The 57,671-nt window shown below is 67.2% G+C and carries 49 protein-coding genes (1 of these 49 only partly in view); 39 read left to right on the top strand and 10 right to left on the bottom strand.

Going from position 1 to position 57,671, the window contains the following annotated elements; all coding sequences use genetic code 11:
• Positions 1-55 precede the first annotated feature (55 nt).
• The 10 genes from H4W26_RS02860 to tatC all read left to right on the top strand — a co-directional run bounded on the left by H4W26_RS02860 (position 56) and on the right by tatC (position 11,078).
• Positions 56-1,060 (top strand): tRNA (adenine-N1)-methyltransferase, encoded by a 1,005-nt coding sequence (locus tag H4W26_RS02860; protein WP_192591980.1) that lies wholly within the window; start codon positions 56-58, stop codon positions 1,058-1,060.
• Entirely contained in the window at positions 1,053-2,852 is a 1,800-nt protein-coding gene (gene arc, locus H4W26_RS02855) for a proteasome ATPase (RefSeq protein WP_192590654.1), read from the top strand. Before H4W26_RS02860 ends, arc begins: the two co-directional genes overlap by 8 nt.
• On the top strand, positions 2,849-4,588 hold the full coding sequence (dop, locus tag H4W26_RS02850) for a depupylase/deamidase Dop (protein ID WP_192590653.1): 1,740 nt from the start codon (positions 2,849-2,851) through the stop codon (positions 4,586-4,588). Before arc ends, dop begins: the two co-directional genes overlap by 4 nt.
• A 28-nt stretch (positions 4,589-4,616) precedes the next feature.
• The gene (locus H4W26_RS02845; RefSeq protein WP_192590652.1) at positions 4,617-4,817 is read left to right on the top strand and encodes a ubiquitin-like protein Pup; all 201 of its coding nucleotides are present in this window, start codon (positions 4,617-4,619) and stop codon (positions 4,815-4,817) included.
• A gap of 6 nt (positions 4,818-4,823) precedes the next feature.
• On the top strand, positions 4,824-6,317 hold the full coding sequence (pafA, locus tag H4W26_RS02840; RefSeq protein WP_192590651.1) for a Pup--protein ligase: 1,494 nt from the start codon (positions 4,824-4,826) through the stop codon (positions 6,315-6,317).
• A 79-nt stretch (positions 6,318-6,396) separates the two neighbouring features.
• Entirely contained in the window at positions 6,397-7,521 is a 1,125-nt protein-coding gene (locus H4W26_RS02835; RefSeq protein WP_192590650.1) for an FKBP-type peptidyl-prolyl cis-trans isomerase, read from the top strand.
• On the top strand, positions 7,521-7,925 hold the full coding sequence (locus H4W26_RS02830; protein WP_192590649.1) for an FKBP-type peptidyl-prolyl cis-trans isomerase: 405 nt from the start codon (positions 7,521-7,523) through the stop codon (positions 7,923-7,925). Before H4W26_RS02835 ends, H4W26_RS02830 begins: the two co-directional genes overlap by 1 nt.
• A gap of 9 nt (positions 7,926-7,934) precedes the next feature.
• The gene (locus H4W26_RS02825) at positions 7,935-9,932 is read left to right on the top strand and encodes a helix-turn-helix transcriptional regulator (RefSeq protein WP_192590648.1); all 1,998 of its coding nucleotides are present in this window, start codon (positions 7,935-7,937) and stop codon (positions 9,930-9,932) included.
• Positions 9,933-9,969: 37 nt separating this feature from the next.
• Complete coding sequence (gene tatA / locus H4W26_RS02820) at positions 9,970-10,269, top strand: Sec-independent protein translocase subunit TatA (RefSeq protein WP_192590647.1); 300 nt, start codon at positions 9,970-9,972, stop codon at positions 10,267-10,269.
• Positions 10,270-10,274: 5 nt separating this feature from the next.
• Positions 10,275-11,078: a twin-arginine translocase subunit TatC gene (gene tatC, locus H4W26_RS02815; RefSeq protein ID WP_225939569.1), complete on the top strand. Its 804-nt coding sequence runs from the start codon at positions 10,275-10,277 to the stop codon at positions 11,076-11,078.
• Between the two features lie 153 nt (positions 11,079-11,231).
• Here the strand turns inward: tatC and pepN are convergent, their stop codons facing one another.
• The gene (pepN, locus tag H4W26_RS02810) at positions 11,232-13,973 is read right to left on the bottom strand and encodes an aminopeptidase N (protein ID WP_192590646.1); all 2,742 of its coding nucleotides are present in this window, start codon (positions 13,971-13,973) and stop codon (positions 11,232-11,234) included.
• Between the two features lie 37 nt (positions 13,974-14,010).
• The gene (locus tag H4W26_RS02805) at positions 14,011-16,068 is read right to left on the bottom strand and encodes an acyl-CoA dehydrogenase family protein (RefSeq protein ID WP_192590645.1); all 2,058 of its coding nucleotides are present in this window, start codon (positions 16,066-16,068) and stop codon (positions 14,011-14,013) included.
• A gap of 169 nt (positions 16,069-16,237) precedes the next feature.
• On the opposite strand from H4W26_RS02805, the gene H4W26_RS02800 reads away from it, so the two are divergent.
• The 7 genes from H4W26_RS02800 (at position 16,238) to hemW (ending at position 24,810) form a co-directional block, all read left to right on the top strand.
• Entirely contained in the window at positions 16,238-17,530 is a 1,293-nt protein-coding gene (locus tag H4W26_RS02800) for an acetyl-CoA C-acetyltransferase (protein ID WP_192590644.1), read from the top strand.
• Between the two features lie 8 nt (positions 17,531-17,538).
• Positions 17,539-18,906, top strand: a complete 1,368-nt coding sequence (locus tag H4W26_RS02795) for a 3-oxoacyl-ACP reductase (protein WP_192590643.1) — start codon at positions 17,539-17,541, stop codon at positions 18,904-18,906.
• 3 nt (positions 18,907-18,909) lie between these two features.
• Positions 18,910-19,836, top strand: coding sequence for a MaoC/PaaZ C-terminal domain-containing protein (locus tag H4W26_RS02790; protein ID WP_192590642.1), 927 nt, complete (start codon positions 18,910-18,912; stop codon positions 19,834-19,836).
• Between the two features lie 105 nt (positions 19,837-19,941).
• Entirely contained in the window at positions 19,942-20,970 is a 1,029-nt protein-coding gene (gene holA, locus H4W26_RS02785) for a DNA polymerase III subunit delta (protein ID WP_192590641.1), read from the top strand.
• 237 nt (positions 20,971-21,207) lie between these two features.
• Complete coding sequence (gene rpsT / locus H4W26_RS02780) at positions 21,208-21,468, top strand: 30S ribosomal protein S20 (protein ID WP_192590640.1); 261 nt, start codon at positions 21,208-21,210, stop codon at positions 21,466-21,468.
• A gap of 187 nt (positions 21,469-21,655) precedes the next feature.
• Positions 21,656-23,518, top strand: coding sequence for a translation elongation factor 4 (gene lepA, locus H4W26_RS02775; protein ID WP_192590639.1), 1,863 nt, complete (start codon positions 21,656-21,658; stop codon positions 23,516-23,518).
• 2 nt (positions 23,519-23,520) lie between these two features.
• Entirely contained in the window at positions 23,521-24,810 is a 1,290-nt protein-coding gene (gene hemW / locus H4W26_RS02770) for a radical SAM family heme chaperone HemW (protein WP_192590638.1), read from the top strand.
• Between the two features lie 31 nt (positions 24,811-24,841).
• Here the strand turns inward: hemW and H4W26_RS02765 are convergent, their stop codons facing one another.
• Both H4W26_RS02765 and H4W26_RS02760 read right to left on the bottom strand, forming a co-directional pair.
• On the bottom strand, positions 24,842-25,273 hold the full coding sequence (locus H4W26_RS02765; protein WP_192590637.1) for a DUF4870 domain-containing protein: 432 nt from the start codon (positions 25,271-25,273) through the stop codon (positions 24,842-24,844).
• Between the two features lie 132 nt (positions 25,274-25,405).
• Positions 25,406-26,296 carry a DUF3097 domain-containing protein gene (locus H4W26_RS02760; protein ID WP_192590636.1) on the bottom strand — a complete coding sequence of 297 codons (891 nt, stop codon included), beginning with the start codon at positions 26,294-26,296 and terminating at the stop codon, positions 25,406-25,408.
• A 66-nt stretch (positions 26,297-26,362) separates the two neighbouring features.
• Between H4W26_RS02760 and hrcA the strand changes: the two genes are divergently transcribed.
• The 10 genes from hrcA to H4W26_RS02710 all read left to right on the top strand — a co-directional run bounded on the left by hrcA (position 26,363) and on the right by H4W26_RS02710 (position 37,111).
• On the top strand, positions 26,363-27,388 hold the full coding sequence (hrcA, locus tag H4W26_RS02755; protein ID WP_192590635.1) for a heat-inducible transcriptional repressor HrcA: 1,026 nt from the start codon (positions 26,363-26,365) through the stop codon (positions 27,386-27,388).
• Between the two features lie 12 nt (positions 27,389-27,400).
• A complete protein-coding gene (dnaJ, locus tag H4W26_RS02750; protein ID WP_192590634.1) occupies positions 27,401-28,522 on the top strand; it encodes a molecular chaperone DnaJ in 1,122 nt (373 codons plus the stop codon).
• 1 nt (position 28,523) lies between these two features.
• A complete protein-coding gene (locus H4W26_RS02745; RefSeq protein WP_192590633.1) occupies positions 28,524-29,306 on the top strand; it encodes a 16S rRNA (uracil(1498)-N(3))-methyltransferase in 783 nt (260 codons plus the stop codon).
• Between the two features lie 24 nt (positions 29,307-29,330).
• A complete protein-coding gene (locus tag H4W26_RS02740; RefSeq protein ID WP_378625965.1) occupies positions 29,331-30,425 on the top strand; it encodes a PhoH family protein in 1,095 nt (364 codons plus the stop codon).
• 8 nt (positions 30,426-30,433) lie between these two features.
• A complete protein-coding gene (gene ybeY, locus H4W26_RS02735; RefSeq protein ID WP_378625978.1) occupies positions 30,434-30,916 on the top strand; it encodes an rRNA maturation RNase YbeY in 483 nt (160 codons plus the stop codon).
• 2 nt (positions 30,917-30,918) lie between these two features.
• Positions 30,919-32,361 (top strand): hemolysin family protein, encoded by a 1,443-nt coding sequence (locus H4W26_RS02730; RefSeq protein ID WP_192590631.1) that lies wholly within the window; start codon positions 30,919-30,921, stop codon positions 32,359-32,361.
• Entirely contained in the window at positions 32,358-33,344 is a 987-nt protein-coding gene (gene era / locus H4W26_RS02725; RefSeq protein WP_378625966.1) for a GTPase Era, read from the top strand. Before H4W26_RS02730 ends, era begins: the two co-directional genes overlap by 4 nt.
• Before the next feature lie 312 nt (positions 33,345-33,656).
• Positions 33,657-35,423 (top strand): 2-isopropylmalate synthase, encoded by a 1,767-nt coding sequence (gene leuA / locus H4W26_RS02720; protein ID WP_192590630.1) that lies wholly within the window; start codon positions 33,657-33,659, stop codon positions 35,421-35,423.
• A gap of 77 nt (positions 35,424-35,500) precedes the next feature.
• Positions 35,501-36,247 carry a DNA repair protein RecO gene (gene recO, locus H4W26_RS02715; protein ID WP_192590629.1) on the top strand — a complete coding sequence of 249 codons (747 nt, stop codon included), beginning with the start codon at positions 35,501-35,503 and terminating at the stop codon, positions 36,245-36,247.
• Between the two features lie 63 nt (positions 36,248-36,310).
• Positions 36,311-37,111, top strand: coding sequence for an isoprenyl transferase (locus tag H4W26_RS02710; protein WP_225939568.1), 801 nt, complete (start codon positions 36,311-36,313; stop codon positions 37,109-37,111).
• On the opposite strand, the gene H4W26_RS02705 is transcribed toward H4W26_RS02710, so the two are convergent.
• Entirely contained in the window at positions 37,063-38,133 is a 1,071-nt protein-coding gene (locus H4W26_RS02705) for an alpha/beta hydrolase (protein WP_192590627.1), read from the bottom strand. The genes H4W26_RS02710 and H4W26_RS02705 overlap by 49 nt on opposite strands.
• A gap of 54 nt (positions 38,134-38,187) precedes the next feature.
• Between H4W26_RS02705 and H4W26_RS02700 the strand changes: the two genes are divergently transcribed.
• Complete coding sequence (locus H4W26_RS02700) at positions 38,188-39,261, top strand: quinone-dependent dihydroorotate dehydrogenase (RefSeq protein WP_192590626.1); 1,074 nt, start codon at positions 38,188-38,190, stop codon at positions 39,259-39,261.
• A gap of 74 nt (positions 39,262-39,335) precedes the next feature.
• On the opposite strand, the gene H4W26_RS02695 is transcribed toward H4W26_RS02700, so the two are convergent.
• On the bottom strand, positions 39,336-39,944 hold the full coding sequence (locus H4W26_RS02695; protein WP_192590625.1) for a DUF3043 domain-containing protein: 609 nt from the start codon (positions 39,942-39,944) through the stop codon (positions 39,336-39,338).
• Positions 39,945-40,075: 131 nt separating this feature from the next.
• Between H4W26_RS02695 and H4W26_RS02690 the strand changes: the two genes are divergently transcribed.
• From H4W26_RS02690 to def, 5 genes are all read left to right on the top strand, one after another.
• Positions 40,076-40,492, top strand: a complete 417-nt coding sequence (locus tag H4W26_RS02690; protein ID WP_192590624.1) for a HesB/IscA family protein — start codon at positions 40,076-40,078, stop codon at positions 40,490-40,492.
• 343 nt (positions 40,493-40,835) lie between these two features.
• Entirely contained in the window at positions 40,836-41,711 is an 876-nt protein-coding gene (gene ctaC, locus H4W26_RS02685) for an aa3-type cytochrome oxidase subunit II (protein WP_192590623.1), read from the top strand.
• Between the two features lie 2 nt (positions 41,712-41,713).
• Positions 41,714-43,438, top strand: a complete 1,725-nt coding sequence (ctaD, locus tag H4W26_RS02680) for an aa3-type cytochrome oxidase subunit I (RefSeq protein WP_192590622.1) — start codon at positions 41,714-41,716, stop codon at positions 43,436-43,438.
• A complete protein-coding gene (locus H4W26_RS02675) occupies positions 43,438-43,839 on the top strand; it encodes a cytochrome c oxidase subunit 4 (protein ID WP_192590621.1) in 402 nt (133 codons plus the stop codon). The genes ctaD and H4W26_RS02675 overlap by 1 nt, the downstream gene beginning before the upstream one ends.
• A 129-nt stretch (positions 43,840-43,968) precedes the next feature.
• Positions 43,969-44,592, top strand: a complete 624-nt coding sequence (def, locus tag H4W26_RS02670; protein WP_192590620.1) for a peptide deformylase — start codon at positions 43,969-43,971, stop codon at positions 44,590-44,592.
• Here the strand turns inward: def and trpD are convergent.
• The gene (trpD, locus tag H4W26_RS02665) at positions 44,573-45,655 is read right to left on the bottom strand and encodes an anthranilate phosphoribosyltransferase (protein WP_318779746.1); all 1,083 of its coding nucleotides are present in this window, start codon (positions 45,653-45,655) and stop codon (positions 44,573-44,575) included. The two genes, def and trpD, sit on opposite strands and share 20 nt — an antisense overlap.
• Before the next feature lie 199 nt (positions 45,656-45,854).
• On the opposite strand from trpD, the gene ctaE reads away from it, so the two are divergent.
• The 4 genes from ctaE to qcrB are packed head-to-tail and all read left to right on the top strand — an operon-like array spanning position 45,855 to position 50,204.
• The gene (gene ctaE / locus H4W26_RS02660; protein ID WP_378625967.1) at positions 45,855-46,502 is read left to right on the top strand and encodes an aa3-type cytochrome oxidase subunit III; all 648 of its coding nucleotides are present in this window, start codon (positions 45,855-45,857) and stop codon (positions 46,500-46,502) included.
• A 58-nt stretch (positions 46,503-46,560) separates the two neighbouring features.
• The gene (gene qcrC, locus H4W26_RS02655; protein ID WP_192590619.1) at positions 46,561-47,358 is read left to right on the top strand and encodes a cytochrome bc1 complex diheme cytochrome c subunit; all 798 of its coding nucleotides are present in this window, start codon (positions 46,561-46,563) and stop codon (positions 47,356-47,358) included.
• 60 nt (positions 47,359-47,418) lie between these two features.
• Positions 47,419-48,480 carry a cytochrome bc1 complex Rieske iron-sulfur subunit gene (qcrA, locus tag H4W26_RS02650; RefSeq protein WP_192590618.1) on the top strand — a complete coding sequence of 354 codons (1,062 nt, stop codon included), beginning with the start codon at positions 47,419-47,421 and terminating at the stop codon, positions 48,478-48,480.
• Positions 48,477-50,204 carry a cytochrome bc1 complex cytochrome b subunit gene (qcrB, locus tag H4W26_RS02645; RefSeq protein WP_192590617.1) on the top strand — a complete coding sequence of 576 codons (1,728 nt, stop codon included), beginning with the start codon at positions 48,477-48,479 and terminating at the stop codon, positions 50,202-50,204. The genes qcrA and qcrB overlap by 4 nt, the downstream gene beginning before the upstream one ends.
• Positions 50,205-50,339: 135 nt before the next feature.
• Here the strand turns inward: qcrB and H4W26_RS02640 are convergent, their stop codons facing one another.
• The 3 genes from H4W26_RS02640 to hisS form a co-directional block, all read right to left on the bottom strand.
• On the bottom strand, positions 50,340-51,848 hold the full coding sequence (locus tag H4W26_RS02640; RefSeq protein WP_378625968.1) for a replication-associated recombination protein A: 1,509 nt from the start codon (positions 51,846-51,848) through the stop codon (positions 50,340-50,342).
• A 66-nt stretch (positions 51,849-51,914) separates the two neighbouring features.
• Positions 51,915-53,723 carry an aspartate--tRNA ligase gene (gene aspS, locus H4W26_RS02635; protein WP_192590616.1) on the bottom strand — a complete coding sequence of 603 codons (1,809 nt, stop codon included), beginning with the start codon at positions 53,721-53,723 and terminating at the stop codon, positions 51,915-51,917.
• 56 nt (positions 53,724-53,779) lie between these two features.
• The gene (hisS, locus tag H4W26_RS02630; RefSeq protein WP_192590615.1) at positions 53,780-55,120 is read right to left on the bottom strand and encodes a histidine--tRNA ligase; all 1,341 of its coding nucleotides are present in this window, start codon (positions 55,118-55,120) and stop codon (positions 53,780-53,782) included.
• Positions 55,121-55,201: 81 nt separating this feature from the next.
• Here hisS and H4W26_RS02625 point away from each other — a divergent pair, with 81 nt between their 5' ends.
• Together H4W26_RS02625 and H4W26_RS13950 are read left to right on the top strand one after the other, a co-directional pair.
• Entirely contained in the window at positions 55,202-56,491 is a 1,290-nt protein-coding gene (locus H4W26_RS02625; RefSeq protein ID WP_192590614.1) for a DUF349 domain-containing protein, read from the top strand.
• Positions 56,492-56,583: 92 nt separating this feature from the next.
• Positions 56,584-57,671, top strand: partial view of an endolytic transglycosylase MltG gene (locus H4W26_RS13950; RefSeq protein ID WP_192590613.1) — the 5' portion only. It continues 667 nt past the right edge of the window; only the first 1,088 of its 1,755 coding nucleotides appear in the window; the start codon lies at positions 56,584-56,586; its stop codon lies beyond the right edge, outside the window.

Raw genomic sequence — 57,671 nt, 5'->3', positions numbered from 1 at the left:
CAGCGCCTCCGGCGAGTCCCCGTCGACGACCACCTCCGGCCCCATCGGAGCACATATGCGCTCAGGACCGCTGCGCGCAGGTCAGCGGGTTCAGCTCACCGACCGCAGGGGCCGGCCGAGCACCATCACGCTGCAGCCTGGCGGAGAATGGCACACCCATCAGGGCGTGCTGCGACACGACCTGCTCATCGGTGCCAGCGAGGGCATCCTGGTGGCCAATGACGCGGGTCATGAGTACCAGGTGCTGCGCCCGCTGCTCAACGACTTCGTGCTCTCCATGCCCCGTGGCGCGACCGTGGTCTACCCGAAGGACTCCGCGCAGATCGTGCAGGTCGCTGACATCTTCCCTGGGGCTCGGGTGGTCGAGGCCGGCGTCGGCTCCGGCGCGCTGTCGATCTCACTGCTGCGCGCCGTGGGGGAGAACGGGGTGCTGCACTCCTATGAGCGGCGTGCTGACTTCAAGGACATCGCAGTCGGAAACGTCGAGGCCTTCTTCGGCGAGTCCCACCCCGGCTGGGAGGTCCACCTCGGTGACATGCAGGAGGAGGTCCTCACCGTGGAGGAGCCCGGCTGCGTGGACCGGGTGGTGCTGGACATGCTCGCACCCTGGGAATGCCTGGATGCGGTGAAGACCGTGCTGGCACCCGGAGGAGTCTGGGTCAGCTATGTGGCCTCCGTGACCCAGCTGTCCCGTCTGGCCGAGGAGATCCGCTCCTCCCAGGGCTTCACCGAGCCCGAGGCCCACGAGACCATGCTGCGCACCTGGCATCTGGACGGACTGGCCGTGCGACCCGATCACCGCATGGTGGCGCACACCGGCTTCCTGCTCTCCGCGCGACGTCTCGCCGATGACCAGACGCCCTTGCAGCTGAAGAAGCGCGAAAAGGTCTCCACGGTGAGCGAGGAGGACCGCGCCGCATGGCCCGCCAACGATCCCGACGCTGTCTGGGACGAGGCAAGCCTGAAGACCCGCACCGTCTCGGGGAAGAAGAGCCGCAAGGCTGCGGCCTACTCGCAGAAGATCGCCGCACAGGCCAAGGAGGTGTTCACCCGTGAGTGAGCAGACAGGCAGCGAGGCCCAGCAGCAGAGCCGTGAATCCCAGCAGCTGCAGGACCGGCTGAACCAGGCCCATCGACAGCTGGACACGCTGCGCAGCCGTGCGAAGCAGCTCGAGGCCCAGCTGCAGAGCGCCGGACGGAACAACCAGCGCATGGTGGATGTGCTGGAGACCACCCGCAACGAGATCTCCGAGCTGCGCAATGCGCTGCAGGCTGATGGGCAGGCGCCCTTCACCTTCGGCACCGTGATCGGCTACCGCGCGGCCCACGAACAGGTGGCCGGCCGCGAGATCCAGGCCACCACGGTGGCCGGGGTCGACATCCTCCAGGCAGGACGCAAGCTGCGTGTGAGCCTCTCCCCGCTGATCACGCCCGAGGAGCTCCAGGCCGGGGACGAGGTGCTGCTCAATGAGAACTTCACCATCGTGGCCGTCCTCGGCGCCGAGCGGACCGGCGAGCTCGCGCGGGTCAAGGAAGTGCTGCCCGACTCCCGTCTGGTGATCGTCTCCCGTGGCGAGGACGAACGCGTGGTGACCCTCACCGCCGCCGCACAGGCGCAGGCCGCCGCCGAGGGGCTGCACAGCGCCCGCGTCGGCGACGCCGTGATGGTGGACCTGCGCACCGGCACCGCCACCGAGATCGTCCCGCTCTCGGAGGTGGAGGACGTGGTGCTCGAAGAGTCACCGGATATCTCCTACTCGGACATCGGTGGGCTCTCCGAGCAGATCGAGGCCATCCGCGACGCCGTGGAGCTGCCGTTCCTGCACGCCGACCTCTACCAGGAGCACGGTCTGCGCGCGCCCAAGGGCATCCTGCTCTACGGTCCGCCCGGCTGCGGAAAGACCATGATCGCCAAGGCGGTGGCCAGCTCGCTGGCCGGGGACGGCGGCGACGCAGCCTCTGACGGCCAGGGCACGGGAGCCTTCTTCCTGAACATCAAGGGCCCCGAGCTGCTGAACAAGTACGTCGGCGAGACCGAGCGGCACATCCGCGTGATCTTCTCCCGCGCTCGCGAGCGTGCCTCCTCCGGCCAGCCCGTGGTGGTCTTCTTCGATGAGATGGAGGCCCTGTTCCGCACGCGCGGCAGCGGCGTCTCCTCCGATGTGGAGACCACCATCGTGCCGCAGCTGCTGGCGGAGATCGACGGCGTGGAGTCGCTGGAGAACGTGATCGTCATCGGCGCCTCCAACCGGGAAGACATGATCGACCCGGCCATCCTGCGGCCCGGCCGGCTGGATGTGAAGATCCGCGTGCAGCGACCCGGCCGCGAAGGCGCCGGAGAGATCCTCGGCATCCACCTCGGCGGAGCCGTCCCGCTGCACCCTGACCTGCTCGCGGAGCATGGCGACCGGTCCTCGGCCGTGGCGTTCCTCGTCGATTCGCTGCTGGACCGGCTCTTCCCGGCGACCCAGCAGGCGCGCCTTCGCCTGATCCATGCCGATGGGACGTCCACGCCCTTCCAGGCCGCCGACTTCATGTCGGGGGCGGTGCTCAGCAACATCGTGGACCGGGCGAAGAAGGCCGCGATCAAGGACTTCCTGGGCTCCGGCACCGATCCGGCGCAGAAGGGTCTCACCCTGGACCACCTCTACGGCGCCGCCGAGGAGGAGCTCAAAGACCAGGAGGATCTGGTGAACACCTCGGATCCACAGGCCTGGTCCCGCGTCGTCGGCGCCTCGGCCTCTCCCGTGGTGCGGATTGAGCGGCCCGTTGCCGGAGGCTCGGTCGCCGGGGACGCCACAGCCGGGGACGCCGCAGCCGGAGCGCTCGCGGAGGAGCGGGGACGGCGATGAGCGTGCGCAGGCTGATCGGCATGGAGACCGAATACGGGATCCACGCCCCTGCCAATCCCAGGGCCAGCCATGTGGCGCTGTCCATCGAGCTGGTCAACGCCTACGCCGCCCACGTCACCGAGGCCGGCGGGTCCGTGGCGGGCACCGAATGGGACTATCAGTCGGAGTCCCCGCTGGTGGACGCCCGCGGCTGGGTGCTTCCGCGCTCCGCCGCCCACCCTTCGCAGCTCACCGACACGGGGGAGGCCTTGGACCACGCGCGCCACGACGAGGCGCTGAGCTACGCCACCGAGCAGGAGTCCGGCCAGGGGCCGGTCCGCGACGCACTGGGAAACGTCAGCGGGGGAGACCCCAGCCCGGCCGACGTCGCGGGTGCCTTCCATGCGCCGGGATCCGCGCATTGGCGCGGCGACTACTTCACGCCGCGGGAGGGCCAGCCGCAGCTGCTGATGAACCTGGTGCTGGGCAACGGCGCACGGCTCTATGTGGACCACGCCCACCCCGAGTATTCCTCCCCCGAGGCGCTCGGTGCGCGCCGCGCCGTGCTCTACGACGTCGCCGGTGACCGGGTGGTCCGCGCCGCGGCGCAGCGGCTGAGCCGAGAGGAGCACTCCCCGCAGGTGCTGCTGTACAAGAACAACACGGACAACAAGTCCGTCTCCTACGGCGCCCACGAGAACTATCTGGTCCCGCGGGCGGTGCGGTTCGACGCGCTGGTGGCCGGGCTGCTTCCCTTCTTCGCGTCACGGCAGGTCATCTGCGGCGCCGGACGGGTCGGGATCGGCCAGACCAGCGGGGAGCCGGGCTACCAGATCTCCCAGCGCGCCGACTTCTTCGAGGAGGAGGTCGGTCTGGAGACGACCGTGCGTCGGCCCATCATCAACACCCGCGACGAGCCCCATGCCGATCAGGACCGGTTCCGGCGGCTGCATGTCATCATCGGCGATGCCAATATGAGTGAGTACTCGGCCTGGCTGCGAGTGGGCACCACCGCGCTGGTGCTGGACCTGATCGAGTCTGGACGCGCTCCGGAGATCACCCTCGAGGACCCCGTGGCGGCGCTCAAGACGATCTCCCATGATCCGAGCCTGCGCGCCACGGTGCCGACCTCGCAGGGAGCGCTCACCGCGGTGGAGATCCAGCAGCTCTACCTGCAGGCCGCCATGGACTGGTCTCAGGAGAAGACCGGGCCCGAGTCCACCCCCGCGGTTCCCGACACCGAGACCGCCGAAGTCCTCGAAGCCTGGCAGGAGCTGCTGCGGGACCTCACCGACGACGTCTTCAGCGCCGCGGACCGAGTCGACTGGGTGGCGAAGCTCTCCCTGCTCGAGTCCTACCGGCGCCGCGACGGCCTGGGCTGGGCGGCTCCCGTCCTGGCCATGGTGGACCTGCAGTACGCCGATCTCCGCGAGGAGAAGGGCCTCTACTACAAGCTCGCGCGCGCCGGCAGGATGCGGCGGCTCTTCACCGACCAGCAGATCGCCGCGGCCGCGGAGCACCCACCCGAGGAGACCAGGGCCTGGCTTCGCGGACGGCTGGTGAGTCAACACCCCGACGTCGTCGTCGGTGCCAGCTGGGACCAGGTCCTGCTGCGTGCCGATGCCCTGGCCCCCACGGTGCGACTGGGGCTCCCGGATCCCTATTCGGGGACCCGTGCGGCTGCGGAGAATACACTTGTCAGCGCGGCGACCAACGCGGACCTCATCACCGGACTCCAGCGTCTGCTGGGCCGGTGACGCTGCTCGGCCATTAAAGGAGAGAACCATGTCTACTCAACCGCAGAAGCGACCCCACGGCGGAGACGACGACGGCGGACCCGACGCTGAGGCGACACCGGGTAGCGGAAGCGCCCAGGCTCAGAAGCGCGCCGGGGAGCTGGACAGCATGCTGGATGAGATCGACTCGGTGCTGGAGTCCAACGCCGAGGAGTTCGTCAAGGGTTTCGTCCAGAAGGGCGGCGAGTAGCACCTCATGGAGCGTCGTGTCTTCGGGGTGGAGACCGAGTTCGGGATCACCCACCAGGGTGGCGAGCATCGCGGGCTGCCGCCTGACGAGCTGGCCCGCTACATCTTCCGGCCCGTGCTGAAATGGGGCCGGAGCTCCAACGTCTTCATCCCCAATGCCTCGCGGCTGTATCTCGATGTCGGCTCGCACCCCGAGTACGCCACCGCGGAATGCGATGACCTGCTGGATCTCATCGCCTCTGATCGGGCCGGCGAGCTGATCATGCATGATCTCGCGCAGCGCGCCCAGGCGGCCATGGCTGAGGACGGATTCGACGGCAGCGTCTATCTGCTCAAGAACAACGTGGACTCCCAGGGCAACTCCTATGGCAGCCACGAGAACTACATGATCCCGCGCACCACCCACTTCCGCCGTCTCTCCACGATCCTGCTGCCCTTCCTGGTCACCCGACAGATCCTCGTCGGCGCCGGACGACTCGTGCCGGCCACCGACGAGACCCCGGCGCACTACGCGTTCTCGCAGCGCGCCGATCACATGTGGGAGGGCATCTCTTCGGCCACCACGCGCTCACGGCCGATCATCAACACCCGGGACGAGCCGCATGCCGATGCGGCGCTGCACCGTCGGCTGCATGTGATCGTCGGAGATTCCAACATGTCCGAGACCACGAGCCTGCTGCGCTACGGCGCCACCGACCTGGTGCTGCGCATGGTCGAGTCCGGCGTGCCGGTGGGAGACTTCGAGCTGGAGAACCCGATCGGGGCCATCCGTCACATCAGCCACGACATCACTGGCACCGCCACCGTGAAGGTCCGCAATGGTCCCGAGATGACCGCCGTGGACATCCAATCGGGTCTGCTGGACCGGGCCCGGCGGTTCGTCCGGGAGAACGGGGCGCACCACGCCCAGGTGGAGCAGATCTTCGAGCTCTGGGAACGCACCCTGCAGGCGGTCGCCAGCGGAGACCACAGTTCGATCGAACGCGACATCGATTGGGCGATCAAGAAGCGTCTGCTCACCGACGTCGCCGAACGAGGCGGGCTTCGCCAGGGGCATCCGAAGCTGGAGCAGCTGGACATGGCCTACCACGACGTCCACCCGCGACGAGGGGTCTTCAATGTGCTCGCCGCGCACGGCAGGGTCAGCACCCAGCTGCAGCCGGAGCGGATCGAGCGTGCCATCGTGGACCCGCCGAGCACCACTCGAGCGGCCCTGCGCGGTCGGTTCCTCTCCACGGCGCGTGCGCTGGGGGCGGAGCACACCGTGGACTGGGTGCACCACAAGCTGGTGGACCGTCCGCTGGACGCGCTCATGCTCAAGGACCCGCTGCTCGCAGACGATCCGCGTCTGGACACGCTGCTGGCGAAGCTGGGTGATCGTGTCGAGACGCTGCGCGAGCAGAACCTGGCGCAGCGCCGGGAACAGGCGGTGCCGCTGGCGCTGAGTGAGCGCTATACGCTTGCTTCTCCCCGGGAGTTTGCTGAGCCTCCGCTGATCTGACGAACCTGGTATCCGGCCTGTACAGTGCTGGCAGGTCCCAGACCGTGTCTCGGTCGCTGTCCACCTCGAAGGAATCATTGTGCATCGTTCGTTCCGCCGCACCACTGTGGCACTTTCCGTTCCGGCGGTCCTGCTGCTGTCCTCCTGCTCCACCGAGGGCCTGGGCGACACCGATGCCCTCTCCGGCGTCGAGCTGCACTACACCGAGGAGGGCGCCCCCGAGGTCATTCTGCGCAACCCGCTCGAGATCGAGGAAGAGGCGTCCCGAGTCCTCGACCGTGGTGACGGGGAGGACCTGGACGAGGAGCAGATCCTCGAGGTCTCCCACGCTGTGGTCGACCCCGAGACCGGCGAGGTCCAGGAGGAGAGCTTCACGGAGGGCGACCCTTCGATGGTCTTCCTGCCCCAGATGCAGGAGCAGAGTGAGTTCATCTTCGACTCGCTGACCGACACCGATCTGACGGTGGGCTCCGAGATCGCCCTCTTCGAACCTGCCAACGCCGAGTCACAGGCCCCCGCCACGCTGCTGGTGCTGCGCGTGGAGGGCCAGTCCGAGGCCTACGCCACCGGTGAGGCCCAGGAGCAGAGTGGAGACCTCCCGGAGATCGAGAGCACCGAGGGTGAGGCTCCCGCGCTCGCCGGAGAGATCACCGGGGACGCCCCGGAGGAGACCACCTCCGAGGTCCTGATCCAGGGCGACGGTGACGAGATCGCCGCCGACGACCAGGTCGTCGTCCGCTACTCCGGCTGGAAGTACTCTGACGGCGAGGAGTTCGACTCCAACTGGCCCACCGACGACGAAGAGGCCGATCCAGGCCCGGCAGGATTCCCGCTGGCGAACCTGGTTCCAGGCTGGGCCGAAGCGCTGGAGGGCAAGCAGGTCGGTTCCCGGGTGCTGATGGTCATTCCGCCTGAGGCCGGCTATGGCGAGGTCGACGAAGACGCCGAGGAAGGCGCCCAGAATGAGCTTGCGGGGGAGACCCTGATCTTCGTGGTGGACCTCATCGCCTCTGCGGACGCACCCGAGCCCGCTGCAGCCACCGCTCCGGAGTCCGGACAGCCTGAGCTCACCGAAGAAGAGATTCAGGAGATGATCGAAGAGATGGAGGGCCAGCAGGAGGGCGGCGCCGAGGGTGGCGACGCGGGCTCCGGCGGCGACTCCGAGAACACTGACGAGAACCAGAACGAAGAGGAGACCGAGTAATGTCCTTCGGCCAGCGCAGCTACGACCGCACCCGTCCTGAGATCGACTTTCCCGGAGACACCCCGCCGCAGGAGCTCGTCATCGAGGAACTGATCTCCGGCGGCGGTCACGCCGTGGAACCGGGGGACCAGATCTCCTGCCACTACGTGGGCGTCTCCTGGTCCACCGGCGAGGAGTTCGACGCCTCCTGGAACCGTGGTGAGACCCTCGACTTCACCGCCGGCATCGGACAGGTCATCCAGGGCTGGGACCAGGGGCTCATCGGCATGAAGGAGGGCGCCCGGCGCCGCTTCGAGATTCCGCCGCACCTGGCCTACGGCGAGCAGGGTGCCGGCGCTGCCATCGGTCCGAACGAGACCCTGATCTTCGTGGTGGACCTGGTCAGCGTCCGCAAGGCTTCCTGACCTGCGGCTGTGACGGACCCGCAGCACGCCGGCACGGCCACGCCTCTCGACTCCACGCCTCTCGACTCCGCGGCGGCTGAGCCCCCCGCGGAGTCGCAGGGAGCCTCCGCTCAGGAGGACGAGCTGCAGGACGTCTACGCCGACTACGGCGTGGCTCGAGCGTTCTCCCTGGCCGCCAGCATCCTCGACGCGGGCAGCGGCGGGCTGACCAAGACCGAGATCCGTGAGCGGGTCGAGCACTACCGCTCCTTCGGTCAGGGCCAGTCCGAGGACGCCTGGGAACGGCTGTTCAGCCGCGACAAGGACCACCTGCGCGGCTGCGGGATCGCGATCGCAGAACCGGCCGCCGACCGGGACGACTACCGGTACCGCATCGACCCGGATGACTATGGACTCCCGGCGCTCCAGCTCACCGATGCCGAGAGCCTCGTCCTGACCCGTGCGAGCCAGCTGTGGTCGGGGAGCCGGACGCGCTCATGGCTGGAGCAGGCGAGCTGGGCGCTGTCCACGGAGTCTGCCGCCTCGCTTCGATCCGAGGACCAGGCAGGTGCGCTGAGCTTCAACCTGGGCAGCGACGACGAGTTCGACCGACTCACCGAGCTCGCGGCGTTCGATGCCGGCACGGTCGTCGGATTCGACTACTCCGCGCGCGGTGCCGCCCAACCAGCGCCTCGACGGGTCGTGCTGCTGGACTACGCAGCCCGTGGACACTGGTACCTGATCGGTCATGACCTGGACCGAGACGCCCGTCGCGTCTTTCGGCTCGATCGTGTGCACGGGCCGATCAGCACCCTGACACCGCAGCCCCGACTCACCGAGGAGCAGCGCAGCGCCGTCGCCGGGGCGGACGCCCGTGCCGCGCTCGAGGCGTTCACCGGTGCCGAGGATCCCGCAGAGCTTCTCCGCGGGGTGCTGGACGCGCACGGCTCTCCGGCCCCTCCGCTTCCGCGGCTCGCACCGGCGGCTCCTGCGCGTCAGGCGGACCCCGCACACCGCAAGGTGGAGCGGGTGCTCTCCATCGCCGCGTATCTGCTCAGCTCTCCGGGCGCGCGTCCCTCGGAGCTGCTGCGCCGACACCAGATCACGCCCAAGCAGCTGCTCAAAGACCTGCTCTCCATCCAGCAGTCAGGCAGCTTCGGTCCAGAACAGTATGGCGAGTTCATCGACGTCGACCCGGCTCCGCCGCTGAACCTCGCGCAGTTCACCGAGGAGTACCTGCCTGCTGATGAGCCGATCACCCTCGCGATGCCCTCGGCGCGCACCGGGGATGTGCTGGCCCGGCCGCTGACGCTGACCAAACCGGGAGCGCTCTCACTCCTGATCGCGCTGAACACGATGATCGGGGAGGCCGAGGCGGCACTCGACCTCTGGCTGCCTGCGGCGGTCTCGCTGCGGGAGAAGATCACCACGGTGCTTCCGGACGGCCTGCAGCGCGCCGCCACCCAGGTGGCCGCTGGAGCGCAGGCGCAGACCCAGGAGGTCTCAGCGCTGCGCGAGGCGGCCCGGAGCGGCACCTGTCTGGAGCTCGTCTACGAGGACGCCGAAGGCACGCGCACCCGCCGGATCGTGGAGCCCGCGCAGGTCTACATCGACGGGCCCCGCGTCTACCTGCAGGCCTGGTGCCGACTGGCCCAGGCGCCGCGCAACTTCCTCAGCTCCCGCATCCTTGAGCACACCGCCCTGCCCGAGGAGCCGATCGGCGAACAGGCCCGAGCGCTCGCGCAGACTCCGATGGAACCTCCGCGGCCGCCACGCGGTGCTGGTGGCCTCGACGTCGTCCTTCGCTTCTCCCCGGCGGCCGCCGGCCTCGCCGACCGGTACGCGCCGCAGCGCCAGCGCACCCACACCGACGGTGCCCGCAGCATCAGCACCTGGTTCCAGAGCCGGGAGGCGCTGATCAGGCTGTGCCTGCAGGCGGGCGGCGATATGGCAGTGCTCGCCCCCGCCGAACTGCGCCGCGAAGTCCATGACCGCGCCCGGACACAGCTGTCTGAGCACGAGGGATGAGTGGCGTACCATTGGCCTCGAGGAAAGGACCTGCGCTATGAACATCACCGGCTGGCAGATCGCAATCATTGCTCTGCTCATCATCCTGCTCTTCGGAGCCCCGAAGCTGCCTAAACTGGCCAAGTCATTGGGTCAGTCCATGCGCATCTTCCGGTCTGAGGTGCGCACCATGAGCGAGGAATCCCGGAAGAACTCCGACGACTCCACCGCCTCGGGCGCGGAGGACTCCACCCAGGATCGCGCCCCCGTCGAGGGCCGTGTGCTCAACCCGAATGACCCGACCGCCGAGCAGCAGAACCGTTCCGGAGAGCGGGAGCCACGGGGAGACCACCGCTAACTCGCATGGCCACCACGCAGAAGAGGCGGCGCGACCCCGAGCGGACCATGGCGCTGAAGGATCATCTCCGCGAACTGCGCAATCGCCTCATCAAGGCCGCACTCGGGATCCTGGCCGGCGCCGTCGCGGGCTTCTTCCTCTACGACTGGCTGGTGCAGGTGCTCGCCGAGCCCATCCTCGGCTATGAAGAGGACGGCCGCCTGGCGGACATCGCGTTCAGCACCGTGGGTGGTCCGCTGGACCTCATGATCCGGCTCTCGCTCTTCGTGGGCTTCGTGGTCTCCTCGCCCATCTGGCTCTACCAGATCTGGGCCTTCATCATGCCCGGGCTGCGCAAGACGGAGAAGCGCTACGCCATCGGATTCATCGGCGCCTCCGTCCCGCTGTTCCTCGCCGGCATCGCAGCCGCCTACAGCGTGCTCCCGCAGGCCATCGACTTCTTCCTCGCGCTGAACCCCGAAGGCACGTCCAACATCATCGACCCGGACGTCTACTTCACCTTCGTGCTGCACCTGTTCCTGGCCTTCGGCCTCGCCATGATCATCCCCGTCGTGCTCGTCGGGGTGAACATGATGGGGCTGGTCAGCGGCAAGCAGGTGCTCAAGGCCTGGCGCGGCGTGGTCATGCTGATCGCCGTCGTCTCCGCACTGGCGGCCCCCGGCGGCGACGCGGTCACCATGTTCTTCCTCGCGATCCCGCTCGCCGTGCTCTTCGGCATCGCCATCCTGCTGTGCCTGCTCAATGACAAGCGCCGGGCCAAGCGCGAAGCGCAGACCGACGCCGAGATGGAAGAACTCATCCGGGACTGACCGGGAACCGATCCCACCCCGCCGATCACTTTCCGTCGCATCCCTATGCCATGTCCCACTGCTTTGGACGGAAATAACGAGGGGACATGGCATAGGGATGCGACAACAGCGATGAGGAGCGCGCGAACCCGAGGGCTCAGTCCCCGGTCCGGCTCAGACCTGGGCAGCGGCCTGGGCGCGGAGTCCGCGGAGCAGGTGGTCCTGCTCCTCGATCAGCAGCCGACGCAGGGCCCCCGGGGCCTCGGCGTTCTCCTGCAGCCAGGCAGCGGTGCGCAGCACCAGCGGGTGCTCCTCCGGGACCTGGCCCTCCTCGAGATCCTGAGCTCCGGGGTAGAGGCCAGAGATCACGCGGGTGGCCTGTCCCTGACTCATCTGGTTCCAGACCCGCAGCAGAGACTCGAAATAGGCCTCTGTCTGCGCGGCGATGAGTGAGGCCGTGGCGGGATCTGCGGCGATGCCGAAGCCCTCCACGGTGGCGGTGAGGTGATCGTTGGAGAGCTCGCGCCCGTCCTCATCGGTCCCGCCAAGGGCCTGTTCGAATGCGTCGGCCTTCACTCGGCGGTCGGGTCGTGCGGCCGCGGCCAGCCGGTGCGCGATGCGCGCCCGGGCGGTGGTCTTCGCGGTGAGCTCCGCGTCCAGCTGCCCCATGTCGACGCGGCCATGCGCGGCCAGCGCCTGCAGGAACGCCCAGCGCAGCTCCTCGTCGATGCGCAGGCCGGAGATGCCGAAGTCTTCGCCCGAACCGTCGAGCAGCGCCTCGAGCAGGTCCAGCTGCGAGCCCTCCCGACGCGAGAGGACCGCCAGGGTTCGTGCGATGGCGCGCTGATGGTCTCCGTCGGTGCGAGTCAGCTCCCCGGCCAGCCTGCCAGCGAGGTCCTGTTGCAGCGCACCGCGCTGGGCCGGTGGCGTGAAGCGCTCCAGCGCCGTGAGCGACTGCCGCAGCAGCCCCTGGACGACGACGATCTCCTCGATGCCCAGACCCATGGTCTGCACGGCCTGCAGGAAGCGGCGGGAGCTGAGCTCGCCGTCGCGCACCATGGACCACAGGGCCGCCCAGACGGTGGCCCGGGCCAACGGGTCCGCCACCGGGTAGCTCAGCACCGCAGCCAGTGATTCAGCGTCGAGGCTGATCTTGGCGTAGGTCAGGTCACCCTCGTTGGGCAGCAGCAGCCGGGGCTGATCTCGGGGCACGCTCAGCGCGGGAACCGGGGTCAGTCCGCCTGCGGCGGCAGGGTCCAGGAAGACCTCCTCGGCGGCGTGCAGTCTCAGCGTGCCTGTGGCGGTGTCCAGGACGTGGACACCCACCCGGATGCGGTGCGGGCGCGCCACAGGCTCCCCGGTGGCCGGGTCCGTGCCCTGCTGACGGACCACGACGGTGCCGCCGGAGGGGTCTTCAGCCGAGTCGCCGAGCTCCGCGGAGAGCACCGGCACGCCGGCGGTCTGCAGCCAGGCCTGCGCCCAGCTGTCCATATTGGCTCCGGTGACCTCCTCCAGGACTGCGAGGAAGTCCGCCAGGGTGGCATTGCCGAAGGCATGCCGGGCGAAGTAACGCTGGGCTGCCTCACGGAAGGACTCGCGACCGGCGTAGGCAGCCAGCTGCTTGAGCACCGAGGCGCCCTTGGCGTAGGTGATCCCGTCGAAGTTCTGATCGGCCGCTTCGAGGTCGGGAATGTCCGCCACGATCGGATGCGTGGTCGGCAGCTGATCCTGCACATAGGCCCAGGCCTTGCGCCCGTTGGCGAAGGAGATCCAGGAGGTCGTCCAGTCCGTGGCCTCGTCGACCGCGAGGGATCCCATGTAGTCCGCGAAGGACTCCTTGAGCCACAGGTCGTCCCACCAGTGCATGGTCACCAGGTCGCCGAACCACATATGCGCCATCTCATGCATCAGGGTGTTCGCGCGGGTCTCGTACTGTGCGTCGGTGGCTGCAGTGTCGAAGACATACTTCTCGGTGAAGGTGACGAGACCGGGGTTCTCCATCGCACCGAGGTTGTACTCCGGCACGAAGACCTGGTCGTACTTCCCCCACGGGTAGGCGTAGCCGAACTCCTGGTGGAAGAAGTCCAACCCGCGCCGGGTCAGCTCCAGCAGCTCCTCGGCGTCGAAGTGCTCCGCGAGCGAGGCGCGGCAGAGCACCCCGAGCTCGACCTCCAGCGACTCACCGCCGGGGAGCCCGGCGACGTCGCCAGACCCACCGTGGCGACTGTAGTGCCCCGCGACGCGGTGGTACGGACCCGCCAACAGGGCCGTGATGTAGGACGACATCCGAGGAGTCTTCTCGAAGGTCACGCAGACCGGCGGCTCAGCCAGGACGCCACCCTGGGGGTCCGGCGTGCCAGCGTCGAGCACCTCGCGGGCGATCTCCGCTCCGTTGGACCGCAGCTGCCAGACGTGCGGGCCGATGATCGAGAAGCTGAACTGCGCCTTGAGGTCGGGCTGCTCGAAGACCGGGAAGACCCGCCGGGAATCGGCAGGTTCGTACTGGGTGTACAGGTACACCTGGTCGTCGGCCGGATCCACGAACCGGTGCAGACCTTCACCCGAGCGCGAATACCGCGCGGTGGAGAAGATCTCCACCACGTTGCCCGCACGGAGCTCCGGCAGCAGGATCCGGGCCGGACCCACATGGGTCGGGGTCTCCAGCGCCACCCCGTTGAGCACCACTGACTCGACCGAGTCCCCGAGGTGATCCAGGAAGGTCGAGGCACCCGGCTCGGAGGCCTCGAAGTGGATCCTGGTGTGCACGGGGTAAGTCACCGCATCGGCGGCCCCGGCAGCACGCAGATCCACCTCGACCTCATAGTCCTGGACCGTGAGGAGGGCACTGCGCCGGGCAGCCTCCTCGCGGGTCAGGTTCTCTTCATCGGCACGGGGGAACGCAAGCTCGGAATCCATCCTGCTATTCAAGCAGAAGCCCGCGCGGGCTTCCGATTCACCTCTTCCGCGACTGCATCAGCTTCTCGTCCACCGGGCCGTCAGGGGAGGCCCGCAGTGCCCGGTAGTACTCCATGGACTCGTCCTGGCGCCGCTGCTCGGCGCCCGAGGTGATCTCCATGCGGACATGTTCGGGGGAGTAGCCGAAGGAGTCCACGATGTCCTGGGCGTGTGGGCGCAGGCGCTCGAGCAGCCGGTTCACGTAGGGGGTCAGCGTGCGCGCCCGCTGGGAGGAGATCCGTCCGTTGAGCAGATACCAGTCCAGGGTGTCCTCGATGCGGGTCAGCGCGTACAGGTCGCGCAGCCAGGTCATGATCTGCTTGGTGCCCGGATCGCTCACCCGCTCCAGGGCCTCGGTGAAGGATTCCCAGAGCAACAGGTCCGCATGGGCCTTCGCGGCGTTGATGATCTCGAACTGGTGCTCGTTGAAGATCGCCGCCTGCTTGGCGGCGGGCAGCTTCGAGGCCGACCGCAGCTCGCCGGCCACATCGATGACCATCTGCCGGGAGCGTTCGGTGAGCAGCTCACGCTGCACCTCGGGCTGCTTGAACCAGTTGGCGCTGCGCCGTTCATCGCCGGTGTCCTGGACTGACTGCACGGCGCGGCGCAGACCGAAGCGGTTCATCACCGTGGACTGTGCCTGATTGGCCACGTAGCGGGAGAGCACACCGAAGTCGGCGTCCTTGAACTCTGCGGCATAGTCGCTGAGCAGCCGCTTGGCGACCAGCTGGAGCAGCACGTTGTTGTCGCCTTCGAAGGTGACGTAGACGTCGAGGTCGGCGCGCAGCGAGACCAGCCGGTTCTCGGAGATGAAGCCCGCCCCGCCACAGGCCTCGCGGGCCTCCTGCAGCGTGTCCAGCGCGTGCCAGGTGGTCACGGACTTGATCGCGGCGGCGAGGGTCTCCAGCTCCTGGCGGTTCTCGTCAGAAGCATCCTTGCCGGAGAAGACGTCATCGAGCTTGGTCAGCAGGTTCTCGTGGGCGAAGTTCGCCGCGAAGGTGGTGGCCAGGCGCGGCAGCAGGCGACGCTGATGGAGCTGATAGTCCAGCAGCACCTCTTCCTCGATCGTGGAGGAGGCGTTGAACTGGCGGCGCTGGTTGCCGTAGGTGATCGCACCGATGAGAGCCAGCTTCGAAGCCGCCACCGAGGCGCCGGTGAGTGAGACGCGCCCCTGCACCAGGGTGCCGAGCATCGTGAAGAAGCGACGACCGGGGGAGTCGATCGGCGAGCTGTAGGTGCCGTCAGCGGCGACGTCGCCATAGCGGTTGAGCAGGTTGGTCCGTGGCACTCGGATGTTGTCAAAGCTGAAGCAGCCGTTATCCACCCCGTTGAGGCCGCCCTTCTGGCCCTCATCGGTGATGGTGATGCCTGCCAGCGGCTTGCCGTCCTCGCCCCGGATGTTGGTGTAGAGGCAGTGCACGCCGTGGTTGACCCCATTGGTGATCAGCTGGGCGAAGACGACGGCGTCCTTGGCGTCATTCGCGGCATTGCCGAGGTAACGCTTGGTGGCGGCGGGGAAGGGAGTGTTGAGGATGAACTCCTCGGTGGACGGGTCATAGGTCGCGGTGGTGCCGATGGAGGCGACGTCGGAGCCGTGGCCGAACTCGGTCATCGCGAAGGCGCCCGGAGCCCGGAGGTCCATGGTGGCGGGAAGGAACCGGCGGTGATGGTCCTCGGATCCCAGGTGCATCACGGCGGCGGCGAAGAGGCCCCACTGCACGCCGGCCTTGATCTGCAGCGAGGGATCCGCGGTGACGAGCTCCTCGAAGGCGGCGATGTTCGCCCCGTGGGCGTCGGAGCCGCCGAACTCCTTCGGGAACGCCCGGTGCACCGCGCCGTCCTCGGCAAGCAGGTGCATCTGCTTGAAGACGCGCTCGCGGTGATCCTCCTTGGACATTCCCTCGACCTTGTGGAAGGCCTCGTTCTTGAGCAGCTCCCGGGCGTGGCGACGAGTGTCGGCCCAATGCCCGAGCAGCACGTCCTCCATCACCTTCTTGTCCACGCGGACTTCGGTGTCGGCGGCGTCGATGGGGTCGGTGACCGTGGGGTGGGACATGGAGTCTCCTCAGAGCTGGGATGAGCGGGCGGGCCACTCGAATGATCAGTGATCCTGCACACAAAATAGTCTATGATACTGACCAGTAACAAATGCAAGACCTGCCGATCCGGCCCCACCAGGCCGCGACCCGTCGGGACCTGCAACCCCCAGACCAGGAGTGAGTTCCATGAGTGCACAGAACGTCCGCGACGCCGTCATCATCGGCGGAAACCGCATCCCCTTCGCCCGGGCCCACAGCGCCTACGCCACCGCCGGAAACCAAGACATGCTGACCTCGACGCTGAACGGGCTGGTGGCGCGGTTCGGCCTCCAGGGCCAGCAGCTGGGCACCGTTGCAGCAGGTGCGGTGATGAAGCACTCCAAGAACTTCAACCTGACCCGCGAATCGGTGCTGGGCACCCCGCTGGACCCGAAGACTCCGGCCTTCGACGTGCAGATGGCCTGTGCCACCGGCATGGAGGCCATCGGCTCGCTGGCGAACAAGATCAAGCTCGGGCAGATCGATTCCGCAATCGGAGGTGGCGTGGACTCGATCTCGGACGCCCCGATCGTGGTGACCGATGAGCTGCGCGGCATCCTGATGGAGGCCAATCGTGCCAAGACCCTGAGCCAGCGGCTCAAGGCGCTGTCCAAGATCCGTCCAGCCCACCTTGCTCCGCAGGCCCCCGGCGTCAACGAGCCCCGCACCGGACTCTCCATGGGCGAGCATATGGCGATCACCGCCCACGCCTGGGGCATCACCCGAGCGGAGCAGGACGAGCTCGCGCTGGCCAGCCACAAGAACCTGGCCGCCGCCTACGACCGAGGATTCTTCGACGACCTGGTCACCCCCTTCAAGGGACTGAACCGGGACAACAACATGCGCGCCGACTCCACGCTGGAGAGGCTGGGCAAGCTCTCCCCGGCCTTCGGCCGTGACCTGGGGGAGGAGGCCACCATGACGGCGGCCAACTCCACCGCACTGACCGACGGCGCCTCCGCAGTCCTGCTCGGCTCCGAGGAGTGGGCCGACGCGCACGACCTGCCGAAGCTGGCGAACTTCATCGACTACGAAGAGGGTGCCGTGGACTTCGTGGACGGCGCCGAGGGCCTGCTGATGGCGCCCGCCTACGCCGCAGCCCGCATGCTCAAGCGCAACAACCTCCGCTTCGAGGACTTCGAATATCTCGAGATCCACGAGGCCTTCGCCTCCACCGTGCTGGCCCAGATCAAGGCCTGGGAGTCCGAGGAGTTCTGCAAGAACAAGCTCGGGCTGGACTCCGCACTGGGCACGATCGACCGGAGCCGGCTCAACGTCAACGGCTCCTCGCTGGCGGCAGGGCACCCCTTCGCTGCCACCGGTGGACGGATCGTCGCCTCACTCGCCAAGGAGCTCCACGGCAAGCCGGGCAAGCTCGGATTCATCTCGGTGTGCGCCGCCGGCGGCCAGGGCATCACCGCGATCATCGAAGGACGGTGAACCCACCCATGCCCAAAGACCTCTACACCGACTTCGCCAACACCGGCTTCGGCCGGACGCTGACCAAGAATCTCGGTCTTCCCCAGCCCGCCCGGCTCCGGCGCCATCGCCCCGGCCAGCCTCTGGCCCGGGGACCGGTGGTCGTGCTCGGCACCACAGAGGCCTCCGCGGCGCTCGCGGAACGCATGCTGGGCTGGGGTCTTGATGTGCGGCGCCATATCGGACCCAAGGAGAAGGTGGCCGCCGTCGTCGCCTGCTTCGACTCTGTCTCGACTCCTGCCCAGCTCAGCGAGGTGGTCCTGGAACTGGGGTCGCTGCTCAAGCAGCTGATGCCCTCCGGTCGCGTCATCACCGTCTTCCGCGACCCGACGGGCACTCACGATCCTGCCGTGCGCGCTGCGCGGTCAGCGGTGCAGGGCCTCACCCGCTCCACCGCCCATGAGATGCGCGCCGGCGGCACCGCCAACGGGATCGTGCTGGCGGATTCGCTGGACGCCTCGGCTCCCGGTGCTGCGGGAGCCCTGCGCTTCCTGCTCTCCGGACGCTCGGCCTTCGTCTCCGGGCAGTTCATCTCGGTGGACACCGTCAACGGTGCGCTGCCCCAGGACTGGGACCGCCCGCTGCGCGACCAGGTTGCCGTGGTGACCGGGGCGGCCCGTGGCATCGGCGCCTCCATCGCTCGCGTGCTGCGCCGCGACGGCGCTTCCGTGATCCTGGTGGACATCCCCGCCGCAGGTGAGCAGCTGGCGGCGGTGGCCAATGAGGTCTCCGGCACGGCCCTGCAGCTGGACATCACGACACAGGACGCGGGGGAGCGGATCCTCGCCCATGCCACCCAGCACTATGGTCGGCTCGACATCGTGGTGCACAACGCAGGCATCACGCGCGACAAGCTGCTCGCCAACATGGATGATGCGCGCTGGAACTCGGTCATCGCCGTCAACATCGAGTCGCAGCTGCGCATGAACCGCGCCTTCCTGGCTTCGGAGCTGTTCAACTCCGATGCCCACGGAGGCTCCGGGATGGGTCCGCGCATCGTCTCGCTGGCCTCGACCTCCGGGATCGCCGGCAATCGCGGGCAGACCAACTACGCGGCCTCCAAGGCCGGTGTCATGGGAATGGTCGCGGCCACCTCCGCGCAGATGGCCTCTCGGCACGGCACGATCAATGCGGTGGCTCCCGGCTTCATCGAGACCGAGATGACGGCGAAGATCCCCTTCGCGACCCGCGAGGTCGCGCGGCGGCTGAATTCACTCAACCAGGGCGGCCTGCCGGTGGACGTGGCGGAGACCATCTCGTTCCTCGCCTCGCCCCAGGCCGGCGGCACCTCCGGGCTGACCCTGCGGGTCTGTGGCCAGAACCTCGTGGGGGCCTGAGCCATGGCCGTCCGCATCGAGATGCCCCAGCTGCGCACGCTCTACGGCCAGGCGGTGCTGGGGGCAGCGCGCGCCAAGCTTCCCGGGCTGCGCTCCACGCCGCCCACGAGCCAGCTGCCGCAGGCGTCGCTTTTGGCCCGCCACCCTGGAGTCAGTCTGGAGCAGGCGGAACGCTACCGCAGGCTCTTCTCAGGAGAACCCTTCGACGGCGCACATCGCACCGCGCTGCCCTCGGTGCTGGTGCACATCATCGGCTTCCCGGTCCAGATGGCGCTGATGAGCCGTGAGGACTTTCCGCTGCCGCTGATGGGACTGGTGCACCTGGCCAACCGGGTCGAGCATCTTCGGCCGATCAGGCTCGCCCAGCCGGTGCAGGTGCTGGTCAGTGCCGAGAACCTGCGTGCGCATCGCCGGGGCACCCAGGTCGACATCCGGGTCCTGGTCCTGGAGGACTCCGCAGACCCGGAGAATCTCGACGAGAGCGCCGTGCTGTGGCGCGGAGTCTCCACCTACCTGAGCCGGGGCATCGAACTCGGCGAACAGACGCCGCCGGACGCCGCGGAGACCGTGCGGAAAGAGTTCATCCCTCCGGTGAAGACGGCCTCATGGCGCCTGGGTGCGGGGGCCGGCAGGTCCTACGCCGCCGTCTCGGGGGACTACAACCCGATCCACGTCTCGAACCTCGCGGCGAAGGCGCTGGGCATGCCCTCGGCGATTCTCCATGGCATGTACTCGGCAGGACGGATGCTCGAAGGACGCGAGCCTGAGGGTGCCGGTCACAGCTGGTCCATCGACTTCGCCGCGCCCGTCGCACTGCCCGCCACGGTCGCGTTCGCCGTGGAGCATGTCGACGCCTCGCAGCTGAGATTCACGGGGTGGAATCCGCGGAAGTCGCGCCTGCACTTCAGCGCCGAGCTTCAGCTGGGCTGAGCAGGACGGGCCGAGCTGCCCTGGCTGGAGCCGATCCGGTGGGGCTGACCCCGTGGGGGCTGTCCCGGGCCGGGACGTGTCCCGCCCGGCGGATACGATGGGGCTATGGCGACGCAACGGGCAGGAACATCACGCAGCGGCTCGGGCCGGGGTGCGAAGACGGCCGAAGGGTCGGACTTCCGCACCCTCGAGCCCGCGCCGCTGATCCTGCTCAAGGGCGGCGAGGACTACCTCGCCAGCCGTGCCGTGGACCGGGTCAAGCGTGCGCTCCGCCAGGAGCATCCCGACCTCGAATTCACCCGCATGGACGTCTCCGCCGCGTCACCGGGAGAGCTGGCCACGATCGCCTCTCCCTCGCTCTTCGGAGAACCCCGACTCATCCTGGCCGAGGACCTCTCCGCCATGAATGACACCTTCCTGGCCGACGCGCTCGCCTACCTCGAGGAGGACACCGCCGATGTCACACTCATGATGCGTCACAGCGGGGGCAACCGGGGCAAGAAGCTGCTCGACGCGCTGAGTCGACGGGCCGTCGTCGTCGACTGTGCCGGGGCGAAGAACGATCACGAGAAGCTCGACTTCGTGCGCCGGGAATTCCGTTCCGCGGGCCGCGAGATCCACGCCGACGCCGCCCGGGCGCTGGTCGCCGCGGCCGGGTCCACGCTCTCGGACCTCGGCGGCGCCTGCAAGCAGCTCATGGCTGATGTCTCCGGGGACATCACCGAGGACCATGTGGACCGGTACCACGGGGGCCGGGTGGAGGCTACCGCCTTCAAGGTCGCCGACGCAGCCTTCGAGGGTCGGCAGGAGGCCGCGACGCGGCTCTACCGGCACGCGATCGCCACCGGTGTCTCGCCCATCGCGGTCACCGCCGCACTGGCGCGCAAAGGGCGGCATATCGCTGCCCTCGTGGACCATCGGGGGAGCCCCGCCTCTCTGGCCTCCTCCCTGGGCGCCGCGCCCTGGCAGCTCGCCCAGGTGGCAGAGACGGCTCGCCGGTGGCATCCGCAGCGCGCAGCCGAGGCCATCGAGGCGGTGGCCCGTGCCGACGCCGAGGCCAAGGGTGCCTCCCGCACACCCGAATACGCCGTGGAACGGGCCATCACGGCCATCGCCTCGGCGGTCGGACGCTGAACCGACGCTGCGCCTGCTCGGTGGCCCGACTCCTGCTTCTCTGCTAGCATCTATAGGCAGTGTCTGGGGTTCGAAAGAGCCCCAAAGCCCTGCGGCAGTAAGTCCCGCGCAGTCCTGAGCCCTCTACCTCAATGGACTGTGCAATCGCCATGGCAACCCCACGCCACCAGAGTCTGTCTGCTGCCGGACAACAGGGATAGCCCTCACGACCAGTGAACTCAGACAGAAAGACTACTCGTGGCCAACATCAAATCTCAGAAGAAGCGCATTCTCACGAACGAGAAGGCGCGCCAGCGCAACCAGGGCGTCAAGTCCCAGCTGCGGACTGCCATCAAGAAGGTGCGCAACGCTGTCGCCGCCGGTGACAAGGACGCAGCGATCGTCGCCAACCGCGAGGCCGCCCGCAAGCTCGACAAGGCCGTCTCCAAGGGTGTGCTGCACAAGAACAACGCCGCCAACCGCAAGTCCGGTCTGGCCGCCAAGGTCAACGCTCTGTAGAAGCTGACGCACTAGTTCGCCCGCTCTCTCGAGCGAGCACACGGGGGCCCTGCGCGCTGCGCGGGGCCCCCGTTCTTGTACGACCTTCCGCCACGCGCAGGTCATGATCGACGATAATCATGGAACAATGAACTGCCAGGTGCAGCACAATGCCCGGCGTCTCGACCAGCAAAGGACTCCCACCACCGTGTCTCCGAAGGCCGCCAGCACGCAGGTGCCCGCCGCAACTGATCCCAGTGCGATCCGGAATTTCTGCATCATCGCGCATATCGACCACGGCAAGTCCACGCTCGCGGATCGCATGCTGCAGCTGACCGGCGTCGTGCAGTCCCGGGACATGAAGGCCCAGTACCTCGACCGGATGGACATCGAACGCGACCGCGGCATCACGATCAAGTCGCAGGCGGTCCGGATGCCGTGGGACTTCGACGGGAAGAGCTACGCCTTCCACATGATCGACACCCCCGGGCACGTGGACTTCGCCTATGAGGTCTCCCGCTCGCTGGCAGCCTGCGAGGGCGCTCTGCTGCTGGTCGACGCCGCTCAGGGCATCGAGGCGCAGACGCTGGCCAACCTCTACCTCGCCATGGAGCACGACCTGACGATCATTCCGGTGCTCAACAAGATCGACCTGCCCTCCGCCCAGCCGGACAAATACGCAGAGGAGCTCGCGTACCTGATCGGCTGCGAGCCCGAGGACGTGCTGCGTGTCTCCGGCAAGACCGGCGACGGCGTGGAGGAGCTGCTGGACCGCATCGTCGCGCAGGTCCCCGCCCCCGAGGGCGACGCCGACGCTCCCGCCCGCGCCATGATCTTCGACTCCGTCTATGACACCTACCGCGGCGTGGTCACCTTCGTGCGCGTGGTGGACGGCAGGCTCTCGCACCGAGAGAAGATCAAGATGATGTCCACCGGCGCCACCCATGAGCTGCTCGAGATCGGAGTGTCCTCCCCGGAGCCCGAGGCCACCAAGGGGCTCGGCGTCGGCGAGGTCGGCTACCTGATCACCGGTGTCAAGGACGTCCGGCTCTCCAAGGTCGGGGACACCGTCACCTCGCAGAACCGCCCCGCTGACGAGATCATCGGCGGCTATGACGATCCGTCCCCGATGGTCTTCTCCGGGCTCTTCCCGCTCGACGGATCAGACTTCCCGGTGCTGCGCGAGGCGCTGGAGAAGCTGCAGCTCAACGACGCCGCCCTGAACTTCGAGCCCGAGACCTCCACCGCGCTGGGCTTCGGCTTCCGTGTGGGCTTCCTCGGGCTGCTGCACCTGGAGATCACCCGAGAGCGGCTGGAGAGCGAGTACAACCTCGATCTGATCTCCACCGCACCCAACGTGATCTACGAGGTCACCGCCGAAGACGGAGAAGTCCACCGGGTCACGAATCCCTCCGAGTTCCCCGAGGGCAAGGTCCTCGAGATCCGCGAACCCATCGTGGATGCGACCGTGATCGTCCCGGCCGAGTTCATCGGACCCGTCATGGAGCTCTGCCAGTCCCGGCGCGGCTCGATGGAAGGCATGGACTACCTCTCCGAGGAACGCGTGGAGATCCGCTACCGGATGCCCCTGGCAGAGATCGTGTTCGACTTCTTCGACCAGCTCAAGTCACGCACCAAGGGCTATGCCTCGCTGAACTGGCAGGGCACCGGGCAGCAGCCGGCCGATCTGGTGAAGGTCGACATCCTGCTGCAGGGCGACCAGGTCGACGCGTTCTCCGCGATCACCCACCGCGATTCCGCCTACGCCTATGGGGTGAAGATGGCGTCGCGACTGAAGGACCTGATCCCGCGGCAGCAGTTTGAGGTGCCGATCCAGGCCGCGATCGGATCCCGCATCATCGCCCGTGAGAACATTCGCGCGATCCGCAAGGATGTGCTCTCCAAGTGCTACGGCGGCGACATCAGCCGCAAGCGCAAGCTGCTGGAGAAGCAGAAGGAGGGCAAGAAGCGCATGAAGATGGTCGGCACCGTGGAGGTCCCGCAGGAGGCGTTCATCGCCGCACTCTCCTCCGACGAGGAGGCCGGCAAGGAGAAGGCTGGGAAGAAGTAGGCTTGCCCTCCACCCTTCCTCTCGGCGACCCGGTCCCTGCTGATGGCAGCTTCCCGACGGCGGTGCAGCAGGCGCTCCCGTCCCGGGCTGAGGTGCCCTTCGGCCTCTACGTCCACATCCCCTTCTGCAGCGTGCGCTGCGGCTATTGCGACTTCAACACCTACACCGCCGAAGACCTCGGCCCCGGCGCCTCACAGCTGTCCTATCCGGACACGCTGATCTCCGAGCTGGTCTTCGCCCGCGGCGTGCTGGACTCCATGGAGGCGCCCGAGCGGGCGCTGTCCACGGTGTTCTTCGGCGGCGGCACACCGACTCTGCTGCCTCCCGAGGAGCTTGCCCGCATCCTGACCCGGGCACGCGAACTCTTCGGCTTCATGCCCGAGGCTGAAATCACCACCGAGGCGAATCCCGACACGATCACCGAAGAGACCGCCCACATCCTGGCCCAGGCAGGGTTCACCCGGCTGAGCCTCGGCATGCAGTCGGCGGTGCCCGAGGTGCTCAAGACGCTGGACCGGACACACGACCCGGCCAACGTCGAGCGCGCGGTCAAGGCTGCGCGAGCCGCAGGTCTGCAGGTCAGCCTCGACCTCATCTCCGGGACACCCGGGGAGAGCCTCGAGGACTGGCGCAGCAGCCTCGAACACGCGGTCGCGCTGCGGCCGGATCACATCTCCGCCTATTCGCTGATCATCGAAGAGGGCACGGCCATGGCGGCGAAGATCCGTCGGGGCGTGCTGGCGGACATCGACTCTGATGACCAGGCCGACAAGTACCTGCTCACCGAGGAGGTCCTCGGTGCAGCCGGCTTCGACTGGTACGAGGTCTCCAACTTCTCCACGAGCAGGGCGACCCGGTCAGCGCACAACCTGAACTACTGGGTGGACTCCGACTGGTGGGGCGCCGGCCCAGGGTCGCATTCACACATGGCGGGGCTCCGCTGGTGGAACGTCAAGCACCCCGCGGCCTACGCGCAGCGCCTGAGCAGCGGGACGACTCCGGGCCACGGACGTGAAGAGCTCCAGGACGAGGACAAGGTCCTCGAACACCTGATGCTGCGGCTGAGGCTGGCCGACGGACTGGACATCGCGGAGTACAACGAGCTGCCAGAGCTGGCGCGCACCCAGGGCGAGCAGATTACCCCCGCCACCATGGACTCCCTGGTCCAGGACGGACTGATCAGCGCTCAGGCGGCTGCGCCGACGGCCGATCACCGTGAGGGCCGGGCAGTGCTGACCCTGCGCGGGAGGCTGCTGGCGGACGCGGTGACGCGACGCCTCGCCCCTGAGTGAGAGCCACCGAGCGGCTCGGTGAGTGAGCGCCTCAGTGGATGAGGCGCAGGTTCATCGGGTAGCGGTACGGCCGTCCCTTGTTGCACTGGATCCCGGCCACCAGGCCGGAGAGCGTCATGTAGACCCACAGCAGCACGGCGATGATGCCGAAGACCCAGCCGATGGCGGGGATCAGCGCCAGGATGTAGCAGGCGAGCATCACTGCGGTCACCGGGAGGGTGAAGTTCAGCGCCTCCTTGGACTCCTGGGCGGTGAACGGACCCCGGTCGCGGTAGACCAGGTAGATCGCCAGGGCCGGGAAGCAGCCGATGAGCGCGCCGAAGTGGGCCAGTGTGGCCCAGCGGCGGTCCTCGGCAGGGGTCAGGGGAGGTGCTGCGGCAGCAGAGCCCTTCAGGCGCTCGGAGGAATCCGATCTGGCGTACTGCCTCGATCGGTCGCCCTGGGGTTCCTGGTTATGCGCCACTTCACCTCCGTGATTCAGGTGTCAGACTCTCGTACACCTACATGCTTCAGGTGTGAATTCTAGCGAATCTCCCTGGATGGACACTGGCCTCGGGCTGCGTGTCGGAGTCTCATTGGACACAACGGCTCGTGCTCAGTCCTCCACTGTGACGAAGTCGATGAGCTCCTCGACCCGCCCCAGCAGCGAAGGTTCCAGATCGGCGTAGCTGGTGACCTGACCGAGAATCCGTTTCCATCCCTGGGCGATGTCACGCTGCTGGGCATGTGGCCAGCCCAGCGCCTTGAGCGTGCCGACCTTGATGTCCTCGCTGCGCGGGATGTCGGGCCAGCGCTGCAGACCGAGCAGGTGCGGCTTCACCGCCTGCCAGACATCCACATAGGGGTGTCCGAGCACCAGCAGGTTTCCTCTGGCCCCCGAGGCCTGCATCGCCTCCCGGGCGATCCGTGTCTCTTTTGACCCCGGAACGAGATGGTCCAGCAGCACGCCCACCCGGCGTCGCGGGCCGGGCTGAAACTCACGGACCGCCGCGAGCAGGTCATCGGCGCCGTGCAGCGGCTCCACGACGATACCCTCGATCCGCAGGTCCTCGCCCCACACCTTCTCGACCAGCTCCGCGTCGTGGGTGCCTTCGACCCAGATGCGTGAGGCCCGGGCCACGCGTGCCCGCACATCTGCCACCGCCACGGAGCCTGACGCGGTGCGCGTGGGCACGGGGGCCGCGGCGCGCGGCGTCGGGGGAGTCAGCTCGACCGGCTGGCCCTCATAGAGGAAGCCGTACCCCAGGGGGAAGGAGCGGATCTTTCCCCTGCGGTCCTCCAGGCTCACCACGCGCACGCCGCCGGAAGCCTCGACGGAAACCACTGCGCCGACCCAGCCTGACTCGACCTCCTCGATCACCGTGCCAGGGTCCGCTGGGAGCGGCTGGACCGTGATCTGCTGCGAAGCGCGCAGGCTCGAGAGGTCCTGCGCGCCCCACCCAGGTGAGGAGGAGGAACGTCTGCCGGGGAAGTGAGATGCGCTCATGGTCACCCATTGTAGAATTAGCACTTGTACTCATCGAGTGCCAGAGGTTCAGGAGGCCCGAGCAGCATGTCAGACACCCGCCGTCTGCAGGTCCTGCGTGCCATCGTCGAGGACTACGTCCAGACCCGGGAGCCGGTGGGCTCCCGCGCGCTGGTGGAGCGCCATGACCTGGAGGTGTCCCCCGCCACGATCCGCAACGACATGGCCCACCTCGAAGAGGAGGGTCTCATCGCGGCCCCGCACACCTCGGCCGGGAGGATCCCTACCGATCTGGGCTACCGCCGGTTCGTGGACAAGATCACCGAGGTGCGACCCCTCTCGGCGGCAGAGCGCCGGGCGATGGACACCCTGGTCGAGTCCGCCGACGATCATGACTCGATGCTGGAACAGACCGTGCGTCTGCTGGCCATGCTCACCAATCAGGTGGCCGTGATCCAGCATCCACAGCGCTCCACCGCGACTATCCGGCACATCGACGTCGTCTCCATGTCCCCGCACAAGGCGCTCACCGTCGTGATCCTCTCCTCGGGCAAGGTGGAGCAGCGCATGGTCACACTCGCGGATGCGATCGGTGACGACTCGCTGCACCGGCTGGGCCAGGTGCTCTCGAACGAACTCTTCAACCGCCGGATCTCCACGCTTCCGCTGCCTGTGGATACCCTGATCAGCCGCGTGGAGCCGGTGCTGCGTCCCTCGATGGCGGTGATCGCGCAAGCGGTGGAGACCATCCTGGAGTCGGGCCGCGTAGATCGCATCATCATGGCCGGGACTGCTAACCTCGCCAGGTCGGGCCGCGACCTCGGGCCCTCCATCGGTCCCATCCTTGAAGCGCTTGAGGAACAAGTCGTGCTGCTTCGGTTGTTGACCGAGATGGAGCAGGACCGGCGAGGCCTCTCGATCCGGATCGGTCACGAGACGAGTCACGACTCGCTGGTCGAGACCGCCGTCGTCGCTGCCGAGTACGGCACCCATGCAGGTGCCGAGGGCGCCAAGCTCGGCGTCGTCGGTCCTACCCGCATGGACTACGGCTCCACAATGTCCGCAGTGCGCGCCATGGCGCGCTACCTGTCCCGAATTCTTTCCGAAGGGTGAACGTCTACGAAGATGACGACTGACTACTACGAAGCGCTCGGCGTCAGCCGTTCGGCGTCGACCGAAGAGATCAAGAAGGCCTACCGCAAACAGGCCCGCAAGCTCCACCCTGACGTGAACCCCTCCGAGGACGCCGCCGAGCAGTTCAAGGTGCTCGGCCGCGCCTACGAGGTGCTCTCGGATTCGCAGAAGCGGCAGAACTACGACGCGACCGGTGACGAGAACGGCCGCTCCGGCTTCCCCGGCGGCGGCGCCGGCGGAGGGTTCGGCGGATTCGGCGACATCTTCGAGACCTTCTTCGGCGGGGGAGGCGGAGGCCCCGCCTCCCGCACCCGCCGCGGCCAGGACTCGCTGATCCGCGTGCGCATCGACCTGCGCGATGCGGTCTTCGGGACCACCAAGGAGGTCGAAGTCGAGACGGCCGTGACCTGCACCGTCTGTGACGGCTCCTGCTCACGTCCGGGCAGCTCGCCGACCACCTGCCCGGACTGCCATGGCCAGGGTCAGGTGCAGCGCCCCATGCGCTCGATCCTCGGCACCGTCATCCAGACCCAGACCTGCGCGCGCTGCGCCGGGTTCGGCAGCATCATCGAAGATCCCTGCCAGGAGTGCGATGGTCAGGGCCGGGTCCGTGAGCGCAAGTCGCTCAAGGTCAAGGTTCCCGCCGGCGTCGACCGCGGCAACCGGATCCACCTGGCCGGCGAGGGAGAGGCCGGCCTGGCCGGCGGACCCTCCGGCGACCTGTTCATCGAGGTGGAGGTCAAGCCGCACGAGGTCTTCACCCGCCGGGGCAACGATCTCCACGCCACCGTCTCGATCCCGATGACGGCAGCGGCGCTGGGCACCACGGTGGAGCTGGACACCTTCGACGGCGCCGAGGCGCTCACCGTGAAGCCGGGCACCCAGTCCGGCGAGGTCCTCACGCTCAAGGAGCGCGGCGTCACGCACCTGCGCGGCGGCGGTCGCGGCGCGCTGAAGGTGCACCTGAAGGTGGAGACCCCGACCAAGGTCTCGGACCGTGAGGCCGAGCTGCTGCGGGAGCTCGCCGCCGAGCGCGGAGAAGAGCGCGGAGAGTCCACCACCGAGCACCGCGGCGTCTTCGCCAAGCTGCGGGAACGCTGGGACGCCCTCTGAGATGACAGCACCGCTGTTCCATCTCAGCCCCGAAGCGCTCGACGACGCCGGCCCAGGCGCCTCGATCGTGCTCTCCGGGGCTGAGGGGCACCATGCGGCCACCGTCATGCGGCTCAAGCCGGGAGAGCAGGTGATCCTCTCCGACACCGTGGGCAGCCGCGCCGAGGGGATCGTCCGCACCGCCGGTGCCGGGGAGCTGAGCGTGGAGATCATGCAGCTGACCCGGGAGCCGGTCCTCGAACCCCGGCTGGTCCTGGTCCAGGCGCTGGCCAAGGATCGCCGCGATCTGCAGGGTGTGGAGTCCGCCACCGAACTCGGTGTGGACGCCATCATCCCGTGGCAGGCCGAGCGATCGGTGGCCCGCTGGAAGGCCGGCCGGGAAGCCAAGAAGCACGCCGAATGGGTTGCCACGGTCACCAGCGCGGCGAAGCAGACCCGCCGCACCAGCATCCCCACCGTTCGCGCGCTGCACACCACTGCCCAATATCTGGAGACACTGAGCAGCACCGGGCCCCGGATCGCCACCATCGTGCTCCACGAGACCGATGAGACCCCCCTGGCCCAGGCGATCTCGGAGCACTGCGCGAATGAACCTGGACCGGAGGAGCTGCACCTGGTCATCGGGCCGGAGGGCGGGATCAGCGAGCGGGAGATCGAGCTGCTCACCGCCGCCGGTGCCCGGATCGCCCGACTGGGCCCCACAGTCCTGCGGTCCTCCACTGCAGGGCCGGCCGCACTCGCGGCCACCCAGCTGCTGCTGGGCCGCTGGGACTGGTCACACTGAGCACACCGCCTAGACTGAGGATCAATGACTGAGACTTCGCAGAACACGACAGGTTCATCGACCTCCACAGGAGAGAACCTGACCGGACCACCGATGTCCGGAGCGGCCCGTGGCGCCACCGCCGCCGCCGTCGGCAACATCGAGCGACAGGTGTACTTTGCCGACGCCGAGACGATGTTCCGCAGCCTCGGCGCGTCAGACCTCGCGCTGCGCATCCTGCAGGGCCTGTACCCCTCGGCCTCCATCGGGCTGCGCGATCAGCTCGTCACCGTGGCAGGAGCCTCCAACGAGGTCACTGGGATCGTGGAGATCCTGACCCAGCTGAAGACCCTCGCCGCCTCCGGCACCACGGTCAGCGAGGAGATCATCGAACAGGTCTCCACGATGGTGCGGGCGGACGCGGCCCAGGATTCGGCGCGGATCGTGACCACCAACATCCTCTCGCACCGCGGTCGCACCATCCGACCGAAGACCAAGAACCAGCAGACTTACGTGGACACCATCGATGAGTCCACGGTGGTCTTCGGCATCGGCCCCGCCGGCACCGGCAAGACCTACCTGGCCATGGCCAAGGCGGTCCAGGCGCTGCAGGCCCGCGAGGTCAACCGGATCATCCTGACCCGGCCCGCCGTGGAGGCGGGGGAGAAGCTGGGGTTCCTGCCCGGCAGCCTCAACGACAAGATCGACCCCTACCTGCGCCCGCTCTACGATGCGCTGCACGACATGATCGACCCGGACTCCATTCCGCGGCTCATGGAATCGGGCATCATCGAGGTCGCCCCGCTGGCCTATATGCGCGGCCGCACGCTCAACGACTCCTTCATCATCCTGGACGAGGCGCAGAACACCACGGCCGAGCAGATGAAGATGTTCCTGACCCGGCTCGGCTTCAACTCCAAGATCGTGGTCACCGGCGACATCACCCAGGTCGACCTGCCTCGCGGCACCGATTCGGGACTGCGCACCGTGATCGACATCCTGGAAGGCGTCGAAGGGATCGCCATGTCGCGCTTCGGGTCCGAGGACGTGGTCCGCCACGCCCTGGTCGGCCGGATCGTGGACGCCTACGAGCGGCACCAGGAGAAGGCGCCCGCCCCGCGCCGCGGCAGCCGACGATGAGCAGCGAAGTGCAGGTCACCGTCGAGGACAGCTCCGGCTCGGACCTGATCTCCGGGAATCATCTGGCCACGCTGCTCGACCTCAGCTGCTTCCTCTACGCCAAGCTGCACCTCAGCCGCGACGTCGCCCTGTCCATCACGCTGGTGGACGAGGAGGCGATGGAACAGCTGCACCTGGACTGGATGAACCTGCCCGGCGCCACCGATGTGATGAGCTTCCCCATGGACGAGCTGATCGCCGGCACCGCCGATGATCCGGTCACCGAGGGTGTGCTCGGGGACATCGTCATCTGCCCGGCGGTGGCGCAGCAGCAGGCGGTGGCGAACGGCCACGACCTCGGCGACGAGCTCGCCCTGCTGACCATGCACGGCGTGTTGCATCTGCTCGGTCACGACCACGCCGAGCCCGAGGACCGAGAGACGATGTTCACCCTGCAGCGAGTGCTCCTCGAGGAGTACCTCGGTCACCCCGCACCCACCCCGACGGTCTGAGCATGACCCTGGGAATCCTGATCCTCCTCGCACTCGGCAGCGCCGTGCTGTCCTTCACGCTGTCCGCCGCAGACTCCGCCTTCCTCCGGCTGAGCCGCCGCGAGGCGGAAGAGATCGCCGACCAGCGCGGCTCCACCGCCGTGGAGATGATCCTGGCGCAGCCCGTGGCTCACACGCTGGCGCTGCAGATGTGGCGCTGGCTCTTCACCACGGCCATGGTCGTGCTGATCGTGGCGGCCTCCGCCCTCGCGCTGGGCGGTCTCGCCGCCGGTGCCCTGCTCGGCTCCGGCATCCTGCTGCTCGGAGGACTCGTGACCGCCGCCATCTCGCCCAGCCGGGTGGGACGCGGACACCACCTGCTCGTGGCCGCCGCCACTGCGCGGCTGGTGCGCGGACTGCGCGTGGCCCTGGGACCGCTTCCCGTCACGCTCAGCCGCATCGGTGCGCGCACCGTGCCCGGAACCGCGGACACCGATCGCGGGTTCTTCGACGACGAGGAGTTCCGTGAGTTCGTCGCTCGTGCCTCCGAGACGGACATCATCGAGGACACCGAGGCGGAGCTGATCCAGTCGGTCTTCGACCTCTCCGCGACCCGTGTGCGGGCGGTCATGGTGCCCCGCACCGACATGGTCACCGTGGAGTCCGGAACCACGCTCTCCGAGGTGATGACGCTGTTCCTGCGCTCGGGCTGCTCGCGCATCCCCGTGGTGCGCGGCTCCGCCGATGACATCACTGGGATGATCTACCTCAAGGACGCCGCCTACCTGCAGCATCGACTGCTCGGCAGAGACGCCCCGAGCGCCTATGCCGAGCGCGACCCGGACTCGATCGCGGTGGACGAGCTCCAGCGCGACGTCCGCTATGTCCCCGAGTCGAAGCCGGTCTCGGAGTTCCTCTCTGAGCTCCAGCGCGAGTCCACCCATGTGGCCATCGTGGTGGACGAGTACGGCGGCACCGCCGGGATGGTCACCCTGGAGGACCTGATTGAGGAGATCGTGGGGGAGATCATCGATGAGTACGACACCGAGGCCGCCGAGATCGAGGAGCTCGAGGAGGGCCGACGTCGGCTCTCCGCGCGCATGTCCGTGGATGACTTCGCCGAGCTCTACGAGCTTGACCTCGATGATGAGGAGGAGGTCGACACCGTCGGAGGGCTGCTCGCCAAGGCTCTGGGCCGAGTGGCCATCGCCGGCTCCGAGGTGGAGATCCCGCGCCGCAGCGGCCCCGGCGTCGTGCTGCGTGCCGACCGGCTCGAGGGCCGACGCAACCGGGTGAGTCACGTGCTCGCCTGGGAGGCCGAGGACAGTCGCGGTGCCGGTGCGGGACTCGGCACCGCCGATGAGCCCGAGGGGCTGCATCTGCGCGCCGAGGAGACAGCAGCAGGAGATGACCGCCAGGCCGCAACCGCGGCACAGGCGCAGGAGAGGATCGGGACACCACGATGAGCAAGTCAGAGATGCCGCCCCAGCTGGACGGCTTCGCCACGTTCGACGACAACTTCCGCGCGGGCTTCGCCAGCATGGTGGGACGTCCGAACGCGGGCAAGTCCACGCTCACCAACGCCCTGGTCGGGGAGAAGGTGGCCATCACGTCCTCCAAGCCGCAGACCACCCGACACACGATCCGCGGCATCGTGCACCGCAGCGACTTCCAGCTCGTGCTGGTCGACACCCCCGGTCTGCACCGTCCGCGCACCCTGCTGGGCAAGCGCCTCAACGGACTCGTCATCGACACCCTCTCCGAGGTGGACGTGGTCGGCTTCTGCATCCCGGCCGATGAGAAGATCGGCCCCGGCGACCGCTTCATCGCCGCCCAGCTGACCAAGCTTCCGCATAAGCGGGTCATCGCACTGGTGACCAAGGTGGACAAGGTCACCCGCGAGGAGCTCGCCGAGCAGCTCATGGCAGTGGACCAGCTCGGACGTGAGCATCTGGCCCAGGAGGGCCGCCAGGCAGGCGGCTTCGCCGAGATCATCCCGGTCTCCGCCCTCGAGGGTGAGCAGACCGACGTCGTCGTGCAGCAGCTCGCGGCGATGATGCCGATCTCCCCGCCGCTGTACCCCGAAGGTGATCTCACCGATGAGCCGGAGGCCGTCATGGTCGCCGAACTCGTCCGCGAGGCGGCACTCGAGGATGTCCGCGACGAGCTGCCGCATTCGATCGCCGTGGTGGTCGAGGAGATGGTTCCGCGTGAGGACCGTCCCGAGGACAAGCCGCTGCTCGACGTGCGGGTCTCCATCCATGTGGAGCGGGACTCGCAGAAGGCGATCATCATCGGCAAGCGCGGGGCCAGGCTCAAGGCCATCGGTTCCGACGCGCGCGCGGGAATCGTCAAGCTCCTGGGCACCCCCGTCTACCTCGACCTGCACGTGAAGGTGACCAAGGACTGGCAGCGCGACCCGAAGAAGCTGGGTCGGCTCGGCTTCTAGCCCGGACCGCCCACCTCGGCTCCCGAGGGGATCTGGGGGAGCTGTCCACATGATGAGAATCACCGGGGGCCTCTGCGTCCCCGCCTGCTGCGTGCTAGTTTGAATCCTGTGCAGACCACATCGACGCGTGAGCTACGACTAGAGCTTCTCCGCCGCAGCGGGGAAGAGCTCGCGCACCCCTGATCCAAGCTTCCGGATACGGTCAAGCTTCTCAGCATCAGCACGGCGCGGCACTTCTCAGGTCGAATCCCCGCTGCGGAGTCTCTCCGCCTCGACCGCCTGCCCTCAGCACGACCAGAGAAGGAAGTCCCCATGCGCAAACTTCAGAAGCCCTCCCCGATGCCGTTCCACCGGTACCTGCCCTTCGAGGACCAGATCACAGTCTCGCTGCCGGATCGCACCTGGCCGGACAAGACCATCAAGGCAGCCCCGCGCTGGTGTGCGGTGGATCTGCGAGACGGCAACCAGGCGCTCATCGATCCGATGACGCCGGACCGCAAGCACCGGATGTTCGAGCTTCTGGTCAATATGGGCTTCAAGGAGATCGAGGTGGGATTCCCGTCGGCCTCGCAGACCGACTTCGACTTCGTCCGCCAGCTCATCGAACAGGACAAGATCCCCTCCGACGTGTACATCCAGGTCCTCACCCAGGCCCGTGAGGCCCTGATCGAGCGCACCTTCGACGCCATCGCCGGAGCACCTCGAGCCATCGTGCACCTGTACAACTCCACCTCGGTGCTGCAGCGCGAAGTGGTCTTCAAACAGGACCGCGACGGCATCGTCGACATCGCCACCCAGGGCGCGCGGCTGTGCAAGAAGTACGAGGAGCAGCTGCACGCGAGCTCCGAGACGCCGACCGAGATCGTCTATCAGTACTCCCCGGAATCCTTCACCGGGACCGAGCTCGACTTCGCCGCGCACATCTCCGACGAGGTGGTCGAGGTCTTCGGCGCCACCCCCGAGAAGCCGGTCATCATCAACCTCCCGGCCACCGTGGAGATGGCGACCCCGAACGTGTACGCGGACTCCATCGAGTGGATGCACCGGAATCTGCGCAACCGCGATTCCATCGTGATGTCCCTGCACCCGCACAACGATCGCGGCACCGGTGTTGCCGCCGCCGAGCTCGGCTACATGGCGGGTGCGGACCGGATCGAGGGCTGCCTCTTCGGCAACGGTGAACGCACCGGCAACGTCGACCTGGTGACCCTGGGCATGAATCTGTTCAGCCAGGGGGTCGACCCTGAGATCGACTTCCGCGACATGAGCACCATCCGCAGCACCGTGGAGCACTGCAACCAGATGGGCGTCCCGGAACGCTCGCCCTACGGAGGTGACCTGGTCTTCACCGCGTTCTCCGGATCGCACCAGGATGCGATCAAGAAGGGCTTCGAGCACATGGACGCCCGCGCGGCGACGGCCGGCACCTCCCGGGACGAGATCACCTGGGCGGTGCCCTACCTGCCCATCGACCCCAAGGACATCGGGCGAAGCTATGAGGCGGTCATCCGGGTCAACTCCCAGTCCGGAAAGGGCGGGGTCTCCTACCTGCTCAAGTCCGAGCAGGGGATCGACCTTCCGCGGCGCGCCCAGGTGGAGTTCTCCGGAGTCATCCAGCGCCGGGCCGACGACGGCGGTGGCGAGGTCTCCGGCGAGGAGATCTGGCAGATCTTCCAGGACGAGTACCTGCCGGTGGACAGCGAGCACCATCAGTGGGGCCACTACCGACTCGACGAGGTCAACACCTCCTCCAACGCCGAGGGCGAGTTCCACATGGAGGTCGAGCTGCAGGCCGGTGGGCACACCGCGACGCAGTCAGCGCACGCGAACGGTCCCATCGCGGCGCTGCTGAAGATCCTCTCGGCCGACGGGGTCGACGTGCGCCTGCTCGACTACACCGAGCACGCGATGAGTCAGGGCGGTGATGCCCAGGCGGCGTCCTTCGTGGAGCTGGCCATCGGTGACCGCGTGCTGTGGGGCGTGGGACTGGACCACAACACCACGCTGGCCTCCCTGCAGGCAGTGATCTCGGCAGTGAATCGTGCACTGCGCGACGTCGCTCCAGACCGACAGGTCTGACGCCTTACAGTTCCGCGCACTGCGGATCCGCCGACAGACGGGGATCCGCGGCGCATGCGCTGTAGTACTCTGCCACCATGGCCGGCTCCACCTTCGCCTCCCGCTCGTACCGGGATTCAGCGATCATCCTGCGCACCCAGAATCTGGGTGAGGCCGATCGCATCCTCACCGCGCTGACCTCAGGCCACGGCCTGGTCCGCGCCGTGGCCAAAGGGGTGCGTCGGACCTCCTCGAAGTTCGGCGCCACGGTGGAGCCGTTCATGGTGGCAGATGTGCAGTTCGTCCACGGCCGGTCCCTGGACATCGTCACCCAGGCCACCTCCAAGAACACCTATGGGCCGCCCATCGTCGCGGACTACGACAAGTACATGGCCGCGAGCACCATGGCCGAGGCCGCCGAACGGCTCATGGACACCGAGTCCGACCCCGTCTTCGGAGCCCAGCAGTTCACCCTGCTCCATGGCGCCTACTCCGCCCTGGCGCGTGGAGTCCACCCGGCCGACGTCGTGCTTAACTCCTACCTGCTGCGCGCGCTGTCCTCGGCAGGGTGGGCGGTCACCTGGACCTCCTGCGTCTCCTGCGGCAGGCCCGGAGCGCATACCGGCTTCCATCCCGCTGCCAGCGGCCCGGTCTGTCCGGACTGCCGGCCGCCGGGCACACGCACCCTGGAGCCCGCGACGGTGCAGCTGCTGCACGCGCTGCAGCACGGAGATTGGGAGCAGACCCGAGCGGCGCGCAGCGATATCCGGCATGAGGCCACCTCCGTGGTGACCACCTACGCCCAGCACCACCTGGAGCGCCGACTCAGCTCGCTGGGGCTCTGACCCGGCAGTCGGCACCCGGCACCCGGCAGTCGGCGGAGGAGCGGTCATGGAAGAATGAGGGCCATGTCCACGCGCAGCTATCAGGACCCGGCCCCTCATCCCGACGGCGTCTCGGCCCCTCGAGTGCCGCCGGAGCTGGTGCCGGCGCATATCGGGATCGTAATGGACGGCAACGGCCGCTGGGCGAATCAGCGCGGGCTTCCCCGCACCGAAGGCCACCGGGCAGGCGAGGCCGCGCTGATGGACGTGATCGCCGGGGCCATCGAGGTTGGCGTCAAGCACATCAGCGTCTATGCCTTCTCCACCGAGAACTGGAAGCGATCACCGGATGAGGTCCGCTTCCTGATGGGCTATTCACGCCAGGTGCTCCGCCGTCAGCGCGACGTGCTGAACTCCTGGGGCGTGCGGATCCGCTGGAACGGGCAGCCGGGTCGGCTCTGGCGCTCGGTGATACGAGAGCTGCAGACCTCCGAGGAGCTGACCGCGCAGAACACCCGCTTCACGCTGACCATGTGCGTGAACTATGGCGGACGCGCCGAGATCACCGACGCGGTCAAGCTCATCGCTCGCGAGGTGGCGGCGGGACGGATGGACCCGGGGAAGATCACCGAGAAGACCGTCGCCGCCCATCTGGATGAGCCCGACCTGCCCGATGTGGACCTCTTCCTGCGCAGCTCCGGCGAGCAGCGGATCTCCAACTTCCTGCTCTGGCAGTCCGCCTACGCGGAGATGGTCTTCATGGATGTGCTCTGGCCCGACGTGGACCGCACCACGCTCTGGGAGGCGGTGGAGATCTACGCCAAGCGAGACCGGCGCTACGGCGCCGCGGTGGACAGGTTCGCGACCGACCGCTCCGGGGCGTAGGCCAGCAGCCAGCGCTGCACCTCATCGAAGGCACGATTGCGGACCGTCTCCTCGGAGGCGAAGACATCATGCAGCGCGCGGTGGATGCGCACCACCGTCACCCGGTCGCCGAGCTTCACGGCCCGGCGGGCGAGCAGCTCCACATCGAGCACAGAGTCTGATTCCTGCAGCTCCTCGGTCCAGTGCCGACGGTACGCGGTGGCACCGGAGAGCAGCACCAGGATCGGCAGCGTCAGTCCCAATCCGTCGTAGACCTTGCGATGTCCTGCCAGGATTGCACGCATCCATCCCACCCGGATCGGGAAAGAGTTTCGGGGTCGCCACCGCGGGTGCAGGGTCCATTCCCCCTGCGCCTGGTTGGACAGCGACTGCCAATAATTGTCGATGGCCGGAAGCTTCAGAGCCCTCGTGGGCGAGAACTGACCCAGCGGCGCGAGGATCCCCTCGGTGGCGGTGCGCGCCGCGACATCCCCGGAGAGCTCCAGCCAGGGACTGTTCAGGATCAGCGCGCTGGCCTTGCCGGGGTTTCGCTGCGCCCACAGGGCTGCCACCAGACCACCCGTGGAATGGGCATGGATGATCGGCGCCGGCGAGTCGGGGTGCATGGAGCGGATCTCTGCCAGTGCGGCGTCCAGGTCGGCATCGTAGGTCTCCAACGAGGCGATGTATCCCGGTGTCTGCCAGCTGCGCAGGCTGCGTCCGTACTTCCGCAGGTCCAGGGCGTAGAAGGGGCGCCCCGAGCGTTGCCAGCTGCGCGCCAGAGGGAGGTTGTAGAAGTAGTCCGACCAGCCGTGGATGTGCAGCACCGGGGCAAGCTCGAGGCTCTCCGCGGCGCCCTCCCCGGTGGTGGACCGGTGTTCCGCATGGACCTCATGCTGGGCCGGGTCGGGGGAGTAGCTGACGAGCGTGGCGCTGACGCTTCCCTCTTCGTCCTCACCCAGCGGGAGGGTCAGCCGCAGGCAGTCTTGGAGATGGTCGGCCGACCAGACGCCCGGCGGCGTGTCTTCGAGCAGTTCGTCCATGGGATCCATCCTAATGAGCCCGTGAACGCCGGTGCGCATTCTAGGATGGAAGCCATGTACCGCTTCCTCTTCAGCACAGTCCTGTCCCGACTGGATCCCGAGAACGCCCATCATCTCGTCATCTCCGGGCTGCGGCTGGGCGAAAGGATCGGCGTCACCACGGCACTGGCGCGATGGTGCCGACCCGCCGAATCGCTGGAGATCAAGGCGCTGGGTCTGGTGTGGCCCTCGCCCTTCGGCCTGGCGGCGGGCTTCGACAAGGATGCGACCACGGTCCTGCCGCTGGCGAGCCTGGGCTTCGGTCATATCGAGATCGGGACGGTGACGGCGGCCGCTCAGCCAGGGAATCCGAAGCCGCGACTCTTCAGACTGGTCAAGGACCGCGCACTGATCAATCGGATGGGTTTCAACAACGACGGCGCCGAGGCCCTGCGCCCACGGCTGCAGGACATCCGGGACCGCATCACGCGGCTCAAGTCCGCTGGTCGTCACGCCCCCGTGGTGGGGGTCAACATCGGCAAGACCAAGCTCACGCCGCTGGAGGAGGCCACCGAGGACTACCTGAGCTCTGCCCGGGTGCTGGCCCCGGTGGCGGACTACCTGGTGGTCAATGTGTCCTCGCCGAACACCCCGGGCCTGCGCCAGCTCCAGGACATCGAAGCGCTGCGCCCACTGCTCCTCGCCGTCAGGCAGGAAGCAGATCAGGCCGCAGAACAGCATGTGCCGCTGCTGGTGAAGATCGCCCCAGACCTCAATGACGACGACGTCGACGCGGTGGCCGCGCTGGTGACCGATCTCGGGCTCGACGGAGTGATCGCCACGAACACGACGATCTCGCGCGAGGGCCTGAGCACGGACCAGGAGACAGTCCGGGCGATGGGCGCCGGGGGACTCAGCGGGCCGGTGTTGGCCCAGCGATCGATCGAGGTGCTGCAGCGGCTGCGAGACCGGCTGCCGCGCACCACAGCGATCATCTCGGTCGGGGGAGTCAGAAGCGGTGACGACGTCGCGGAGCGGCTTGCCCACGGCGCGACCCTGGTCCAGGGCTACACGGCTTTCGTCTACGAGGGCCCGTTCTGGGTCCGGCGCATCAACCGCCGCCTGGCCTCACTGCTGCGAAGCGGCTGAGCCCACTGCTGCGACGCGGCTGAGCCCACTGCTGCGAAGCGGCTGATGTGGGAGCCGCGCAGCGTCGGAACCCCCTAGGAGGGGAACTGCCCGCGGGCGACGAGCGGCTTGGGCAGGCGCAGCCGGCGGATCTGCAGCGCGCGCATGGCGGCGTAGAAGCGGATCCCACGTTCCCGATTGTCGGACCCGAACTTCGCGTCGAGCTTCTTGCGCACGGTGCGGCCGACCCACCAGGCTTCGACGATGACGGCGAGGACGAAGAGCCACAGGATCTGGCTGACGACGATGCGCATCTGCTCGTTCATCACGAATGAGGCGAAAAGGAACACCAGCACCAGGATCAGCATCCACTCGCCGATGCCGAAGCGGGCGTCGACGTAGTCACGGACGAACCGACGCTGCGGACCGCGGTCGCGCGGGGGAAGGTACTTCTCCTCGCCCGTCTCCATCGCCCGACGCATCTTCACGCGCTGGTCCGCCATCTGCTGGCGCTGCGCGGCGCGTGCGAGCTTGCGATCGTTCTGCACGAGGGGACGGCGTCGTGCTGCCACCTGTTCGCTGCGCTTGGGGGTGGGCACGCCCTTCTTCTCAGGCTGGCGCCTGGTGGTGGAGGCGTCCTCGCGGGCTCGAGCTGCCTCGGCCTCGGCGATCTGATCAGCGGTATTTTTCTTACGTCCTAGCACCGCTCCAGTGTAGCGGGAATAATAGGACAGATCTGGGCAACGATTCCCGGGCACGGGAATGAACCCTGCGGGGCTGCACGTTGCTACCGTAGAGATACAGGTCTGCCGCTACAACGAGAGAGGTGTATGCCATGAGCACCACCACCGAAGACACCACCGCCACGACGGCGGGGGAGACCGCCGCAACTGAGATCTCCGGATCCACTGTGGACGGCTTCAAGACTCACCAGGTTGAGCTGAGCGAGACCGCGGCGCAGAAGGTCTCGTCGCTGCTCCAGCAGGAGGGTCGCGAGGATCTTCGCCTGCGCGTGGCAGTCCAGCCCGGCGGATGCTCGGGTCTGATCTACCAGCTCTACTTCGACGAGCGCGTCCTCGACGGCGACGCACTGCGTGCCTTCAGCGGGGTGGAGGTCGTCGTGGACAAGATGAGCGTTCCTTACCTTGAGGGCGCCACCATCGACTTCGAGGACTCCATCTCGAAGCAGGGCTTCACCATCGACAACCCGAATGCCGGCGGTTCCTGCGCCTGCGGTGACTCCTTCCACTGACGTCTCAGGCGGCCTCGCTCCGGCCCGCCGGAGGGGGTGCCGCGTCACATAGGCGACATATCCGTCGCTGATACGGATGTCGCCGCTGCACCGACAAGACTCCGCTTCACCGGTTTTCTACACCGGGTAGAAGCGGAGTTTTGTCATGTCAGGGGACGGGTCGCTGAGCGGAAATGGGCAGATCAGATGCTCCCGCGGCGGGTGTCCGTCCTCCCGGTCCTCTACAGGACGTAGTAGTCTTGAGCGCGAAGCGTCTATGGGGGTCTGGAGTCTGCGTTCAGCGCGGTCGACGTCACGCCGGAGGACGCAACATTCGCACACCGAGATAGAGGAAGGGCCGTCTGTGAGTTCGCATAAACGAACCGGCAGCCGAGGCCGTGCAGTCAAGACAGTTGCACTGGCCAGCGCGGCGGCACTGGTGCTCAGCGCCTGCTCCGGAGACAACCCCGCGGCACGCGGGTGGCTTCCGGGCAGCCGAGACACCACCAGCAACACTGCTGAACTGACCGATCTATGGGTCAACTCCTGGATCGCGGCGCTCATCGTGGGGCTGATCACCTGGGGCCTGATGCTCTGGTGCATGATCGCCTACCGTCGGCGCAAGGGTGAGACCGGATACCCCCGCCAGCTGGCGTACAACATCCCGCTGGAGATCATGTACACCATCGTCCCCTTGGTCATGGTGGGTGTGCTGTTCTTCTACACCGATCAGGTCCAGCGTTCGGTCGATGACCCCAACGAGGACCCGGATCTGGTGATCGATGTCCGCGGCAAGCAGTGGGCCTGGGACTTCAACTACAACTACGAGGGCGAAGAGCGCTACTTCGCCGGCGTGCAGGCCAACCTCACCGGTGAGGAAGGTGTCCGCGATGACCTGCCGACGCTCTACCTCCCGGTGGACGAGCCCGTCACCTTCGAGCTGAACGCCCGTGACGTCATCCACTCGTTCTGGATCCCGGCCTTCCTGCAGAAGCGGGACATGATCCCCGGCCGCACGAACACCATTCACCTGACACCGCAGGAGCTCGGCAGCTTCGACGGCAAGTGCGCGGAGCTCTGCGGCGAATACCACTCGGAGATGCTCTTCAACGTGGAGGTCGTATCGGATGAAGAGTTCCGTGACTACCTCGAGACTCTCCCCGAGGGCAAGCTCGGCGATGAGTATGACCGCAATCCAAACCTGGCCGAAAATGTGGCCGTGACTGAAGGGGACGACTGACAGTGGCGACCCTCGAATACAGTGCAGATGATGCACGCGACGTCTCGCGCGTCGTCCCCCGCTCCAAGGGGAAGATCGTCGTCAACTGGTTGACGACGACCGACCACAAGGTCATCGGGTACATGTACCTGATCTCCTCGTTCATCTTCTTCTGCGTCGGCGGCGTGATGGCGCTGCTGATCCGCGCCGAGCTCTTCGAGCCCGGCATGCAGCTGCTGCAGACCAAGGAGCAGTACAACCAGCTCTTCACCATGCACGGCACGGTGATGCTGCTGCTGTTCGCGACTCCGCTCTTCGCAGGCTTCGCCAACGCGATCATGCCGCTGCAGATCGGCGCCCCGGACGTGGCCTTCCCCCGCTTGAACGCGCTGGCCTTCTGGTTCTTCCTGTTCGGCGCGCTGGTCGCCATGGCAGGGTTCCTGACCCCCCAGGGCGCTGCATCCTTCGGCTGGTTCGCCTACGCCCCGCTCTCCGACACCACCTATTCGCCTGGTGTAGGCGGTGACCTCTGGGTCTTCGGCCTGGCGCTGACCGGCTTCGGCACGATCATGGGTGGCGTCAACTTCATCACCACCATCCTGTGCATGCGTGCGCCGGGCATGACCATGTGGCGGATGCCGATCTTCGTCTGGAACACCCTGATCACCTCGATCCTGGTGCTGATGGCCTTCCCGCCGCTGGCAGCTGCACTCTTCGGCCTCGGACTCGACCGCCGCTTCGGCGGACACATCTTCGATCCAGAGGCCGGCGGTGCCGTGCTCTGGCAGCACCTGTTCTGGTTCTTCGGCCACCCCGAGGTCTACATCATCGCGCTGCCGTTCTTCGGCATCGTCTCCGAGATCCTCCCGGTCTTCAGCCGCAAGCCGATCTTCGGGTACAAGGGTCTGGTCTACGCCACGATCGCCATCGCCGCGCTCTCGGTGACCGTCTGGGCGCACCACATGTATGTGACCGGCGCGGTCATGCTGCCGTTCTTCGCGCTGATGACCATGCTGATCGCGGTGCCCACCGGCGTGAAGTTCTTCAACTGGATCGGCACGCTCTGGCGAGGGTCTCTGACCTTCGAGACGCCGATGCTCTGGAGCCTCGGCTTCCTGGTGACCTTCCTCTTCGGTGGACTCACCGGCATCATCCTCGCGGTGCCGCCGCTGGACTTCCACCTCTCCGACACCTACTTCGTGGTGGCGCACTTCCACTACGTGGTCTTCGGCACCGTGGTGTTCGCGATGTTCGCCGGATTCTATTTCTGGTGGCCCAAGTGGACCGGCAAGATGCTCAACGAGCGTCTGGGCAAGATCAACTTCTGGATGCTGTTCATCGGCTTCCACGGCACCTTCATGATCCAGCACTGGCTCGGCGTCATGGGCATGCCGCGGCGCTACGCCGACTACATGGTCGAAGACGGGTTCACCGCGATGAACCAGTTCTCCACGATCTTCTCCATGCTGCTGGGCGCCTCGCTGATTCCCTTCTTCTGGAACGTGTGGATCACCTCGCGCAAGGGCAAGAAGGTCCTCGTGGATGACCCCTGGGGCTTCGGCGGATCGCTCGAATGGGCAACCTCCTGCCCCCCGCCGCGGCACAACTTCTACTCGCTTCCCCGGATCCGGTCCGAGCGTCCCGCGCTCGACCTCCACCACCCTGAGCTCGCCGATCGTCACACCGCTGAATCTCCGGCGGCCAAGATCTTCGGACCAGCAGATCAGTCGGATAAGGCAGGTGTCTGATGAAGACCAATATCAGGCTCTTCGGCGCGCTCGGCGTATTCGCCCTGATCGTGGCCTTCATCTACGGATTCTGGAGTGGATTCGAGGATCTCGCCGGATTCCCGCTGCTGCTTCTGACCTCCGGCATGGCGCTCATGCTCTGGTTCTACCTGCGCATGGTGGCCAAGAACAGCGAAGTGCTCGACAGCGACAACCCCGAGGGCGAGATCGAGCAGATGGCGGGCAACTACGGGGAGTTCTCCCCGTGGAGCTGGTGGCCGATCGGTCTCGGCTTCTCCGCCGCGTTCGCCTTCTTCGGTCTCGCGATCGACTGGTGGGTCTTCTTCATCGCGCTGATCCCCGGACTGTTCTTCATCACCGGATGGGTGCTGGAGTTCAACCGCAAGCGCTACGCCCACTGATCGACCTCGTTCGCAGAACAGAGACGACCCCGGGGGACACCCCCGATGATGAGAAGCCCGCTGTGAGCATCAGCTCACAGCGGGCTTCTTCGTGCCGAGGCGGTGACTCGGGCCAGTAGAATTCGGGCTATGACGATCCGCCCCATCACCATCCACGGCGAACCAGTGCTCCACCGGCGCGCGGACGACGTGGAGACCATCGACGATTCCATCCGTGAACTCGTCGCAGACATGTTCGAGACCCAAGAGGCGGCCCACGGCGTCGGACTGGCGGCACCCCAGATCGGTGTGGGGCTGCGCATCTTCACCTACGCGTACCCGGACTCCGGCGACCAGCCCAGCAGAGGCGTCATCATCAATCCGCGCCTGCGGATCATCGGGAAGATCTCCAAGGAAGCCCCGGACCGTGATGAGGAAGCTGAGGGCTGCCTCTCAGCGCCGGGCTACAGCTATCCGCTCAAGCGCAGCGAACACGTGGAGATCACGGGTCTCGACCTGCAGGGCGAGGTGCTCAGCTTCGAGGCCACCGGATGGTTCGCCCGCATCCTCCAGCACGAGTACGACCACCTCGACGGCTATCTCTACGTCAACCGGCTCGATGCCAAGTGGGCCAGGAGATGGAAGAAGGCGATGAAGCGCGAGGGATGGAACGAACCCGGACTGAGCTGGCTGCCAGGAGTGGATCCCGATCCCTTCGGCCACGACGAGCCCGAAGAGGCCTCAGAGTCGGGGCTCAGCTCGCAGACCGGCTGAACTCCACCCAGCGGCGCAGCACGTCGGCGGCGGCACCGGTGTCGATGGACTCCTCAGCAAGGACCATGTTCGCCCGAAGCCGCTCCAGCAGATCACCCTCGGCATGCTCGGCAAGGCTGGTCAGTCCGGCCGCTGCGTTGAGGACGACGGCGTCGCGCACCGGCCCAGGTTCCCCGGAGAGCAGCCGCCGCACGATCTGCGCGTTCTCGGCGCCGCTTCCGCCCCGCAGGTCTTCCACGGCCACCCGGGGCAGGCCCACGTCTTCCGGGCTGAGCACGGTGTGGGAGACCTCGCCCTCTCGCACCTCCCACAGGTCGGTGGCGGCCGAGGTGGTGATCTTGTCCCGTCCGTCCTGTCCGCGGAACACGAGGCCTCGAGTCCCACGGACCGCAAGGACCTCGGCCATCCGCGGAGCCAGCGTGGGGCTCGCGCAGCCGAGTGCCTGGGCGGTGACGCGGGCGGGGTTGGACAGCGGCCCGAGGAAGTTGAAGACCGTCCTGATGCCCAGCTGGCGCCGCACCGGTCCCACGTGGCGCATCGAAGGGTGGAAGCTCTGCGCGAAGAGGAAGGTGATGCCCACTTCCTCGGCCGCGCGGGCCACCTTCTCTGGACTGAGACTCAGATCCACGCCGAGCGCTTCGATCACGTCAGCGGCCCCCGCAGTGGTGGAGGCGCCGCGATTGCCATGCTTGACCACCCGCGCTCCCGCGCCCACCGCGGTCAGCGAGGACATGGTGGAGATGTTCACCGTGCCGAGCATGTCGCCCCCGGTGCCCACGATGTCCAAGGTGGGCCCCTCGATCTTCATCGGGACCGCCTTGTCCATCATGGTGGTGCTCAGTCCGACGAGCTCCTCCGCGACCTCGCCCTTCGCGCGCAGCGCCACCAGGAAGGCGGCGATCTGGCCGTCGCTGAGCGCCCCGCTCATCAGCTGGTCCATCGCCCAGGCAGAGGTCTTCGCGCTCAGATGCTGCCCGGCCAGAAGCGTCTCGAGCAGCTCGGGCCAGTTCCCCGGCAGGGCGGGGGTGGGGGAGTGGGAATCGGCGGATGTCGGAGGTTTCACAGGGCCAGACTATCGGCCCAGCCTCCTTTGGCTCCGTCCAATTTCGACACGCTGTAGAAATATTGACGAATTTTTTGTCCACTCCACCTTGGCGGATCCTGGGAATGGCGCGGAATCCGCCCTCTGACAAGGATCTTGAAGCGCGCCACACAAGCGGCTGCGGTCGCAAACAGCCGAGGTTTCAGGACATAATGAATGCGTGACGTCTGCAACCCAAGCCCCAATCGCTCCGGCGCGAACGCTGCCGAACCGTCCCAACATGGTGTCCGTGGGCACCATGGTCTGGCTCACCAGCGAGCTGATGTTCTTCGCCGGCCTGTTCGCCATGTACTTCACGCTGCGCTCCACGCAGCCTGAGATGTTCGCCGAAGGTGGTGGAACGCTCGCGATCCCGCTGGCCACCACCATCACCGTGATCCTGGTCGCGAGCTCGGTGACGGCTCAGTTCGGCGTCTTCGCCGCCGAGCGGCACCAGCCTCGCCGCACCGGCGGAGCCTTCCAGATCCAGCACTGGGGCATGGTGGAGTGGTACATCCTCTCCTTCCTCATGGGAGCCGTCTTCATCGCAGGTCAGACCTTCGAGTTTGCCGAGCTGGTGTCCCACGGGATCACAGTCTCCTCAAACTCCTTCGGGTCCGCCTTCTACATCACCACGGGCTTCCACGGACTGCACGTGGTCGGCGGGCTGATCGCCTTCCTCTACGTGATTGCCCGTGCGTACTTCAGCGTGAAGTTCACACACCGGGAAGCCCACGCAGCAGTCGTCATCTCGTACTACTGGCACTTCGTCGACGTCGTCTGGATCGCGCTCTTCGGCATCGTGTACCTGTTGCCGATGTTCGCCTGAGCACCACATTCGTCACGCACACAAGCTGATATAGCACCGAGAAGTTAGGAACCGGCACGTGAAGGCACTTTCACAGCAGCGTCGCCACCCCCTTGCGGCAGTGGCACTGCTCCTCCTGGGCCTCTTGCTCACGGGAGGGCTCTATGCCGCCGCGACCTCCGTGAACGAGGCACAGGCATCGAACGTTACCGATGCCTACACCGCCTCGGACGTGGAGGAGGGCGAACGCCTCTTCGTGGCCAACTGCGCCACCTGCCACGGCATCAACGCCGTCGGCAGCGACGCCGGGCCCTCGCTGGTCGGCGCCGGAGCCGCGGCCGTCGACTTCCAGGTCAGCACCGGTCGCATGCCGATGCAGATGTCGGGTCCGCAGGCGCAGCAGAAGCCCGCGCAGTTCAACGATGAACAGACGATGCAGCTCTCGGCCTATGTCGCTTCCCTCGGTGCCGGTCCTGCCGTACCCGAGGACGAGTACCTCGACGCCTCTGAGGGAGACATCTCCCGCGGCGGCGAGCTCTTCCGCATCAACTGCGCGATGTGCCACAACGCGGCCGCCGCCGGCGGCGCGCTCACCGAGGGCAAGTTCGCGCCATCGCTCGATGGCGTGGAGTCGGTGCACATCTACGAGGCGATGGTCACCGGCCCGCAGAACATGCCGGAGTTCAACGACTCGAACATTCCTCCCGAGGACAAGCGCGACATCATCGCGTTCCTGAAGAACAACGAATCTCAAGGCGTGCCCGGTGGCTTCGCACTCGGCTCCCTGGGACCTGTGTCGGAAGGTCTGCTCATCTGGACCCTCGGACTGGTCCTGCTGATCGGCTCCATGGTCTGGCTGACCTCACGGTCCTCCTGATCACGGCAGCATCTGGCACGCACGCACAACGTACATACTCAAGCAAAGGACGAGAACCATATGGGCGAGCACGGTAACGGCGATCCGCAGTCGGACGCCGTCATCAGAGCCGGTGACGGGAAGTCGAGTGGCCACGCCATCGACAACCCGGGCCTGCCGCCGCACCGTCCGCGGTTGGCAGATGTGGATGAGAAGGCGGCCAAGCGCGCCGAGCGTCAGGTCTCTGCGCTCTTTCTGATCTCCATCATCGGCACAGTGATGTTCTTCGTCGGCTACTTCGTCGTCGGCGTCACGGCAGGCGACCTCGAGATGCTGCGCCTGCAGAACACCCTGCTCGGTCTTGGCGTCGCCTTCGCCATGCTCGGCATCGGGCTCGGTGTGGTCCAGTGGGCCCGCGCGCTGATGCCCGACCACGAGGTCATCGAGGACCGCAAGCCCCTGCGCAAGGAAGAAGAGCGCGCCGAGGCTGCCGCAACCGTCAACGAGATCGTGGACGAGACCCAGATCAAGCGCCGACCGCTGCTGCGCAACACGCTCATCGGCGCGGCTCTGCTGGCCCCGCTGCCCGCCGTCCTCGTGCTGCGCGACCTTGATCGTTCCGAGGACTTCGGCGTGGAGCGCATGCGCCACACCATCTGGGAGGAGGGTGTGCGCCTGGTGCGCGACCCCACCGGCACTCCCATCCGTGCGGCGGACCTCACCGTCGGGTCGGTGGTGCACGTGGTGCCCGAGACCCTCCGAGAGATCTCCGGGCACGGTGAGCGCCTCGCGGCCAAGGCCAAAGCCGTGGTCCTGCTGATCCGGATGCAGCCCGATGAGCTCGCCCCGGCCACCGGCGAACGCGAGAACTGGACCCACGAGGGCATCATCGCCTGCTCCAAGGTCTGCACGCATGTGGGCTGCCCGGTGGCGCTCTATGAGCGTCATACGCACCACCTGCTCTGCCCCTGCCACCAGTCCACCTTCGATGCTGCCCAGCAGTTCAAGGTGATCTTCGGTCCCGCAGGGCGCCCGCTGCCCCAGCTGCCCATCACCGTGGACGATGAGGGCTTCCTCGTTGCTCGCAGCGACTTCACCGAACCCGTCGGCCCCACCTACTGGGAGCGTGGCTACACATCATGAGCACTCAGTCTCTAGAACCCAAGTACACCGAGGCGCAGTACGCCGAGGTGGATCAGTACCAGCCGGCGACGCGCACCGGCCGGATCTCCAACTACGTGGATCAGCGCGTGGGCGGCACCGGAATGGTCCGCGAGTTCGGCCGCAAGGTCTTCCCCGACCACTGGACATTCATGTTCGGTGAGGTCGCGCTCTACAGCTTCCTCATCACCGTGGTCTCCGGCGCGTTCCTGACCTTCTGGTTCGATCCCTCCATGGCCAGCACGCAGTACGACGGCTCCTACGCGCCCATGCAGGGCGTGGAGATGTCGATGGCCTACGCCACCGCGCTGGAGCTGTCCTTCGACGTTCGCGGCGGGCTGTTCATGCGCCAGCTGCACCACTGGGGTGCGCTGATGTTCGTCATGGCCATGGCCGTGCACATGCTCCGCGTGTTCTTCACCGGCGCCTTCCGCAAGCCGCGCGAGCTCAACTGGGTCGTCGGCTGTGCGCTGCTCATCGCCGGTCTCGGCGCGGGCTTCACCGGGTACTCGCTGCCCGACGAGGTGCTCTCCGGCAACGGCCTGCGCATCATCGACGGCATGCTCAAGGCCATCCCGATGGTCGGCACGTACATCTCCTTCTTCCTCTTCGGCGGCGAGTTCCCCGGAGACGAGGTCATCCCCCGCCTGTACTCGCTGCACATCTTCGTCATCCCTGCAGTGATCCTCGTCCTGATCGCGGTGCACCTGTTCATGGTCGTGGTGCACAAGCACACCCAGTACCCTGGCCCGGGTCGCACTGAGCGCAACGTCGTCGGCTACCCGATCGGACCGGTCTACGCCGCCAAGGCCGGCGGATTCCTGTTCGTCGTGTTCGGCGTGCTGGCGCTGCTCGCCGGGCTCTTCCAGATCAACGCGCTCTGGAACTACGGGCCCTATGACCCCTCCCCGGTGCAGGCGGGCACTCAGCCCGACTGGTACATCGGCTGGTTCGACGGCGTGCTGCGACTGATGCCCGGCTATATCGGAGACATCCCGCTGGAGTTCGTTCTGCCGACTCCATGGGGCGGCAACAGCGTGGCAACGCCGGTGCTGGCCACGTTCATCCCGATCACTGCTCTCCTCGTCGGACTCTTCGTGTGGCCCTTCCTGGAGGCATGGATCACCGGCGACAAGAAGGAACACCATGTTCTGGACCGTCCCCGCAACGCACCGGGCCGCACCGCCTTCGGCATGGCCATGATGGTCTGGTACTTCGTGATGTGGGGTGCCGCGTCCTCGGACCTGATGGCCACGCACTTCTCGCTCTCGCTCAACGACGTGATCATCTGGCTCCGTGTGCTGTTCTTTGCAGGACCGATCCTCACCTTCATCATCACCAAGCGGATATGTCTGGCGCTGCAGCGCAAGGATCGTGAGATCGTGCTGCACGGCAACGAGGCCGGAGTCATCGAGATGCTTCCCCACGGCGAGTTCCGTGAGAAGCACAACCGGGTCAATGACTACGAGCTCTTCACCCTGGTGGCCTACGAGTCCCCGGAGCCGACCCCGGCCCGGCCCAACGCCAAGGGCAAGGTCTCGCTGCTGGAGAAGTCCCGTGCAGGCCTGAACCGGGTCTTCTTCGAAGATCGGGTGGCACCGGTCAGCCGCGAGGAGTACCTCGAGGCACTGTCCCACGATCACCACGAGTCCTCGGCCGCGCTTCCTGCGGCCGCCTCGGCTCAACTGGAGTCCAGCAAGCACTGACGCGATACACAGAAGCGGCCGTCTCCCTCTGCGGGAGGCGGCCGCTTCTGTATGCGACGCAGCGGCCGCTCAGGCCTGGGCGACGCAGCTGCTGCCGCGGTGCGGCGTCCGCGGCTGCTCGTGTCGTGGGGCGGCTCAGCTGCCGCGGATGATGGAGCGCAGCTTCTCCAGCCGCTCGGCGACGGCGCGCTCGGCCCCGTTGCCGGTGGGCTTGTAATAGTCGACTCCGATCAGCTCATCGGGCGGGTACTGCTGGGTCGCCACATGGTGCGGCTGATCATGGGCATAGACATAGCCCTTGCCATGGCCCATCCGGTGGGCGCCGGAGTAGTGGGCATCACGCAGGTGCGGCGGGACAAGCCCCGACTTGCCGTTCCGGACATCGGCGATGGCGGCGTCCAGCGCCTTATAGGAGGCATTGGACTTCGGGGCCGTCGCGATGTGCACGGTGGCCTGACCCAGCAGGATCCGCGCCTCGGGCATGCCGATCAGCGCGACCGCGTCGGCGGCGGCCATGGCGGTCTGCAGCGCGGTGGGGTCGGCCATCCCGACCTCCTCGCCCGCAGCGATGACCAGTCGACGGGCGATGAAGCGGGGGTCCTCACCGGCGACGATCATGCGTGCCAGGTAGTGCAGCGCCGCATCAGGGTCGGAGCCGCGCAATGACTTGATGAACGCCGAGACGATGTCGTAGTGCTGGTCACCATCCCGGTCGTAGCGCTGCACCGCGAAGTCCATAGCCTGCTCCGCGTCCTTGGCGGTGATCGTGACCGGGGCGGCGGGGGTGTCCGGTCGGGTCTGCTCCGTGCTGCCGTCGGTCGTCTGATCCTCGGCTGCGTGGTCGTCAGCAGTCTTGCCGGCGGGGTCCGGGTGGTCAGGTGCTTGGCCGTCAGCAGCCTTGCCGGCGGCCACTGCGGCTGCGGCCTCCAGCGTGGTGAGCACCCGTCGGGCGTCTCCACCGGCCATGCGCAGAATATGATCTCGCGCGGCGTCCTCCAGCTCGAAGGCTGAGTCCAGTCCGCGAGTGTCCTCCAGTGCCCGAGTGATCAGCCCGGAGAGGTCCTCGGAGGTCAGTGATCGCAGGGTGAGCATCAGCGATCGGGAGAGCAGCGGCGCGATGATGGAGAAGGAGGGGTTCTCGGTGGTGGCCGCGACCAGGATCACCCAGCCGTTCTCGACTCCGGGCAGAAGCGCGTCCTGCTGCGCCTTGTTGAATCGGTGGATCTCATCGAGGAACAGCACCGTGGTCTGACCGCGCAGATCACGGTCTTCCAGCGCCCGGTCCATCACCTGGCGCACGTCCTTGACCCCGGCGCGGATCGCGGAGAGCTCGACGAACTTCCGTGAGGCGCCGCGCGCCAGGACATGGGCCAGTGTGGTCTTACCGGTGCCGGGAGGCCCGTAGAGGATCACCGAGGAGGCCCCGGCGGGTCCTCGCGAGCCTTCGGCGAGGACGCGCAGCGGAGAGCCGTGTTCGAGCAGGTGCTGCTGTCCGAGGATCTCCTCGAGGGTGCGCGGACGCATCCGCACTGCCAGCGGGGTATGACGACGACGCGCGCCCGGCTCTGCCGCAGCAGCCACGGGCGCGTCGTCGTCGCCGAAGTCATCGGAGGCGAAGAGGTCCCCGGAGATTGGATCGGCCACTGCGCCTCCTAGAGGTGGGTTCGTAGAAAGATTCGAAGAAATCTGTTCCAGATTACCCGGTGAGGATCAGGCCTTCGCCTTCTCCCCGCCCTGAGTCTGCGCCGCGGCATCAGATGTGAGCTCGGGCTTGGCGTCCACGCCGGCTTCCTTGCGCTGCTGGGCAGTGATCGGGGCAGGAGCGGCGGTCAGCGGGTCGTAGCCGCCGCCGGACTTGGGGAAGGCGATGACTTCGCGGATCGAGTCCTCCCCGGCGAGCAGCGAGACGACCCGGTCCCAGCCGAAGGCGATGCCGCCATGGGGCGGGGCGCCGAACTTGAAGGCGTCGAGCAGGAAGCCGAACTTCTCCTGGGCCTCATCCTCGGGGATGCCCATCACTTTGAAGATGCGCTCCTGCACATCGCGCCGGTAGACACGCAGCGAACCGCCGGCGATCTCGTTGCCGTTGCAGACGAGGTCATAGGCGTTCGCCAGGGCCGAACCCGGATCCTGATCGAAGCCCTCGGCGAACTCGGGCTTGGGTGCGGTGAAGGCGTGGTGGACGGCGGTCCAGGCGCCGGAGCCGACGGCCACGTCTCCTGCGGCCTGGGCCTGGGCTGCAGGCTCGAACATCGGAGCGTCGACCACCCAGGCGAAGGACCAGGCGTTCTCGTCGATGAGACCCACCCGGGAGGCGATCTCGTTGCGGGCGGCGCCGAGCAGGCCGCGCGAGGGGGAGACCTCGCCGGCGGCGAAGAAGATGCAGTCACCGGGGGAGGCGCCGGTGGCCTCTGCCAGTCCGGCCTTCTCCGCATCGGTCAGGTTCTTCGCGACGGGGCCGCCGAGCTCGCCGTCCTCGCCGATGAGCACATACGCCAGGCCCTTGGCTCCGCGCTGCTTGGCCCATTCCTGCCAGGCGTCGAGCGTGCGGCGCGGCTGGGAGGCGCCGCCGGGCATGACCACGGCGCCCACGTAGTCGGCCTTGAAGACGCGGAAGCTGGTGTCCTTGAAGTACTCGGTGAGCTCGGTGAGCTCCAGATCGAAGCGCAGGTCCGGCTTGTCCGAGCCGTAGCGGGCCATGGCCTCGTGGTAGGTGATGTGCGGGATCTGCGCGGGCAGCTCGACGTCGATCAGCTTCCAGAGCCGGCGCACGAGCTCCTCTGCCAGGGAGAGGATGTCCTCCTGCTCCACGAAGCTCGCCTCGATGTCGAGCTGGGTGAACTCGGGCTGGCGGTCGGCGCGGAAATCCTCATCGCGGTAGCAGCGCGCGATCTGGTAGTACTTCTCGAATCCACCGACCTGCAGCAGCTGCTTGAACAGCTGCGGGGACTGGGGCAGTGCGTACCAGGCACCAGGGGCCAGCCGGGCCGGGACCAGGAAGTCGCGGGCGCCCTCTGGGGTGGACCGGGTCAACGTGGGGGTCTCGATCTCGGTGAAGGCCTGCTCATGCAGCAGGTCACGGGCGACGCGGTTCGCCTCCGAGCGCAGCCGCAGCGCGCGCTGAGGGCCCTCGCGGCGCATGTCCAGATAGCGGTGGCGCAGCCTGGCCTCTTCACCGATCTCCACATGCTCATCGATCTGGAAGGGCAGCGGGGCTGCGGTGTTGAGCACCGTCACCGTGTCCGCGATGAGCTCGACCTCGCCCGAGGGCAGATTCGGGTTCTCGTTGCCGGCTGGACGGCGCTCCACGGAGCCGGTCACCTGCAGCACGAACTCGTTGCGCAGCGGGTCGAAGTCCGCCTCCTCGCGCACCACGACCTGGGCGACTCCGGATGCGTCACGCAGGTCGAGGAAGGCCACCCCGCCGTGGTCTCGGCGTCGCGCCACCCATCCGGTGAGGGTGACGGTCTGACCTATGTGCGCGGCGTTCAGTGAGCCGGAGGTATGTGTGCGGAGCACGGTGTCCTTCCTGAGGGATCTTTAGCTGGTGCGCTGGACGTGTGGTCCAGCGGGGGTCAGTCGGTGGCTGATTCTACTATCCGTGGCAGCCGGTCATCGGCCGGCGGAGTCCAGCTGGCGGGATCGGCGCTGAACTGGTCCCCGGAGCGGATGTCCTTGACCTCGTGGGCCCCGTCGTCATCGGTGAACCAGACATAGGGGATGCCGCGGCGGTCGGCATGGCGGATCTGCTTGCCGAACTTCTCCGCCTTCAGGGCCACCTCGACGTTGAGGCCGCGGGCCCGAAGCGTATCGGCCACGTCCTGGGCAGCTCCCCAGTCCTCATCGGAGCGCAGCGCCACATAGACCGCAGCAGGGACCTTGCGCGTGGCGGAGAGACCACCCTCGGCGAGGATCCGGGAGATCAGTCGGGTCACCCCGATGGAGAGGCCGACGCCCGGGAAGCTGCGCTTGCCCTTGGAGGCCAGTGATTCATAGCGTCCACCGGAGCACACCGAGCCCAGTGACTCATGGCCGAGCAGCACCGTCTCATAGACGGTGCCGGTGTAGTAGTCGAGTCCTCGGGCGATGGACAGATCGGCGGTGACTCGTCCGGGGACGCGCTTGTTCAGCTCGGCGACCACCTCTTCCAGCTCGGCGAGCCCGGCCTCGAGCAGCTCGTCCGCGGCGGTGTCGCCGAGGAGTCCGCGGACCTGCGCGACGAAGGAGGTGTCGGTGGCGCGGATCTGCGCGAGTTCCAGCGCCTGCTGCGCCTGGGCCGGGGTGGCCGCACCGGTGGAGGTGAGCTCCTCAGCCACCTTCTGAGCACCGATCTTCTCCAGCTTGTCGATGGCGCGCAGCACGGCCGTGGTGTCGGTGAGGCCGATGGAGCGGTAGAAGCCCTCGGAGAGCTTGCGGTTGTTGACCCGGAGCATGAAGTCCCCGATGGGCAGCGCTTCCAGTGCCTGCGCCATGACCAGCGCGATCTCCACGTCGCTGCGGAAGGGCAGGGCGCCGTCGCCCACCAGGTCGATGTCGGCCTGGGTGAATTCACGGAACCGGCCGTCCTGTGGGCGTTCGCCGCGCCAGACCTTCTGTATCTGATACCGCCGGAACGGGAAGTCCAGGTGCCCCGCGTTCTCCACGACGTAGCGGGCGAACGGGACCGTCAGATCGAAGTGCAGCGCAAGGCGTGCCTCTTTGCCGTCCTCCTCCTGCAGCCGGGAGACCGCGTAGATCTCCTTGTCGATCTCGCCCTTCTGCAGGAGCGTGTCGATGGTCTCCACGGCGCGGGACTCGATGGAGCCGAAGCCATGGCGTTCGAAGACCTCGCGAAGGGTGTCCAGCACGTGCAGCTCCACCAGCCGCTCTTCGGGGAGCCATTCGGTGAAGCCGGAGAGAGAGGTGGTTCGTGCCATGAGTGTGCGCGCAGTCCTTGGTCGTCGGGGGAGCCTGGAATCGGGCCCGTTCATCATAGCGGCTCCGGTACGCTGGTGGGCATGAGTCCTGCAGTCAAGCCCGATCATCATGAGACATCCCTCCCAGACGCCCATCGCTTTGCCCGCGTGGATGAGGAAGGGCACGTCTTCGCGCTGACCGAGAATGCCGCGGAGGGGGAGCCGACCGAGACCTACGTGGGTCAGTTCTCCGGCGCCAGTGCAGATGAGGCGCTGCTGTACTTCACCCGCAAGTTCGACGAGCTGTTCAACCGTGCCCTGCTGCTGCGCGCGCGCATCGCGGCGGGAGCAGACTCCGCCAAGGCCCTGCAGGAGTCCGCCCAGCACATCGCCACAGAGCTTCAGGACGGCGTGTGGGTAGGGGACACCGCTGCACTGGCTGCGCTGCTCGAGCAGCTCACGGTCGAGATCCAGGCCCGCAACGCCGTGGAGCAGCAGGAGACCGAAGCCGTCCTCGCCGAGCATCTGGCCACTCGGGAGCGGATCGTGGCTGAGGCCGAGGTGCTCGCCGGAGCGGATCCCAGCACCCAGCACTGGAAGAGCGCCCAGGCGCGGATGAATGAGCTCTTCGAAGCCTGGAAGGGCGAGCAGAAGAAGCCCCCGCGGCTGACCAAGTCCCAGGAGGACCCCTACTGGAAGCGATTCCGCAGCGCCCGCAATCTCTTCGAGAAGAACCGCCGCGCGTTCTTCGCCACGCGGGACAAGGAGCACGGTGACATCAAGGCGGCCAAGGAGGCGCTGATCGCCGAGGCTGAGGCGCTGAAGGACTCCGAGGACTACGGCTCCACCACGAAGGCCTACCACCGCCTCATGGACGACTGGAAGGCGCTGGGCCGCGGCGCCCGAAAGACCGATGACTCCCAGTGGACTCGCTTCCGGGCCGCTCAGGACGTCTTCTTCGGAGCCCGCGACAAGGTCAACGCGGAGACCGATGCCGAATACGCCGAGAACCTCGTCGTGAAGCTGGAGATCCTGGAGAAGCTCGAGGCCCTGATGCCCTTCGAGAACCCCGAGGCTTCGCGGGAGCAGTACCAGTCGCTGCTGGCGCGCTGGGATGCGGCCGGACGCGTGCCTCGCCAGGACATGAAGAGCACCGAGGGTCGGCTGAAGCAGGTCCAGGACGCCTTCCGGGATGCCGAGGCTGCGCACTGGCGCAAGACCGATCCCGAGACGATCGCCCGGCAGAACTCGATGCTCAGCCAGCTGGACGAGACTATTGCTGGACTTGAACGTGAGCTTGAGTCGGCCCAGGCCAGCGGAGACACTCGTTCTATCGAGCAGGCGCAGGAGGCTCTCGACGCGCGCAGAAGCTGGCGCGATATGTTGAAGTAACGAATAGATTACACTCGTCAGAGATTCTGCGGCCCCTGCCCATCCCGGGAGCCGCGGGAAGTTGTGCCGTCGATATCCAGTGAGGACCCCGCGTGAGCGATCAACAGCCGCATGAGGCAGGCTCTCCGCGCAGCCGTCGCGAAATTCGCGAGGCGCGCGAGCGTGAGCTCGCCGAGCAGCGCGAGCGTCAGACCGCAGCGCAGCAGCGTGCCCTGGACGAGACGCTCCGCAACGCTCGCCGACAGTCCTCAGCGACCTCCGCACGCCAGGTCCCGCTGCCGAACATCGCGCCGGTGCAGGAATCCGTGATCTTCAACCAGGAAGAGGTCACCCAGGGCAAGCTCGAACGCGAGGACCCACCTGCCGAGCCGCCCGCAGCGCAACCCTCGCCGCCAGCCACACCGGCCCAGCCCACCAGTTTCGATCGCGTGGTGACCCCCTTCGATCAGGTGGTCTCACCCGACGAGGTCGACCAGGAGACCGAACAGGCCGTCGACGAGTCCACCGGCTATCCACTGGAGGACGACCCTGAGGGGCACTATGTGGATGAGCACTATGTCGAGGGACGCTACGACGATCAGCACTACGACGAGAACGAACACTTCGATGAGAACGGCGAACTCCACTACGAGGGCACCCGCATTCATCACGACGACGACGGGACACCGCTTCTCATCTCTTCCTCCAGCCATGGACGTGGATATCAGACCGTCTCGGCCGTAGATGGCGGCACCACTCAGGCGGTCCTGCAGCGACGGCGCGATAAGCGCCGACGACGCAACCTGACGCTCAGCGTGGCCTTCGGCCTCTTTGCGGTGCTGGTGGTGGGCTTCGTGGTGGTCCTGCAGTCCCTGCTGGGCGGCGACGGTCCGCAGGACTTCGAGACCCAGGCGGGCGAGAACGTCGAGTTCACCGTGGAGCCGGGAGACGGTCCGATCGCGGTGCGAGGCCGACTCCTGGAGCAGGGAATCATCGCCAGCGCCGACGCCTTCGACGATGCCTACGAGCAGCTCGAGGGAACCCGTGAGGTCTTCGAGGGCGAGTTCCCGATGCGCGAGCAGATGCCCGCCGAAGATGCCGTGGCCATCCTCTTCGACGAGGAGGAGGCCGTCGACTTCATCGATCTGCGCGCCGGCATGCGCATCGACGCGGCCCTGTCAGCGATAGCCAACGGCACGGG

The sequence above is a fragment of the Nesterenkonia halotolerans genome, from assembly GCF_014874065.1.
GTDB classification, from domain to species: Bacteria; Actinomycetota; Actinomycetes; order Actinomycetales; family Micrococcaceae; genus Nesterenkonia; species Nesterenkonia halotolerans.
The sequence above is the reverse complement of the archived record's forward strand: the minus strand, read 5'-3'. Positions and strand labels throughout refer to the sequence as shown.

Bases quoted from the DNA above. Each gene is read 5' to 3' on its own strand.
- H4W26_RS02860 (WP_192591980.1), top strand. From the start codon at position 56: ATGCGCTCAGGACCGCTGCGCGCAGGTCAGCGGGTTCAGCTCACCGAC.
- dop (WP_192590653.1), top strand. From the start codon at position 2,849: ATGAGCGTGCGCAGGCTGATCGGCATGGAGACCGAATACGGGATCCAC.
- H4W26_RS02845 (WP_192590652.1), top strand. From the start codon at position 4,617: ATGTCTACTCAACCGCAGAAGCGACCCCACGGCGGAGACGACGACGGC.
- pafA (WP_192590651.1), top strand. From the start codon at position 4,824: ATGGAGCGTCGTGTCTTCGGGGTGGAGACCGAGTTCGGGATCACCCAC.
- H4W26_RS02830 (WP_192590649.1), top strand. From the start codon at position 7,521: ATGTCCTTCGGCCAGCGCAGCTACGACCGCACCCGTCCTGAGATCGAC.
- tatA (WP_192590647.1), top strand. From the start codon at position 9,970: ATGAACATCACCGGCTGGCAGATCGCAATCATTGCTCTGCTCATCATC.
- tatC (WP_225939569.1), top strand. From the start codon at position 10,275: ATGGCCACCACGCAGAAGAGGCGGCGCGACCCCGAGCGGACCATGGCG.
- pepN (WP_192590646.1), bottom strand. From the start codon at position 13,973: ATGGATTCCGAGCTTGCGTTCCCCCGTGCCGATGAAGAGAACCTGACC.
- H4W26_RS02805 (WP_192590645.1), bottom strand. From the start codon at position 16,068: ATGTCCCACCCCACGGTCACCGACCCCATCGACGCCGCCGACACCGAA.
- H4W26_RS02800 (WP_192590644.1), top strand. From the start codon at position 16,238: ATGAGTGCACAGAACGTCCGCGACGCCGTCATCATCGGCGGAAACCGC.
- H4W26_RS02795 (WP_192590643.1), top strand. From the start codon at position 17,539: ATGCCCAAAGACCTCTACACCGACTTCGCCAACACCGGCTTCGGCCGG.
- H4W26_RS02790 (WP_192590642.1), top strand. From the start codon at position 18,910: ATGGCCGTCCGCATCGAGATGCCCCAGCTGCGCACGCTCTACGGCCAG.
- holA (WP_192590641.1), top strand. From the start codon at position 19,942: ATGGCGACGCAACGGGCAGGAACATCACGCAGCGGCTCGGGCCGGGGT.
- H4W26_RS02760 (WP_192590636.1), bottom strand. From the start codon at position 26,296: ATGAGCGCATCTCACTTCCCCGGCAGACGTTCCTCCTCCTCACCTGGG.
- hrcA (WP_192590635.1), top strand. From the start codon at position 26,363: ATGTCAGACACCCGCCGTCTGCAGGTCCTGCGTGCCATCGTCGAGGAC.
- dnaJ (WP_192590634.1), top strand. From the start codon at position 27,401: ATGACGACTGACTACTACGAAGCGCTCGGCGTCAGCCGTTCGGCGTCG.
- H4W26_RS02745 (WP_192590633.1), top strand. From the start codon at position 28,524: ATGACAGCACCGCTGTTCCATCTCAGCCCCGAAGCGCTCGACGACGCC.
- H4W26_RS02740 (WP_378625965.1), top strand. From the start codon at position 29,331: ATGACTGAGACTTCGCAGAACACGACAGGTTCATCGACCTCCACAGGA.
- H4W26_RS02730 (WP_192590631.1), top strand. From the start codon at position 30,919: ATGACCCTGGGAATCCTGATCCTCCTCGCACTCGGCAGCGCCGTGCTG.
- era (WP_378625966.1), top strand. From the start codon at position 32,358: ATGAGCAAGTCAGAGATGCCGCCCCAGCTGGACGGCTTCGCCACGTTC.
- leuA (WP_192590630.1), top strand. From the start codon at position 33,657: ATGCGCAAACTTCAGAAGCCCTCCCCGATGCCGTTCCACCGGTACCTG.
- recO (WP_192590629.1), top strand. From the start codon at position 35,501: ATGGCCGGCTCCACCTTCGCCTCCCGCTCGTACCGGGATTCAGCGATC.
- H4W26_RS02710 (WP_225939568.1), top strand. From the start codon at position 36,311: ATGTCCACGCGCAGCTATCAGGACCCGGCCCCTCATCCCGACGGCGTC.
- H4W26_RS02705 (WP_192590627.1), bottom strand. From the start codon at position 38,133: ATGGACGAACTGCTCGAAGACACGCCGCCGGGCGTCTGGTCGGCCGAC.
- H4W26_RS02700 (WP_192590626.1), top strand. From the start codon at position 38,188: ATGTACCGCTTCCTCTTCAGCACAGTCCTGTCCCGACTGGATCCCGAG.
- H4W26_RS02690 (WP_192590624.1), top strand. From the start codon at position 40,076: ATGAGCACCACCACCGAAGACACCACCGCCACGACGGCGGGGGAGACC.
- H4W26_RS02675 (WP_192590621.1), top strand. From the start codon at position 43,438: ATGAAGACCAATATCAGGCTCTTCGGCGCGCTCGGCGTATTCGCCCTG.
- def (WP_192590620.1), top strand. From the start codon at position 43,969: ATGACGATCCGCCCCATCACCATCCACGGCGAACCAGTGCTCCACCGG.
- qcrA (WP_192590618.1), top strand. From the start codon at position 47,419: ATGGGCGAGCACGGTAACGGCGATCCGCAGTCGGACGCCGTCATCAGA.
- qcrB (WP_192590617.1), top strand. From the start codon at position 48,477: ATGAGCACTCAGTCTCTAGAACCCAAGTACACCGAGGCGCAGTACGCC.
- hisS (WP_192590615.1), bottom strand. From the start codon at position 55,120: ATGGCACGAACCACCTCTCTCTCCGGCTTCACCGAATGGCTCCCCGAA.
- H4W26_RS02625 (WP_192590614.1), top strand. From the start codon at position 55,202: ATGAGTCCTGCAGTCAAGCCCGATCATCATGAGACATCCCTCCCAGAC.